The sequence below is a fragment of the Bacteroidota bacterium genome (assembly GCA_018816945.1).
Taxonomy (GTDB): Bacteria; Bacteroidota; Bacteroidia; order Bacteroidales.
This window is the reverse complement of sequence record JAHIVC010000059.1, coordinates 1-54,371: the sequence shown is the minus strand read 5'-3', so window position 1 is coordinate 54,371 and position 54,371 is coordinate 1. Positions and strand designations below refer to the sequence as shown.

48 protein-coding genes and 1 tRNA gene are annotated in these 54,371 nt (G+C 35.8%); 23 read left to right on the top strand and 26 right to left on the bottom strand.

Features of this window, described 5'->3' with window-relative positions; genetic code table 11:
• Window positions 1-97: GIY-YIG nuclease family protein (locus KKG99_09090; protein MBU1013150.1), on the bottom strand; the 97-nt coding region annotated here is incomplete at its 3' end.
• Between the two features lie 31 nt (window positions 98-128).
• Window positions 129-206 (bottom strand) — tRNA-Val (locus KKG99_09085).
• A 346-nt stretch (window positions 207-552) separates the two neighbouring features.
• On the opposite strand from KKG99_09085, the gene KKG99_09080 reads away from it, so the two are divergent.
• Together KKG99_09080 and KKG99_09075 are read left to right on the top strand one after the other, a co-directional pair.
• A complete protein-coding gene (locus KKG99_09080; protein MBU1013149.1) occupies window positions 553-2,844 on the top strand; it encodes a BamA/TamA family outer membrane protein in 2,292 nt (763 codons plus the stop codon).
• A gap of 21 nt (window positions 2,845-2,865) precedes the next feature.
• The gene (locus KKG99_09075; GenBank protein ID MBU1013148.1) at window positions 2,866-4,293 is read left to right on the top strand and encodes an AAA family ATPase; all 1,428 of its coding nucleotides are present in this window, start codon (window positions 2,866-2,868) and stop codon (window positions 4,291-4,293) included.
• Window positions 4,294-4,362: 69 nt separating this feature from the next.
• Here the strand turns inward: KKG99_09075 and ispF are convergent, their stop codons facing one another.
• The 3 genes from ispF to porU all read right to left on the bottom strand — a co-directional run bounded on the left by ispF (window position 4,363) and on the right by porU (window position 9,954).
• Entirely contained in the window at window positions 4,363-4,854 is a 492-nt protein-coding gene (gene ispF, locus KKG99_09070) for a 2-C-methyl-D-erythritol 2,4-cyclodiphosphate synthase (GenBank protein ID MBU1013147.1), read from the bottom strand.
• Between the two features lie 6 nt (window positions 4,855-4,860).
• Window positions 4,861-6,051 (bottom strand): type IX secretion system outer membrane channel protein PorV, encoded by a 1,191-nt coding sequence (porV, locus tag KKG99_09065; GenBank protein ID MBU1013146.1) that lies wholly within the window; start codon window positions 6,049-6,051, stop codon window positions 4,861-4,863.
• 147 nt (window positions 6,052-6,198) lie between these two features.
• On the bottom strand, window positions 6,199-9,954 hold the full coding sequence (porU, locus tag KKG99_09060) for a type IX secretion system sortase PorU (GenBank protein ID MBU1013145.1): 3,756 nt from the start codon (window positions 9,952-9,954) through the stop codon (window positions 6,199-6,201).
• A gap of 317 nt (window positions 9,955-10,271) precedes the next feature.
• Here porU and KKG99_09055 point away from each other — a divergent pair, with 317 nt between their 5' ends.
• The 3 genes from KKG99_09055 to KKG99_09045 all read left to right on the top strand — a co-directional run bounded on the left by KKG99_09055 (window position 10,272) and on the right by KKG99_09045 (window position 14,190).
• Window positions 10,272-11,756 carry an SUMF1/EgtB/PvdO family nonheme iron enzyme gene (locus KKG99_09055; GenBank protein ID MBU1013144.1) on the top strand — a complete coding sequence of 495 codons (1,485 nt, stop codon included), beginning with the start codon at window positions 10,272-10,274 and terminating at the stop codon, window positions 11,754-11,756.
• A 68-nt stretch (window positions 11,757-11,824) separates the two neighbouring features.
• Window positions 11,825-13,123: a UDP-N-acetylmuramoyl-tripeptide--D-alanyl-D-alanine ligase gene (locus KKG99_09050; GenBank protein MBU1013143.1), complete on the top strand. Its 1,299-nt coding sequence runs from the start codon at window positions 11,825-11,827 to the stop codon at window positions 13,121-13,123.
• 2 nt (window positions 13,124-13,125) lie between these two features.
• Window positions 13,126-14,190, top strand: coding sequence for an anhydro-N-acetylmuramic acid kinase (locus tag KKG99_09045; GenBank protein ID MBU1013142.1), 1,065 nt, complete (start codon window positions 13,126-13,128; stop codon window positions 14,188-14,190).
• 35 nt (window positions 14,191-14,225) lie between these two features.
• Here the strand turns inward: KKG99_09045 and KKG99_09040 are convergent, their stop codons facing one another.
• The 11 genes from KKG99_09040 to KKG99_08990 form a co-directional block, all read right to left on the bottom strand.
• A complete protein-coding gene (locus KKG99_09040; protein MBU1013141.1) occupies window positions 14,226-14,786 on the bottom strand; it encodes a Spy/CpxP family protein refolding chaperone in 561 nt (186 codons plus the stop codon).
• Between the two features lie 21 nt (window positions 14,787-14,807).
• Window positions 14,808-15,344, bottom strand: a complete 537-nt coding sequence (locus KKG99_09035) for a periplasmic heavy metal sensor (GenBank protein MBU1013140.1) — start codon at window positions 15,342-15,344, stop codon at window positions 14,808-14,810.
• A 9-nt stretch (window positions 15,345-15,353) separates the two neighbouring features.
• Window positions 15,354-15,809 carry a hypothetical protein gene (locus KKG99_09030; GenBank protein ID MBU1013139.1) on the bottom strand — a complete coding sequence of 152 codons (456 nt, stop codon included), beginning with the start codon at window positions 15,807-15,809 and terminating at the stop codon, window positions 15,354-15,356.
• Between the two features lie 28 nt (window positions 15,810-15,837).
• Window positions 15,838-16,413, bottom strand: a complete 576-nt coding sequence (locus KKG99_09025) for a sigma-70 family RNA polymerase sigma factor (GenBank protein MBU1013138.1) — start codon at window positions 16,411-16,413, stop codon at window positions 15,838-15,840.
• Between the two features lie 628 nt (window positions 16,414-17,041).
• On the bottom strand, window positions 17,042-17,509 hold the full coding sequence (locus KKG99_09020; GenBank protein MBU1013137.1) for a V-type ATP synthase subunit K: 468 nt from the start codon (window positions 17,507-17,509) through the stop codon (window positions 17,042-17,044).
• 18 nt (window positions 17,510-17,527) lie between these two features.
• On the bottom strand, window positions 17,528-19,345 hold the full coding sequence (locus tag KKG99_09015; protein ID MBU1013136.1) for a hypothetical protein: 1,818 nt from the start codon (window positions 19,343-19,345) through the stop codon (window positions 17,528-17,530).
• An 8-nt stretch (window positions 19,346-19,353) separates the two neighbouring features.
• Window positions 19,354-19,962 carry a V-type ATP synthase subunit D gene (locus KKG99_09010; protein ID MBU1013135.1) on the bottom strand — a complete coding sequence of 203 codons (609 nt, stop codon included), beginning with the start codon at window positions 19,960-19,962 and terminating at the stop codon, window positions 19,354-19,356.
• A gap of 4 nt (window positions 19,963-19,966) precedes the next feature.
• The gene (locus KKG99_09005; protein MBU1013134.1) at window positions 19,967-20,461 is read right to left on the bottom strand and encodes a DUF2764 domain-containing protein; all 495 of its coding nucleotides are present in this window, start codon (window positions 20,459-20,461) and stop codon (window positions 19,967-19,969) included.
• A gap of 11 nt (window positions 20,462-20,472) precedes the next feature.
• A complete protein-coding gene (locus tag KKG99_09000) occupies window positions 20,473-21,075 on the bottom strand; it encodes a hypothetical protein (protein ID MBU1013133.1) in 603 nt (200 codons plus the stop codon).
• Window positions 21,076-21,177: 102 nt separating this feature from the next.
• Window positions 21,178-22,488, bottom strand: coding sequence for a V-type ATP synthase subunit B (locus KKG99_08995; protein ID MBU1013132.1), 1,311 nt, complete (start codon window positions 22,486-22,488; stop codon window positions 21,178-21,180).
• Window positions 22,489-22,491: 3 nt separating this feature from the next.
• The gene (locus KKG99_08990) at window positions 22,492-24,264 is read right to left on the bottom strand and encodes a V-type ATP synthase subunit A (protein ID MBU1013131.1); all 1,773 of its coding nucleotides are present in this window, start codon (window positions 24,262-24,264) and stop codon (window positions 22,492-22,494) included.
• Between the two features lie 558 nt (window positions 24,265-24,822).
• Between KKG99_08990 and KKG99_08985 the strand changes: the two genes are divergently transcribed.
• From KKG99_08985 to KKG99_08965, 5 genes are read left to right on the top strand one after another with little or no spacing between them, the layout of a single operon-like run.
• Window positions 24,823-25,512, top strand: a complete 690-nt coding sequence (locus tag KKG99_08985) for a MotA/TolQ/ExbB proton channel family protein (GenBank protein ID MBU1013130.1) — start codon at window positions 24,823-24,825, stop codon at window positions 25,510-25,512.
• A 6-nt stretch (window positions 25,513-25,518) separates the two neighbouring features.
• On the top strand, window positions 25,519-25,929 hold the full coding sequence (locus KKG99_08980; protein MBU1013129.1) for a biopolymer transporter ExbD: 411 nt from the start codon (window positions 25,519-25,521) through the stop codon (window positions 25,927-25,929).
• On the top strand, window positions 25,929-26,801 hold the full coding sequence (locus KKG99_08975; protein ID MBU1013128.1) for a hypothetical protein: 873 nt from the start codon (window positions 25,929-25,931) through the stop codon (window positions 26,799-26,801). The genes KKG99_08980 and KKG99_08975 overlap by 1 nt, the downstream gene beginning before the upstream one ends.
• Before the next feature lie 54 nt (window positions 26,802-26,855).
• A complete protein-coding gene (locus KKG99_08970) occupies window positions 26,856-27,935 on the top strand; it encodes a 4Fe-4S binding protein (GenBank protein MBU1013127.1) in 1,080 nt (359 codons plus the stop codon).
• Between the two features lie 9 nt (window positions 27,936-27,944).
• Window positions 27,945-29,231 carry a bifunctional folylpolyglutamate synthase/dihydrofolate synthase gene (locus KKG99_08965; protein ID MBU1013126.1) on the top strand — a complete coding sequence of 429 codons (1,287 nt, stop codon included), beginning with the start codon at window positions 27,945-27,947 and terminating at the stop codon, window positions 29,229-29,231.
• 449 nt (window positions 29,232-29,680) lie between these two features.
• Here the strand turns inward: KKG99_08965 and KKG99_08960 are convergent, their stop codons facing one another.
• The 8 genes from KKG99_08960 to thiF all read right to left on the bottom strand — a co-directional run bounded on the left by KKG99_08960 (window position 29,681) and on the right by thiF (window position 39,371).
• Window positions 29,681-32,650 (bottom strand): T9SS type A sorting domain-containing protein, encoded by a 2,970-nt coding sequence (locus tag KKG99_08960; GenBank protein MBU1013125.1) that lies wholly within the window; start codon window positions 32,648-32,650, stop codon window positions 29,681-29,683.
• A 125-nt stretch (window positions 32,651-32,775) separates the two neighbouring features.
• On the bottom strand, window positions 32,776-33,099 hold the full coding sequence (locus KKG99_08955; protein MBU1013124.1) for a hypothetical protein: 324 nt from the start codon (window positions 33,097-33,099) through the stop codon (window positions 32,776-32,778).
• 154 nt (window positions 33,100-33,253) lie between these two features.
• Window positions 33,254-34,747, bottom strand: coding sequence for a hypothetical protein (locus KKG99_08950; GenBank protein ID MBU1013123.1), 1,494 nt, complete (start codon window positions 34,745-34,747; stop codon window positions 33,254-33,256).
• Between the two features lie 64 nt (window positions 34,748-34,811).
• On the bottom strand, window positions 34,812-35,366 hold the full coding sequence (locus KKG99_08945; GenBank protein MBU1013122.1) for an outer membrane beta-barrel protein: 555 nt from the start codon (window positions 35,364-35,366) through the stop codon (window positions 34,812-34,814).
• Window positions 35,367-35,548: 182 nt separating this feature from the next.
• Entirely contained in the window at window positions 35,549-36,151 is a 603-nt protein-coding gene (locus tag KKG99_08940) for a DNA-binding response regulator (GenBank protein ID MBU1013121.1), read from the bottom strand.
• A 4-nt stretch (window positions 36,152-36,155) separates the two neighbouring features.
• Window positions 36,156-38,216: a histidine kinase gene (locus tag KKG99_08935; protein ID MBU1013120.1), complete on the bottom strand. Its 2,061-nt coding sequence runs from the start codon at window positions 38,214-38,216 to the stop codon at window positions 36,156-36,158.
• Between the two features lie 245 nt (window positions 38,217-38,461).
• Window positions 38,462-38,665: a sulfur carrier protein ThiS gene (gene thiS, locus KKG99_08930; GenBank protein MBU1013119.1), complete on the bottom strand. Its 204-nt coding sequence runs from the start codon at window positions 38,663-38,665 to the stop codon at window positions 38,462-38,464.
• Window positions 38,666-38,753: 88 nt separating this feature from the next.
• Entirely contained in the window at window positions 38,754-39,371 is a 618-nt protein-coding gene (thiF, locus tag KKG99_08925) for a sulfur carrier protein ThiS adenylyltransferase ThiF (protein MBU1013118.1), read from the bottom strand.
• 374 nt (window positions 39,372-39,745) lie between these two features.
• Here thiF and KKG99_08920 point away from each other — a divergent pair, with 374 nt between their 5' ends.
• The 7 genes from KKG99_08920 to KKG99_08890 all read left to right on the top strand — a co-directional run bounded on the left by KKG99_08920 (window position 39,746) and on the right by KKG99_08890 (window position 47,289).
• Window positions 39,746-41,905 (top strand): aldehyde:ferredoxin oxidoreductase, encoded by a 2,160-nt coding sequence (locus KKG99_08920; GenBank protein MBU1013117.1) that lies wholly within the window; start codon window positions 39,746-39,748, stop codon window positions 41,903-41,905.
• Between the two features lie 243 nt (window positions 41,906-42,148).
• Complete coding sequence (locus KKG99_08915) at window positions 42,149-44,629, top strand: ABC transporter permease (protein ID MBU1013116.1); 2,481 nt, start codon at window positions 42,149-42,151, stop codon at window positions 44,627-44,629.
• Window positions 44,630-44,705: 76 nt separating this feature from the next.
• Window positions 44,706-44,987 (top strand): pyrimidine/purine nucleoside phosphorylase, encoded by a 282-nt coding sequence (locus KKG99_08910; protein ID MBU1013115.1) that lies wholly within the window; start codon window positions 44,706-44,708, stop codon window positions 44,985-44,987.
• A 95-nt stretch (window positions 44,988-45,082) separates the two neighbouring features.
• A complete protein-coding gene (locus KKG99_08905; protein ID MBU1013114.1) occupies window positions 45,083-45,457 on the top strand; it encodes a LysR family transcriptional regulator in 375 nt (124 codons plus the stop codon).
• A 108-nt stretch (window positions 45,458-45,565) separates the two neighbouring features.
• Window positions 45,566-45,949, top strand: coding sequence for a RidA family protein (locus tag KKG99_08900; GenBank protein MBU1013113.1), 384 nt, complete (start codon window positions 45,566-45,568; stop codon window positions 45,947-45,949).
• Between the two features lie 53 nt (window positions 45,950-46,002).
• Window positions 46,003-46,425, top strand: a complete 423-nt coding sequence (locus KKG99_08895) for a DUF1761 domain-containing protein (GenBank protein MBU1013112.1) — start codon at window positions 46,003-46,005, stop codon at window positions 46,423-46,425.
• 132 nt (window positions 46,426-46,557) lie between these two features.
• The gene (locus tag KKG99_08890; protein MBU1013111.1) at window positions 46,558-47,289 is read left to right on the top strand and encodes a T9SS type A sorting domain-containing protein; all 732 of its coding nucleotides are present in this window, start codon (window positions 46,558-46,560) and stop codon (window positions 47,287-47,289) included.
• 35 nt (window positions 47,290-47,324) lie between these two features.
• On the opposite strand, the gene metK is transcribed toward KKG99_08890, so the two are convergent.
• Together metK and KKG99_08880 are read right to left on the bottom strand one after the other, a co-directional pair.
• Complete coding sequence (gene metK, locus KKG99_08885) at window positions 47,325-48,614, bottom strand: methionine adenosyltransferase (GenBank protein ID MBU1013110.1); 1,290 nt, start codon at window positions 48,612-48,614, stop codon at window positions 47,325-47,327.
• A gap of 150 nt (window positions 48,615-48,764) precedes the next feature.
• Window positions 48,765-49,679 (bottom strand): ATP-binding cassette domain-containing protein, encoded by a 915-nt coding sequence (locus tag KKG99_08880; protein ID MBU1013109.1) that lies wholly within the window; start codon window positions 49,677-49,679, stop codon window positions 48,765-48,767.
• 234 nt (window positions 49,680-49,913) lie between these two features.
• On the opposite strand from KKG99_08880, the gene rplM reads away from it, so the two are divergent.
• The 6 genes from rplM to KKG99_08850 all read left to right on the top strand — a co-directional run bounded on the left by rplM (window position 49,914) and on the right by KKG99_08850 (window position 54,361).
• Window positions 49,914-50,369: a 50S ribosomal protein L13 gene (rplM, locus tag KKG99_08875; protein MBU1013108.1), complete on the top strand. Its 456-nt coding sequence runs from the start codon at window positions 49,914-49,916 to the stop codon at window positions 50,367-50,369.
• 2 nt (window positions 50,370-50,371) lie between these two features.
• The gene (gene rpsI, locus KKG99_08870; protein MBU1013107.1) at window positions 50,372-50,758 is read left to right on the top strand and encodes a 30S ribosomal protein S9; all 387 of its coding nucleotides are present in this window, start codon (window positions 50,372-50,374) and stop codon (window positions 50,756-50,758) included.
• Between the two features lie 112 nt (window positions 50,759-50,870).
• A complete protein-coding gene (gene rpsB / locus KKG99_08865; GenBank protein MBU1013106.1) occupies window positions 50,871-51,791 on the top strand; it encodes a 30S ribosomal protein S2 in 921 nt (306 codons plus the stop codon).
• A gap of 30 nt (window positions 51,792-51,821) precedes the next feature.
• On the top strand, window positions 51,822-52,649 hold the full coding sequence (gene tsf / locus KKG99_08860; protein MBU1013105.1) for a translation elongation factor Ts: 828 nt from the start codon (window positions 51,822-51,824) through the stop codon (window positions 52,647-52,649).
• Between the two features lie 139 nt (window positions 52,650-52,788).
• Window positions 52,789-53,511 carry a hypothetical protein gene (locus KKG99_08855; protein ID MBU1013104.1) on the top strand — a complete coding sequence of 241 codons (723 nt, stop codon included), beginning with the start codon at window positions 52,789-52,791 and terminating at the stop codon, window positions 53,509-53,511.
• A gap of 133 nt (window positions 53,512-53,644) precedes the next feature.
• A complete protein-coding gene (locus KKG99_08850) occupies window positions 53,645-54,361 on the top strand; it encodes a hypothetical protein (GenBank protein MBU1013103.1) in 717 nt (238 codons plus the stop codon).
• Window positions 54,362-54,371 lie beyond the last annotated feature (10 nt).

The window sequence follows — 54,371 nt, the reverse complement described above, 5'->3', positions numbered from 1 at the left end:
TGTTATGCTCTTTTAGGCGTTCATCCAAATTATTTGTGCTGCCAACATAATATTTATTGGCCAACTGAGAAAACAAGATATAGGTACAACATCCCATAAACAAAAAAAGCTCCCCTATGAGGGAGCTTTGGTGGGCGATGAGGGATTCGAACCCCCGACCCCCTCGGTGTAAACGAGGTGCTCTGAACCAGCTGAGCTAATCGCCCTGTTGTTATATTAAAGATCGTTTTTTGCGACCCTCCCGACTAAAGTCGGGACTCTCTGAACCCTGCCTGCGGCAGGCAAGCAGCTGAACTAATAGCCTTGATCTTAATGAACGTCCCGTTTTTTAAACGGAGTGCAAATATAAAATATTTTTTTGAATTGAATAATATATATTGAAAATATTCTTTTTTTTAATAAAATGGTTTCGAAAGACATTTGGATAAAATTTATTCGATAGAAATTGTACTTTTGTGAAACACTTTAGTTGGGTTGACTTTGAATACTTTAAACACAAAACACCTTATTCTAATCCTGGGCATCAGTTTGTCGTTATGGAGCTGTGGGACGATGAAACATATTCACCAACCCTTGGTTAATAAAACTAAAGTCACTATTCACGGTGAGAAAAGCAATATCGATAAAGATGAAATTTCAAATTTAATTTTACAACAACCAAATAAAAAGTTTTTAGGGCTATGGAAGTTTAAATTATGGGCTTACCAAAAACCTGAAAATGGTAAGAATAGATCATTCAAATATTGGATGAGGGAAAAATTCGGTGAGGCACCTGTTTATCATGACGCCCAAAGCACACAAACTAGCCTTCAACAAATGAAAGTATATTTGGATAAAACCGGGCATTTTAACTCTAAAGTTTGGGATGAGCAAAAATTAAAAAACAACAAATTAAATATCACTTATCATTTAGAACCCGCAGATCCCTATCACATCCGAAAATATTCACATCGTTTATCCGATAGTTTAATGGCGGATAACATCAGACGCTTATACAGAACGAGCCTGATTAAAGAAGGTGATATTTATAACGCTTTTATAATTGATAACGAACGTGATCGGATTGCCGATTCATTAAAAAACGTTGGATACTTTAATTTTAATAAGGAATACATTTATTTTGAAATTGATAGCTCATTAAACAATCATGAATTAGACATCACTTTAGTAATCAAAGATCAGAAAGCACGTTCACTTATAAACCCTGATTCAATTGTTGAGACTCCTCATGAACAATTTCATTTGAATAAAATTTATGTGAATTCAAATTATGATTTACTAAACCCCACGAATCAAATATTTGATACCTTGGAAATAAACATTCAAACTGATACTAATTACACAGCTCAAAACACATACTATTTCCTGCATCAGAATGAACTAAAAATTAAACCAAAAATTATAACTCAATCATTATTGCTTAACTCAGGCGATTTATTTAATCTGGATGCAGTGAAAAAAACCTACCGTCGTTTAGCGGATCTACGTATCTATAAATATTCAAACATCCAATTCACGCTGGTACCGGATTCAATAAATTATCTCGGAAAAAACCTCTTGGATTGCAGGATAAATTTAGCCCGCAGTAAGGTTCAATCATATACTCTCGAGGCAGAAGGCACTAACTCAGGAGGAGATTTGGGATTGGGAGGCAATCTGGTTTATGCCAATAAAAACATTTTCAGAGGATCTGAACTATTTCAAATCCGACTAAAAGGTGCACTTGAGATTCAAAAGCAGAATTCAACAAGTACAATTACCAATGACAAATTTTTATTTTTCAATACGCTTGAAACGGGTGTCGAAATGAGCCTGAGTATTCCAAAGTTTTTAATTCCGATAAGCCTGGAAAGTTTTCCAAAAGATTTTAACCCCAAAACCACTGTAAGCACAGGTATTAATTATCAGCAACGTCCTAAATACCGAAGGTATATCACCAATATTTCATTTGGCTATAACTGGTCGCAAAATGAAAAAATCCATCATTTCTTTTCCCCGATTGAAGTTAACTCCGTTAAGGTATATCCAACTCCTGAATTTAAGGTATTGCTTGAAGAACAAACAAACGTGCGGTTAAAAAACCAATATACCGACCACCTTATTACAGCATTAAAATATAATTTCATTTTCAACGATCAGGATATAAATAAACTTAAAAACTTTATTTACTTCCGTGGAAATTTTGAGACATCCGGCTTTTTGCTTAAAGGATTTAGTATGTTAGCCGGAATTTCCGAGAACAATGAAGGATACAATACATTATTCAATATTCGTTATGCGCAGTATGTTAGGGCTGATTTTGACTTTAGATACTATACCGTTATTTCAAAGGAACAGAAAATAGTTTGGCGAAGCATGATCGGGATTGGAGTTCCTTATGGGAATTCGGATGACCTGCCCTTCGAGAAAGGGTTTTATGCCGGAGGTGCAAATGGTATGCGAGGATGGAAAATCAGATCTCTTGGGCCCGGTTCCTCTGCAACAGATGAAACTACCGATCAAATTGATCGTATTGGCGACATCCAAATGGAGGCAAATATTGAATATCGTTTCCCCATTTACAGTTTTGTTAAAGGTGCATTTTATTTAGATGCAGGCAATGTCTGGCTTTTAAAAGAAAATGATTTTTTCCCTGGGGGTAACTTTAAATTAAAAAACTTTGCCAGCGAGATTGCTTTAGATGCAGGTTTTGGGCTTAGATTCGATTTTAATTTTTTCATTTTTAGGTTAGATGCCGCAATGCGATTAAAAGATCCGGCCAATAACGTATCCAGCAGATGGGTATCTCTAAAAGATGGATTCAATAAGCTTGCCTTAAATTTTGGGATTGGCTACCCATTTTAATAGCTGAACCTTAATAAAACAATGGAACTTAACAAACTCATTACGCTCTTTCGAAAGCAATTCCCTTATATTCCAACTACCGGACAGGAAAGATTGATTAATGAGTTGTCCTCATTCATTCTGGATAAAAACCCGTTATCACTATTCGTTTTAAAAGGATACGCCGGAACAGGTAAAACCACCATTGTGAGTGCTCTTGTAAATATTCTTCCACCCCTAAAAAAATCCTTTAATTTATTGGCTCCAACGGGAAGGGCAGCGAAGGTTTTAAGTAATTATTCAGGTCGAAATGCACACACCATTCACCGTTTTATCTATTGGGCAACAACCAGCAGTGATGGAAGGTTCAAGCTTGTTTTGCGTCCGAATAAACAAAAGGACACGATTTTTATTGTTGATGAAGCTTCCATGATTCCGGATGGTTTAAGTTCAAACGATTTCTCACAGGCACAAAGAAGCCTGCTCGAAGACCTGATAAATTTTGTGTACTCGCCTCAATCAAATTGTAAAATTATTTTGATTGGTGACGAAGCTCAATTGCCCCCGGTTGGTTTAGACATAAGCCCTGCACTGAATGTTGATTATTTAAAAGCCTCCTTTGGCCTTGACATCAAAACCCACACATTAACGGAAGTGGTAAGGCAATCCTTGAATTCAGGGATACTGGCAAATGCCACTAAAATCAGAAATAAAATCGAGCACAACGAATTGGATTTTCCATTCTTCGATTTAACTGATTTTACGGACATTCATGCAATTGGAGGGGTTGATCTTGAAGACTTGCTTAATTCGAGCTATTCAAATTTCGGACATGAGCATACCGTGGTAATAACCCGTTCAAATAAAAGGGCCAACGTTTATAATCAGCAAATCCGTCATCGGATTTTATTTCAGGAAGAAGAAATTTCAGCAGGTGACTTTATGATGGTGGTGAAAAATAATTATTTCTGGTTACCCGAAGAATCATCTGCCGGATTCTTAGCAAATGGCGATATCATCGAAATATTAAGCATTCGTAAAATTGAAGAACTATATGGGTTTCGATTTGCGGATGTCAGCATCAAATTAATCGACTACCCCAATGAAGCAGCCCTTGATGTTAAAATATTATTGGATACCATTGCTGCCGAAAGTCCTGCCTTGCCAAAATCTGAAAACAATCGTTTGTTTGAAGAAGTATTAAAAGACTATGAAGACATTCCACAACGTAGGAAAAAACTGGATAAAATGAAAGTAGACCCTTATTTCAATGCCTTACAAATTAAATTTGCTTATGCACTAACCTGCCACAAAACCCAGGGTGGACAATGGGCCAATGTTTTTATTGATCAGGGTTATTTCAATGAAAAAATGCTGGATAAAGAATTCCTTCGTTGGCTTTACACTGCGGTTACGAGAGCCAGTAACCAATTATATCTGGTGAATTTCAAGGACGAGTTTATTACTTAATTAGGAATACTGGACACAAGACTCAAGATTCAAGACCCAAGATACAATATAAATTCTTAGATAATAATTTTAGGGAAGGCTGGTTCTTTTCTCAATTAGCGCAACAGCATATGCTGAAATTCCTTTCTCCTCTCCTACAAAACCTAATTTTTCGGTGGTAGTTGCTTTTATCGAGATTTCAGATTCGGGTATTTGAAGTACTTCTGCTAATCTGGATTTCATTTTTGGAATGTATGCTGCAATTTTAGGCTGTTGAAGGCAGATGGTAGAATCAATATTCCCGATACTGAACAATTGCTGATCCAGTAATCCGACAACTTTTTTTAATAAAATAGTTGAATCTATCTGAAAATACTGATGATCCGTATCCGGAAATTGCTGACCAATGTCTCCTAAATTTGCAGCTCCTAATAAAGCATCGCAAATGGCATGAATCAATACATCGGCATCAGAATGTCCAATCGCTCCTTTATCTGAAAGAACATGAACACCGCCCAAAACTAATTTTGCGCCAACTTCCAGGCGATGAACATCATAACCAAATCCAACTTTAATCTTCATTGGTTTTTATTTGGTGAAGGCTTCAAAATCGAAAAGAAGTGAAAATCTAAGCGTGTTTTCTAAAGGATGCTTTTGTTCCAGAGGAATTAGATAAGATACATCCAGCCCAAATACATTGTATTTAATTCCAGCACCTAAAGTGAAAAATTTACGATTTCCTTTTGTTTTAGACTCGTTAAAATATCCTGCCCTTAAGGCAAATTGCTTATCATACCAATATTCTATACCTGTTCCAATGCTGAATTCTCTAATTTCTTCTCCGAAGCCTCCCGGGGCATCCCCAAATGATTGAAAGATACCTCTGATTACAGAGACATCAGGGTTTTTCCCAGACTCAATCATTTGCAGGCCATCAGCACCATAAACTGGATTTCCAAGATCATCTACTTTATAAATAGGTGGTGTTGGCACGAGTAATTTATTTACATCAATCATAAATGCGATTGAATTATATTCATCCAAATCAAGGGTCAACGATGGTCCAATTCTTAGGTTTGTGGGAATGAAGTCTTTTCTTCCTTCGCCATAAGAAATTTTTGAACCTATATTTGAAATATTTGTACCAAATGCCAGTAACCCACTCGTATTCGTAAAGCTTACTTCTTTTCTCCAATAAAATGAAACATCGGCAGCATATGAAATTCCTGCATGAGTATTAACACCTCCAACATTTTGCCCTTGTGTTAGATCTGAAAAAATAAATCTTGCAGCAACAGAAGCTGAGAAATTTTCAGAAAGCTTACGGGAGTATGCAAAATCAAGGCTAAATTCATTTGGATGATATGTACCTATCCCATCACCAATGTCGTTTGTAAAATTGATATCGCCCAGTGAAAAATACAATAGAGATGCAGCGATGGTTTGATCGGGATCGAGGCGTTTAAAAAAGCTCACATAAGCCAGATTAATATCCGGTACCAAAGCTTTAAGCCATGGACTGTAAGAAATACCAAACCCCATTTCTTTCTCGGTAAAAGCATATTTAGCAGGGTTCCAATGCATCGAATAAACATCAGGACTGGATGATACACCGGCATCTCCCATTGCGCCAGATCGGGCATCAGGAGCAATCATTAAGAATGGAACTGCGGTTGTAATCGTATTTAATGTGGCTTTTTGTCCAAGTTTCGTATTTTGAGAAAATCCATTTACCATCAGAAGAGACAGCAATATCATTAGCGCAAGTTTAAACTTCATATGTAGTATTTTTAATTAAAATGAAGATCAGCTTATGTGAGGTTTATATAATTACTCGTTCGTATGTGTGCAAATTTAACGATATTTTATTTAATATATTGCCTAATTATTTTTGAATGATCGAAGCATATATTTCTATTAAAGTGCTTATTTCAAAATGATAAGCTTCCGGCTATTTGCGCCATCAACCACTTTCCCGTCGATCAATAATCTATAAACATAAATCCCGGCATACAGGCTTGCACCTGAATCAGAAGTACCATCCCATTCGATTAAATCAGAGTTAAATCCTGATGGATTAATTGTTCTAACAATTGATTTAACCATTTTACCATCCATCGAAAAAATTTGAATTTCGAAATTAATAATTGATTTTGCCTGGTTGTGCTTAAAGCTAAAGTTGGTATTATTTCTAAAAGGATTCGGGTAATTTTTCAAATCCTGAACAACGGTATTATCCTGATTTTTGACTTCAAATTCAATAACTGCAATTGAAGAATTATTTACAATATCCCATACTTTTAAACTTAAAGTATGCCTTCCTTCGCTTAACCCTGATAAGGGATAACTCAAGGTCCCGGAAGTATGACTGTCAAGATCTGATTCAAAAAAATCATTCAAAAAATAAGTCTGGTCGGTATTTCCATCCAGCACAGCTACAACGTCATGGCCAATTCCGTTACCTATGGTGTTGATCCCACTCTCATCACTTATTCGGGCATAAATTGATGGACTGTCATTGGTAATGTCACCACTTTTAAAAGACGAGTTGTTCATGTAAAGTGCTATGGAGGGTCCTTCGATGTCGGTCAGCATTTCATCATGATATCCTCCAATAATCAAGTTCTCAAAACAACCCCAGGCATCATTTGATTCACTTTTCGCATAATAGCTGATTTTACCAAATCCATAATTATAAGCAATATCCTTAGGCACCACAAATGAAAAAGAAAAATCCCCATTTATCACGCTTACTGTTCCTTTGTACAAAATATTTGACCTGACATAAAATTCCTGCTCAAAACTGTCATTATCCTGCCCAATTGTTTTTATTCGTGATTTTTTATCATACACAACAGGGTAAAGTACGCCATTAAAAGCAGTATTTTTTGTTCCATTTTTTTGATATACAGAACCCCGAATACTTACCTCTTTCATGGCATTTAAAGTATCAGGGAGTTCTCGTACAGCCATATTATTAATTTCGAGTGTTGCGATGCTGTCGCGCGGAATAGCTAACTTAAGTGCAGGATCTCCCACCAATACAAATTTTTGGGCATTTGATCCATTTCCAACCGCGTTTTTAGATGATTTAATGATATCTCCCAAACGCAAATATTCGCCATTTTCTTTTTCAAAAATATATTTAAAAACCTGTTTGTTTAATTGAAAATTTGCACCGGCACTTGTTGCCCTTGTTGTTGTTAACAGAGCTATTCCTCCTCCGTTTTCATTTAACATCACTAATTCGCCGGCTGATTCCAAAGCCGGATTATCAAATCGCGTAAATTCGCAGGTAGCTGTCACAAAAACAGGTAATCGATCATAATTTTGCCAGGCATTAATATCCTGAATTTCTAAGACACGCTCATGCGCCCACCCTGTTTCGCCACCATGCCCGATATAGTTTACGATTAATGCTCCTTTTTCAATTTTATTATTAATGGCCTGTTTAACTTCAGGATAACGCTGCCCGCCAGGTGCAGATACTTGAGGGTAAGCATCAAAATAGACCTTATCAATGTTTATATTTTTATTGTCATTATCAATAAAAGCCGCTATTTGTTCCGAATCTCTAACATAAGTATTATAATCCTGATCATCGGCAACCAAACATACCGTATTTCGCCAGGCACCCATAACAGCTTCTGAATTTTCTGAATAATGAAAAATTTTATCAACCATACTGCGTGCTTGTTCAGGACTTCTAATCGGGATCCTTCCAATTCCAATATCCAGGCCACCATTGACATTTGCTCCCTCATTTTCATCCAGCAATCCAAAAAAGTCATCCGTGTTATAAGATGAAATAATTGCAGTTGAAAAAGGAGATTGCCATGTCGGTACAAAATTGGTATTGCCTTCAATTCGATTTTTATAGTCAAACGATGCATCCCCAAACAACAATAAATATTTTGGTTGTGAGGTTGAACCGGCCCGATCATACAACATCCTGACAAAATTCCGGATTGCACTTATATCCTGAGCTCCTGATGAAAACTCATTATAAATTTTATCCGGCTCAACTATGCAATAGCTTAAACCATCATGACTCTGATGAAATTCGGCTAATCGCAATGCCTGATCATAAAACACTTTAGGACTTACTATAATAAAATCAACTGCTTGTATGCCGTGATAATTTTGGTTATTGACTACCTCAACAAATTGTGCAGTTAAAAACCCGACATCATCAAAAGCAATAAATTCAAGAAGCGAATCGGTTGCTAAAACAAAGTTTAGCTCGTTACCATTTTTATTGCCATTTATTTTGCTGACAGATTGAGGATTGGTGATATTCCAGACAAGCAGTTTTTCATTTACACCGGATAATTTAAAGTGAGAAATTCTTCCATCGGCAATACTTAGAGAATTTCTGAATGACATTTGACGGCCAGCAAATACAAGTTGCCTCCACGCGACAATTTCGATAAAGTCGAGCCATGCCTTGGATGCAGGATTGGGTTTTAAATAACTAAGCTTTAGATTTACATGATCATTATCTGATAAAAAATCGCCGGTCACGCTTCCTTGAAATGCTTCGGGAGGATATGGAGCTGAGAAATTAATACCTGAAACCGCTATTTGATTTAAAAATGAACCATTTGTACTCACTTCAATTTTGCTTGAAACTGATGATTTGATGGCAGCTTCAACTTTTATCTGAAGCTTTTTTGATTTTATCAGGTTTGGAAAATCAAATTCCAGCGTCCGGAGAGTCACTGCATCAAACACTTCTCCGTACCAATTTCTGCCCGAATTAATCAAGTTTAGATCATTTTGTTCATGAAAAATGTGATCTTCAAATTCAGAAACGATAAAATTGGGTTCTTCGGTAAGGGATTGTTGAGTCGTAATCCGTTTACCCTTTCCAAAATCTGTCGTGATAAAATAATAGGTATATTCGGAATATGCATTTGAAATATGTGAATATTTTTGAGTTGATCGATTGAATTCCCAAACATGGGGCGACTGCCCGTAAAATAAAATATAATCGTTCGCATCAAACTTTCCATCAGCCTCTCCAACCACTTCAATTGCATTTTCGTTTAAATCATCATCTTTTGTTTCACTATTGTTTTCGGGAAGCATGCCTCCTCCATTTCCATAAATTCTTATGTTTCGAGGGTCGATAGCCGAAACATTAATACCCATGGCAGATAAATCGCTTTGAGTAATTTTGTAAACCCCGTCTTTTGAAACCTTTATTTTATACCACTTCCCACTTGAAAGAACAGATTGATTCTTGAACTGAAAAGATCCGACACTTGCATTTGCAGGTTTAACTTCAAGTTCAATATCAAAAGAAATCAACTTTTCAATTTCCCCATTTTCAGGATTTATTCTTAAAGGAAAAACTTCGTAATACAGATAAATCTCTTTTGAAATGGTCCTCATTTCTGATCTTACCTCAATATCATTTTTTATATCTATCTGTTTTAAATTTTGCAACTCAGAAGCCTGCACTTCTTCAAAGTGCGTATTTATCAGCTTCACATTCACGTCTCCATGAATAAATTGAATCGGAATGTTCTCACTAAACAAAGGGATATTTTCAAGCGAAATAACTTGGGTTTGGAGTTGTCCATTTTCCCAATTCACGGTCCTTAATCTGTTTTGCGGAAATGTCACAGATTCGAACATGGTAATCAATATGAATATTATCAGGATTTTCCGCAGCATAGTTCTTTCTTCTTGGCTATTGAGACCTACCGTTTAAACAGTTATTTCGGACTGTTAGATCGGTGTGCAATTACTGTAATTATAATTATTACGGGTGTAAATATACTCAAATAGAACTTTTAGAACAATCCTTACGTACAAATCAAATGTTAACACTTTTTGGTTAACATATAAACTTAGAAAGTTTATAATTTTGAATAATAGTTTGTAATTTTGTAGTAATCGTAAAAAATTATAAAAAAATCTTTAGCTGATAAAGTACTTCTTATACAATAATATACTTCGTTTTTAGTTAAATAGAAAAAATACAATTGTTTATGTACTCAAAATTCATCAATATATTTGGGATCCTACTTGCCCTCACTGTAATTACTTCCTGTAATAAATTTAATATTTTCAAGAAGAAACCAACATCAAGCCCTAGTACAGGATGGAATTATAATTCAGAAGAAAATGGCGGATTTAATGTTTCTGAATTAAATGAACAAGAAACAGGACCTGGTTTGGTTTTTATTGAAGGAGGGACTTTTGTGATGGGTTCCACCCAGGATGATGTGATGTATGAGTGGAACAATATGCCAAGAAGGGTAACTGTTCCTTCATTTTATATTGACGAAACAGAAGTTACTAACCTGGATTATTTAGAATATTTATATTGGACAAGCAGGGTATTTGGGAAAGACCATCCGTATGTATACCAGAAAGCCTTGCCAGACACCTTGGTTTGGCGTGATCGTTTGGGCTATAACGAGCCATTGGTTAATATGTATCTTCGTCATCCGGCATATCAAAATTATCCGGTAGTTGGAGTTAGCTGGGTACAAGCTACGGAATACTGCAAATGGAGGACAGATCGGGTAAATGAACTTTTACTTATAAAATCAAAAGCACTTGAATGGAATAATAATCAGAAAAATGCCGACAATTTTAATACAGATGCTTATTTAGCCGGTCAATACGGAAATGTTCCTGCCAATGACTCTGCAAATAGAAACGCGGTTCAAAGGGTTTCTATTGAAGATGGCATTTTATTACCGGGATATCGGCTGCCTACTGAAGCAGAGTGGGAATACGCGGCATTAGGACTGCTTGGCAACACTGTTAATGAAAGAGTGGTTGAACGAAAGACATATCCATGGAATGGACACAATCTGCGAACCGGCGACAAAAAATACCAAGGTGGATTTATGGCCAATTTTAAAAGAGGACGTGGTGATTATATGGGTGTTGCAGGAAGTTTAAATGATGGGGCTGATATTACTGCACCTGTTGGTTCATACTGGCCAAACGATTATGGTTTATATAATATGGCCGGTAATGTGAGTGAATGGGTGATCGATGTTTACCGACCTCTTAGCTTTGAAGATGTATCTGATTATAGTCCTTTCAGAGGAAATGTTTTTATGAATAAACAAACTGATTCTGCAGGAATGCTTGTACAAAAAGATAGTTTAGGAAGGATTCCTGAGGTTATGGTTTCAGCAGAAGAAATAAAAAACAGGAAAAATTTCCGCCAAGCAGATAATATCAGTTACCGCGACGGTGACCGACAATCAATGATTGGAGGAAACTGGTTAACCCAACCGGGTGACGACACCAAAGCCTTGTCAATGTATGAATATGGGGTGAACTCACTTATAAGTAACGAATCAAGAGTATATAAGGGCGGTTCATGGAAAGATCCGGCATATTACCTAAGTCCGGGAGTTAGAAGGTTTTTAAATCAAAACGAATCTTCAAGCTCAATTGGATTCAGATGCGCCATGATTCGGGTTGGACGAACTGTGCCTGGAGGAAAATAAAAAAATCTATTTAAAGAACTCAACCCCCCTTCCTTAATTTCGGGAGGGGATTTTTTTATCTTTGAATTATGGTTTCATCATTAGACGAATTATATCAACATTACCTCAAATATCCGCAAATATCAACGGACAGTAGGGCAATCTCATCAGGATCCATTTTTTTCGCGCTTAAAGGCGAGAATTTCGACGGGAATACATTTGCCCTGCAAGCCCTAAATCAAGGATGCAGTTTAGCCGTAGTTGATAATATCAAGCTGAAAAATAAAGAACTCTGTTTTTTTGTTGAGGATGTGTTACTTACGTTACAAGCGCTCGCAAAACTCCATCGTAAAAAACTAAACATACCTATCATAGGAATTACAGGAACCAATGGCAAAACAACCACCAAAGAACTTATGAATACTGTTCTTTCAAAGAAGTTTAAAACCTATTCCACCAGAGGTAACCTCAATAATCACATTGGAGTACCCCTAAGCATCCTTTCCATAAATAATGATGTGGAAATAGCTGTTATTGAGATGGGTGCCAATCATATTGGAGAGATTGAAAACTTATGTAACATTTCAAATCCAAATTGTGGATTAATCACCAATATTGGGATTGCACACTTGGAAGGATTTGGTAGTTTTGAAGGAGTTGTAGAAGCAAAAACGGAGTTATACCGACACATGGAGGCTCAACCAAACACTGTCACTTTTGTTCATCATGATGACTCTCTCTTAATGAATAAGTCTGAAAATCTTCAAAAATACACCTATGGTTTTACGGATAAGGCAAATGTGAAATTCAATAAAATTAATTGCGATATTTTTGCCACAACAAATTGGCAAATTAATGGTAAAAGCCTGACCATCAATTCAAAATTAATTGGAGACTATAATGTGCCAAATATGATGGCTGCCATTTGTATTGGTCATTTTTTTGAAATTCCGAAACTTTTAATAAAAGAGGCCATTGAGGAATATGAACCAAAAAACCAACGATCGCAACTATTGCAAACACCAAACAACCGATTAATTGTTGATGCATATAACGCCAATCCAAGCAGCATGGTCAAAGCCATCGATAACTTTGCAATGGTAAAAGCGGATCAAAAAATATTAATCCTGGGAGATATGCTCGAATTGGGATCAGAAAGCCAGGGTCTGCATCAGGATATTGTAGATCACATTTTAAAAACAGGGATCAAAAAAGTAATATTAATCGGGTCGCTATTTTCACTTTGCGAATTAAATTCAAATTGGATTCATTATAAAACCACCGATCAGGCTTTAGATTATCTAAACTCGAATAAAATAAAAAATTACACCATCCTGCTTAAAGGATCGAGAGGAATGCGGCTCGAAAAACTTATTGAAACCCTCTGACAATGAAGCAATATAATGTTATTGGATTAATGTCCGGCACTTCTCTCGATGGATTGGATATTGCCTCTTGCAATTTTATTCAGGAAGAGGGGAATTGGGAATTTAAAATTCATCATGCCGAAACCATTCCTTACCCTAAGGAATGGATAAAAAAGCTGACCGAAGCTCCATTTTTGTCGGCAATTGCGCTCAAGCAACTTGACTTATCCTATGGAAAATATTTAGCAGAAAAAACATTAACTTTCATTGCAAAGCATCAGTTAAAACCTGATTTTATTGCTTCGCACGGGCATACCATATTTCACCAACCTGAAAAAAGCTATACTTTGCAAATCGGAAATGGAAATCAAATAGCCGAAACCTTGAAACTGCCAGTAATTTATGATTTCCGATCACTGGACATTTCATTAGGAGGGCAGGGAGCTCCCCTTGTTCCAATTGGAGATCAATTGCTTTTTAATGATTTTGAAATTTGTTTAAACCTAGGTGGATTTGCTAATATTTCATTTGATTTGAATGGAAGAAGAATGGCCCAGGATGTTTGTCCGGTAAATATGGCATTGAATTTTATTAGCCAAAAGGAGCATCAAAAATATGATCATAATGGACAAATGGCCCTGAAAGGCAAGATTAATTCTGAACTGCTGAAAACCTTGAACAATATTTCATTTTATCATATTGATCCACCAAAATCATTATCGCGTGAATGGTTTGAGTCAGAATTTCTTTCTATCCTGCTTAAATTTCCAATTTCCAATTTTGATCTTCTTCGCACGGTTACTGAGCACATCGCTTTTCAAGTATCAAATTCATTTATGGTGAAAGATAAAGGAAAGGTTTTGATCACGGGAGGAGGAGCACACAATACTTTTCTTATACAGCGTATTCAAACACTAACTAATCTTAATTTGGTGATTCCTGATCATGCCCTGATAGATTTTAAAGAAGCTGTTGTTTTTGCTTTTTTGGGGATTCTCCGGATACGGGATGAAGTTAATTGTTTGAGTTCAGCTACCGGAGCTAGACATGACAGTAGTGGAGGCAGAATTGCTACATCTAAAGAATAGCATAAAAAAAGCGGCCCGATCAGGCCGCTTTTCAATTATCTGGATTTCATTCCGAAACGAGAGTGCTTAGCTCCCATACCAGCTCTTGCATTTCCTCTGGCAAATTGCCTATTTCCTTGTCCGCCGGTCCTACTATCAAATAAAACACGTTGGTCCTCTGTAAGCGAAGCCCTTACCTGTTGTTGGTGCGCTATTTTAAGTTTCATTTGCTTTGAAGTCAAGTTTGCAATCTCATCAACTACTTTATCAATTTCTTTTTGATTTAAATTTTCAGCAGTTGTCAGGGTTCTTAAATGTGCTCTTTTCTCTTGCATTTCATTTCTAATCGGGAGCATCTCTTTGAGGTGATTTGTTCTAAATTCCTCCATTTTCCCAATTTGTTCTTCACTTAAATTCAATCCCATTATTCCCATTCCTCTTTGTCCAATATTCAGATTGCCCATTCCTTGTCCTGGATTTTGATGCAATCTCATTGCCATTGCTCTTTGATTTCCATCGAATCGTTGCATGCGCTGAGCATAAATATTGCCTGACATAAATATGGCTGCTAATATAACTATGCCATATATTCTTGTTTTTACATTCATTGTTTTCATTTTTTTAGTTTTAAAATGTTACTAATTACCTTTTCCTCTTTGGATGTTTCTACTTCTATAATTCTTCCCTCTTCCTTGTACTTCCGACCATCGGCTATAATTATCATCCATCAACGATCTTTGAAATAATGTTACAAACTTATCAAATTGAGCATCTGTGCAATTATTTTTAATGATCAAAAAATGATCGATGGTCTGTCGTTTAATCTGTGCATGCAACTTTCCTATATCATCTGCCATAGCAAACATTTTTGCTGTATCCGGATTTGCAGACGACATTTCGTTTATTAAAGCTAACCTGATTTGATGCATCTCATCCATTCTCATTCTGGTATCGATCATGAACTTTTTTCCTAATTTGCCAAATTCGTCAATTTGCTGTGCGTTCAGATTAAGTTCCTGCCTAAAATCCCTCATGGATGTTCGTTCCGTTTCAGGCATTTTATTTATGCGATTTCCATATGAATGATAAACAATGGTCGAAATAGATGCAATATTTATAATTAACAGAACTGCAATAACTAAAATGACAATATTTCTTTTTGAAAAATAGTTCATGGTCTGGCTTTATTTATCAATTAAAAAAATTTCGAAGGGCTCGTAATCCATTTCGTTGAATAAAAATTCATCAACTAAGGTCCGGTTATCAGCACTGGCGATTTCCTCCCCTTCTGATACATAGCTATTTCCAAGACCGATACCTATATAGATTCCAATTATCAGAATTGCAGCAACCATAATAGGTTGCAGGATACGCCTGATATTGAACAAGACGTTTGTACTTTGCCTGTTTTCAATTTCCTGCAATATTCTGGTATGCATAAAAGGATCAGGAATTACTCTCTTTTGCTTATCAAGAATTGATAATGTAGAAGACATTTCCCTAACTAATTTCTCACAAGAACGACATTCAGATAAATGTGAATGAAAGAGCCCGCTCTTTTCCACATCCATCGACCCATTTAAAAAAGGGTTAATTAGTTTATGTACTTTCTTGCATTTCATTTTGTTCTGTTTTTTCATTAGACTATTTATCTTTTAAAAACTTGCGTTAATTCAAATTCTTTTTATAATACTTGATCAGCTTCTTTTGTAAATTCAGCTTTGCGCGATGAATGAGAGACTCTACTGCCGGTAATGAAATATTCATGATTTCGCCTATTTCATTATATGAAATTCCATCAAGTTTATTTAGGCAAAAGGCAATTCTTTGATTTTCGTTCAAACTATCTATTGCCTTAAATAAAATTCTTGATCTTTGTTCCTGCTCCATCTCAATATCTTCTTGTTCACTTTCATGGTGAACCCTTAATTTCGAATCACTTGAACGTGATAAAACATCCAGTTCAGTAGTTTTGACCTTTTTATCAGCTCTGATAAAGTTCAATGATTTGTTTACCGAGATGCGGTAAATCCATGTAGAGAGTTTGGCATCTCCCCTAAACTTTTGAATTGAATCGTAAATTTTAATAAAAACTTCTTGCGTTAAATCTTTGGCATCGTCGACATCATGCACAAATCCATAGCAGGTGTTTAATACCATCTCCTGATATTGATCAACCAACTTTTTAAAAGCTGCGTGATCCTTTCTCTTAACACCTTCTACAAGATCTGATTCACTTATCATAAAATCTGAGTATTCACCTTATCTGCCAAATTAACACTAACTTGATTTAAAAACAATATTTTATAGACACAATCTTACTTGATTTCTTTTGGAAGGTTTAACATTTATTATGAATTTTTAAATGAACTATCTCGCAGCAAGATGACGAGGTATCAATTTGAAATTTTCTTTATTTACGATGTAAGTATCTGATTATAAACTCATTTATCCCGATACGCGGAGTTAATCCCGCTCAAGCGGGGCTATCGGGATTCCTGCCTGTAGTGCTGATTAGGCAGGCAGGCGTACATCTTACAGATTTAAATGCACTATCCCGCGTAAACTGCGGGACAGGCTGTTTTTGAAATCTGAGTTTCACGAAAAAAAAGGTGGGTCGATAAAACCCACCTTACAATATTTTTATCAGATACTTAGGAATGAAATAAAATTTGCTGAATATAATAGGAACCTGCACCAGCAATATAACCTGTAAGCGCCAAAAGGCTTATTCTTTTTGTATACAAATGAAATCTATTTTCCCCATACCCGTGGCTGCAACACCTGCATAGAACAGATAATCAAAAAATACTTCCACCAGTAACGGCACAATAAGCCAGAAATTCCCAGCAAGAAAAATGTAGCTATAAAATTATGCTGTAGGAATACCTCCCATTCCAAATACCATAGCCAAAAGTGCAACAGTTTCGATAATACCCATAGCTGCTATGTACATACCGGCTCCTTGTTTACTATCAACAGCTAGGTTAGAACATGCAGCGGCACCAACTTTTCCTTGAATAATTGCTGATGCTGCAATGGCACTACCAACGAATAAAGCTATAATCATTTGGTTTGGATAACTATCAGGATTTAAATTTGCTTCAGCCAAAGCATTTGAAAAAATCATACCGTAGATAACCTGACTAAGAGGCATACCTACCATAGCTAATGCTAATGAAGGTAATTTTTTATTGTCTTTTATTGATTGTTTCCAAAGCCCCATGGCTCCATAAGCGGCGATTCCTGTTCCAATTGCCGAACCTATTCCGGCTATACCTAAAGCAATGGCATGTCCGCCTAAACCTTGCACTATTGTTAATAAAATTGTTGATGTCATAATTTCATAATTTAGTTATTAATTATTATTTGATTTTTTTAATGTAAATGGATTAAATTCATTTCCTGAAAATTCAACGCCAGCATGTCCTGCATATTCGAGCATATTCAATCGCACGCCATGAACAATAACGGCCATTGCAGCCAATATCATGTTGAGTCCGTGGCCCAATATTAATATAATTACTGCAACAATTCCTGAAGATACCGTAGTTATACCATCACCAATAGCCATTTGGTTAAAACTAATAGCCATTAAAACAGTTGCAATACCAACAGCGTAAAGTCTTATGTATGAAATTATATCAGAAAATCCACTTATTAGGCTTAGTGGTAACCCACCTAGCGATGATATAACTCCTTTAAAAAAATTGGTTCCCGGATTTGAGAACAAAGCAATAAGTAGCCCACCTCCTATAAATAACCAAATCACAAGTTCGGGTGGTTCTAATCCTAATACCATCTGATTTACTATAAAGTATAAGCTCCATATAATTGCAATCCAACCAAGTTCAGCTATTGCTTTTACGCTGTTGATATATTTTAAGCTTTTTTGAATATGCCCGATAGACAAATGAATGGCACCAATAATGAACATGAGTTTTTGTATAAAAATTGGGTCACCGCCAAAACTTGATAGCTTGTCAATAATTAAACTACTGAAAAATGGTATCTCTGCTATTTGTTTGGCACCAAAATATGTGCCTGTGAGTACCCCCCAAAACAAAACAGATACAGAAAGTGTGTATATGAGAGAAAACTCAATTTTAGGCTTGAATTTTTGCTTGCTATGTACAAATAATGTAACCAATAGAAAAACAAAACCGTAACCGGCATCTCCTACAAGTATTCCCGTAAAAAAAGTAAAGAATATCAAAAAAATACGTGACACATCTATTTCGTTATAACCGGGCACAAGTCCCATAAAGCTCATAACCGGTCGTATGCGTTCGACCCATTTTGGTGAATGAATGAGTGTAGGAACTTCCTCCAGTTCTTCCTGAGTTGGATCCTGAATTAGGTATCCCCAGTTATGCTCTTCGGCAATATTTATGAATTTTCCAATTGATTGTTCGGGGATATATCCTTTCCAGTATCTGAATTGATTCTCTACCTCAATACCGCCGTATTGTACGTTTCTTACTAAATTTCTGCGAACCCGTTCGTTTAATGCATCTCTTAAAAATGAAATTTGTACATGAAGTGTTCGCAGTTTTTCATCTGCTACTTCTATTTCTCGATTGGTTTTCTTAATGCAGTCTTCAAGTATAGTTAAACTGTATGTAGGAAACTCAACTTCGTTAGATTCTAATTTTTCGTTCCTGTTTTCAGTGATTAACACGATCCGATTCATTTTATCCAATTTTCCGACAACAACTATATCATCTCGGTTAGACAATTTTTGAACTGCATCATCTTTTAAGAGGTATAGTTTTAAGTAAATACCCTTCTCTTTTAGATATTTGAATTCAGTTAATGATACATTACCCCAGTCATTATACCAGTGTTTGGTATTTTGAAGTTTTTGGGCAAGTTCAATGTTTTGGTTTCTTGTTTCTTCTGTTTGCAGCACCTGTTCCATTAAAGAAATTTCTCCCTTTGGCATGTGTGAAAACTTAGGTTCAGCATCACATTCGTGGCCGGTAAGCGGGTTGTTGTCATATCTTTCCAATATTGATATGGCTACTTTCATTTGCTTAATACGTGCATTTACTCTATCTATTGATTCGTCTTCTGCCGGTTGAAAAGGTTTTATATGCATTATGCCGAGTTGACCTAAAATGGTAAGATCTGCATCTATATCAATTTCTGACATAAACAGCGTAATTTTCTTCATTTTTGTGATCATATTTTCACCTCCTCTGCTTTTTTTGTTTTCACCACTTTAGCAGTCGCAATCATGAGCCTTTCATCGTCCTGAAGCTTCTGTCCGATTTTCCGAATAGCTGTTTTAGCGTTGGGTATCCTTCTGTTTTCAAATAGCTTTATTCGTGCGCGTACTTCGAGTAATTCTTCTTCAAGTAGTTCTATTTGAGCCTCAAGGCATTTTATTTCTGCCAATAACTGAAGTTGATCTTGCATCAGCTCAACAGCACTATCAACCCAAAGCGGCGTCTCGTCGGTTATGGGTGCAACATCGAAATCTACTTTATCGAATTGGTGTACCCGAACACCTGCAACATCCACCGGTTTTGTAATAACTTTGTTCACAGATATATACGAGCTGATGTCAACCCACGAATCACTTATTACTGCAATCCATGGCTCGGCTTCTTTTTTGTTTTGCTCAATGGCTTCCTTTATCCGTTCAATATTTTCAGCAATGGTGTTAATGGTTACCATTAACGATTTTTCCATTGCTTCAAACAGTGGAAGCATGCGTAAAGATACTTTAAGAATTTTCTTTTGTCTGGCTCTTTCTGTTTTTGTGTATTTTATTTTTAATACTGCCATAATGCTACAATTCCTCCATTTTTTTAGGTGGATTTACTACCGATTCGAGTATTTCCCAGCCTTTTTCTGCACTGAATGAATTTAGTCTGTGGAGAATTTGTAACTTGAGTTTATAAATAAATACTGCAGTAACAGAAAATATTTCTCCCGAATCTATGTTGGTTAGTTGCTCCCATTGCCATTTCATAATACTTTTTTCGCGATCGAGCGGATTTTGTTCAAGCACAGTTTTAGGTACTATTGCAACAGCCGGGTTACGTTCATTTTTTTTCGCATTTCGTATTTCGAGAACATCGGCCTTTAGTTGCTCACTTACTTCTGCAAATTTTCTAAGCTTTCCGGTTTCTGCATCAATTATGTTTTTTAAATCGAGCTCCTGAAGTCTTTTAAAATTTGTTGACGACAATTGTTCTTTCGCCTCAATGTGAAAACTATCAAGTGAAATGGGAGGCGATTGCCCGAAAGTCAAAGATGGTAAGCTACTAATAAGATAGACCACATTCGACATAATTAACCCTCCCTGCTATTTGTGATTCGTTCTACCAAATCCTTATTTAATAATGTAAATAGCCCTTCTTCTATATCTTTAGAGGTTATTACATACTGAATACCCTCATTATCATTGCATATAACAGAAATTTTGGCTTCACTTTTCTCAAGTGGTTTTACTTCTATTCCTTCTTTTAAAGCACTACTTACAATAAATGATTGCATATTTTGCACCTGTGCAGGTGAAACTTCTACTGTTTTGTTGCCAGGTATTGTTTCCAATACTACTTTTAATAACTCTTTAAGGTATTCTTCCTGGTTTATAAGGCTCTCGCATTGTTTTCCAAAAACTACTTTAAGGTGTTTGGTTATGGCAATTTTTGTTGCCTCAACCATATCGCGTGCTGCTTGCGAAATTGCTGCTTTTGAATTTTTTTCAATTTGAGCAGCATCATTCTTTGCTTTTTCTATTATTTCCTTGCTTTTGGCTTCTGCTTCGGCAAGCACTTTTTCCGCTTTTTCGTTTGCAGAGTCAAGCAAACGCTTTTTTTCTTTTTCTCCGGCTATGATTCCTTGCTCCTTTATCTTGGAAACAATTCCCTCCAGATTTTCCTGATTCTTCATTTTATGATTATTTAGTATGAAAAATATATATTTTTGCTCTATAATTTCGTTAAATTAACGAAACACAATAAGGTACTTTTGAGTTTGTCGATCACGGCATTTTCACTTTTTGTCCCAGTATTGTTCAATAAGTTTTTTACTTAAACCTGTTTCTTCCGGGTTAAAGTGTCTTCTAAGTACATCCCAACACATGTCAAGTGCATTGTTCAATTTTATTGGGTCTCCGAATGGCTCTTCGATATGGTCAATAAAGTCGGTACGATAGCGGAGCAGTTTCTGTGAAAATTCATCGTTGGCAGCTCCTACCTCTGCTGCTTCATGTGCTTTTTCCGCATCGGCAAGCAGCGATGCCATTGCTGTCATTATTGCGCGATGATCGTTGCGGGTGCCACTGTTAACCTGTTGTTTTAATCTTGATAACGAACGTGCAAGTTTGAGTTTACCACCCTCGAGGAAAAATTGTCCCTCGGTGATGTAACCTGTATTGTCAGGAACCGGATCTTCCAATGATTCAAGTGTGGTTGCACCAATAATTGTTATTGACCCTGCACCTTCAATATCTGCTGCCACTTCGTAACGGCGCGCCAATTCGGAGTAAAGAGAACCCGGGTAGCCCTGCAATGAAGGAATCATATCCTGATAGTTGGCAACGTTACGGAGTATGTTAGACCAGTTTGTCATATCGGTAAGCAGAACAAGCACATCTTTGCCATCATCAGCAAATTCTCTTGAAATGCTCAACGCCACATCAGGCAGCATAAGTCCTTTAATCTGTGGTTCTCCGGCGAGGTGGGTAAACATGATGGTTTTATCCATATTACCTGAAGTAGATAACTCATCTTTGAAATACTGGTACTCATCGTATTTAAGGCCTATTCCCGCAAATATAATTACATCAACCTGTGCACCTTTGGCAATTTGTGAGAGCAAACGATTGTAAGGTTCGGTAGGACCGGCAAAAATTGGAATTTTTTGTGATTTTACCAGTGTGTTAAAAACATCGATCATAGGAACACCGGTCCACATGGGTTGTTTGGGTACAAGACGAACAGTAGGGTTGAGTGTATCGAGTCGTGTTGAAAGTTGTTTATTGTAAATAATTTCGGGCCCATTATCAGCAACATTTCCAACTCCATCAAAGCTCCTGCCAAGCATGTTTTGTGAAAATCCTATTGTCATTGGTGCTTCATGCATTCTTATTCTTGTTCGTGTGCTTAAACCCTGAGTGCCATTGTAAACCTGAAAAGTCGTGGCATCTTCGCTTATATTGATTGCTTTGGCAAACGAAATGCTCTGGCTGTTTTCAGCATTTAGCAGCTCAACCACGTGATTAAGAGCTACTCCCGGATTTCCTTCAACAGAAATAAGGGCTTTGCCAATTTTGCTGATTTTATTTATTTCTTTTCTTATCATTATTTATAGTTCTTTTTGATGAATAAATTGATTGATTTTTTCCGGAAGTTTTGCAATTTCTTCATCTGATTTGGCACTTTCGTTCCAGTCTTTCCACCATTGACGTAGGTTGTCAAATTTTGATTTTATGAATAGTTTAAACTCATCGTCTTCTTTATTGTCCTGTGTAAATTCAATATTGCTATCTATTAAATCCTGAACTGATTTGTTGATTATATTAAGTCTTTCCGGACGGGTACAAGCGTCTAAATCGTGAAATCCGTTTTGTTGTAGTACGCAAAAATCAATGGTTAGTCCTTTTTGGAAATGAATATATTTGTCCACTGGTACTTTTTTAAGCCCTATTGTGCTGATGGTTTGGTCAATTCCGTTAGCTTCATATAGAGTAGAAAGTATTTTGTTTCGGTCGTCCCATGATATAAAGCTGTCGTAAACTGATGTTGTATAAGCCAGCGGGTCAATAGCCGGATATTTTTTTGCATCAGCCCTGTCTTGCGATAAACCCCAGAAACCTCCTGTTGAGTCCATTGTTGCCTGTGTTACAGGCTCCTGAAAGTTACCACCTGCAGGTGAAACTGTTCCGATAAATGTAAGCGAACCACCGGTTTTTGCATCTGCCCCTGCACGCTGATACATACCTTTAATCTGGTCGGGAATATCCATTGGGAAGGCTTCCGGTCCGGGAATATCCCCCTGTCGTCCGCTACGTTCACGCAATGCTTGTGCCCATCGCGATGTAGAATCGGCAAGCATAATTACATTAAATCCTTGATAACGATAATATTCACCAACGGTAAGCGCGATAAAAACACTCGCTTCACGAGCAGCAACCGGCATTGAACTTGTGTTTCCGAAAATACACATACGGTTCATCAGTGATTCGCCGGTTGACGGGTCTTCCAGCTCTGCAAAATCTTTAAATACTTCTACAGCTTCTCCGGCGCGCTCACCACAGGCTGCCATTACAATGATGTCGGCAAGTGCATACTTACAAAGCATATGTTGCATTACTGTTTTACCCGCACCAAATGGGCCGGGGTTTCCAACCGTTCCACCGTAAGCTACAGGTGCAAGCAGGTCGATTATGCGCACTCCGGTTGATATGGTTTTTTTTGGAATTGTACGTTCTTTGAACGGAATCGGACTTTTTACCGGTTGTCTGAACACGAGTTTTAATTCATGGGTATTGTTCAATTCATCTTTTACAACAGCAACGGTTTCTTTAATATTTATTGATATTTTTTCAATAATACTCTCAACTGTACATTTGCCCAAGATAAAGGGTACCAATATTTTATGCTCAAATCTTCCCTCCGGAACCGAGCCAATTGTGTCGCCTCCGTTAACAGTATCTCCTTTTTTTATCGAAGGTGTAAACTCCCAAAGTTTTTCTTCATCCAAAGCAGGTGCCTTCATTCCCGGGCGAAGATAGGCGTCTTCTTTGCCTAGGGTGTAGAGTGCATTTTGCAAACCATCCCAAACACTTGTGAGTAGTCCGGGACCTAACAGAACTGACAATGGGGTGCCTGTAAACTCGACCAAATCACCAATTTTTGCACCCGTGAGGTCTTCAAAAACCTGCATTTCCACAACACCTCCTGTATCCTTATTTGTTGGATCGGGTTTTATTTGAAGCACTTCTGCCTGAAGCAATTTCCCTTCTACTGCTATTTCGGCTGTTTCTCCCATAATTACTTCATCAAAAAAACGTGCCTGAACCAACGAGTCCTGAATTGCTATCAGTTTTCCTGTTCGTTTTTTTTGTTTTTCAATCATATATTATTGCGTTACAAGTGTCAATTTTTATAATACTCCAAACTCTTTCGGACAAAAAATTGCCCTAGCTCAGAGAGTATTTTTTGGCTTGACAAAAGTATATTTTATTTCTTTATTTTCTCTCTTTTTTTTGAATATTAACAACGTTGGCCGAACAACAAGAATAGTATTTTTCACTTGGTTTAATGCAGTCGTTGATCACAATAGAATGTTAAAACAGCTATTCAACCCTTTCCATTAATCGGTACCATTCTCATAAGCAAATAAATGTATAACTCTACGTTTCATTGAGATATAGGTAATATCTATTTCCCAAACTTGATTTGTTCTTTCGACTGATTCTCGAATACGAAGAACCCTACTTGCTAAAGAGGATAAAGAAATTTATTTAATATGAGTCAACAAAAACAACTGTTAAAATTATATGATGAAAATGTTTCTCAGATAATATTTCCTTAAAAACATAGTTATATTAACAAATCAATGTTTAAAATTAGCGTCTTTTAAATCAGGCATGATATCGATTAGTAGTACATTTATTTTAAAAAATTAATGATAATGTTAAACTTTCTTTTACTACAACTTGCCACCCAACCAAATCTGGCTGGCGAAGAACCAACTGAGATCACTTTATCAGTTCTTGAACTTGCAATTAAAGGTGGATGGATCATGGTTATCCTTGGGATTTTCTCCATCATTGCAATGTATATTTTCATCGAAAGATACTTTGCAATTATGAAAGCTTCCCGTGAAGAAAATAATTTCATGAACAATATCCGCGATTTCATTCATGATGGAAGAGTAGATTCAGCATTATCTCTTTGTAAGAACAATTCCAGCCCAATTTCTCGCATGATTGAGAAAGGGTTAAAACGAATAGGAAAACCACTTGGTGACATAAACGCCGCAATCGAAAATGTTGGAAAGCTTGAAGTATCGCAGCTTGAGAAAAACATTGCAGGTTTGGCAACTATTTCGGGTGCTGCACCTATGCTGGGATTTTTAGGTACGGTAATTGGAATGATTAGGGCATTTTATGATATGTCGATGGCCGGCAATAATATTGACATCTCCTTACTTTCAGGAGGGATTTATCAAGCCATGGTTACTACGGTTGCCGGGTTAATTGTGGGTATTATGGCATACATTGGGTATAATATGCTGGTTGCCAGAATAGAAAAACTGATCTACAAACTTGAAGCAAGGGCTACCGAATTTATGGATTTGTTACACGAACCTGCTAATTAAAATCAAATGGCCATTCAATCAAGAAATAAGCGAAAAACTGATTTTAGCACCGCATCGATGTCCGATCTGGTTTTTTTACTATTGATCTTCTTCATGCTCACTTCTACTTTGGTTAGTCCAAATGCAATAAAGCTGCTCCTTCCGTCCAGCAGTAGTAAAACCATGGCTAAGCAAACCACAACGGTATACATCAACGATCAGTTTCAGTATTTTGTAAATGAAAATATGGTGACTAAAAATCAATTGGAAGATCATATTTACAGAAATATCAGTGGAGAAACAGAAGCTTCAATTGTATTGAGATCGGATCAAAGCGTACCCGTTCAATATGTTGTTGACGTAATTGATGCTGTAAACACCATTAATAAAAAACATACAACAAAACATAAGGTAATTCTCGCCACAAAACCGCGATAATGAGCAACAAAAAAGAAAAAATAAAGGGAGTTATTGGAACAATCATTTACCATTTACTGGTTTTGTCAGTTCTGCTATTTTTCGGTTTAACAACCCCTTTGCCATTACCCGGTGAAGAAGGTGTAGAAGTAAACATAGGGAACAGTGATCAGGGAAGCGGTGTTATTCAGCAAGCTATTCCAGAAGAAGTATCGCAGGCATCTGAAAAAAAGGAAGAAGTTGCAGAAAAGAAACAGGAAGAAAAGGTGGTTGAACTCCCACCGGAAAAGCCTGTTGTTAAAGAAAAAATTGTTGAAGAAAAGATCATTCAACAGGAAACCGAGGAAACACCTGCCATCATCAAGCCTGAAAAAAAGAAAGAAGAAGTTAAGGAAGAAAAAACAGTGCCCGTTGTTAATCCAAATGCCTTGTACAAAAAGAGAGAACCTGTCGAAAAACCTGTCGAAAAAGTCCCTGAACCTGTAGTCAACCCCAATGCACTTTATAAGAAACCGAGTGGTACCAACCAAGGTGTTGCAGGTGGTACAGGAGATCAAGGTCAGGTTCATGGAACTCCCGAATCGGTAAACTATGAAGGACTCGGTGGAGAAGGATCAGGAATTTCATACAGTTTAGAAGGGCGTGGTGCTAAAGTTATCCCTAAACCAACCTATACTTCGCCTGAACAGGGCCGGGTTGTTGTAAATATTTGGGTCAATCGTGAAGGGTTGGTTGTAAAGGCAGATGATGGAGCAAAAGGAACCAATATCTCCGATATAAACCTTCGTCGCCTGGCCAGAGAAGCTGCATTACAGGCAAAATTTTCGGAAAATCCATCCGCTCCAGATTTACAAAGAGGAACAATTACCTATAATTTTATTCGCATCAATTAATTTTTGTCTGAAGGCAATTCTTGAATTTGTCTAAAAAAATACTAATTTGCCCTCATGAAAAACATCTACCAGGAACTTGCTGATTTACTCGATCAAATACCCAATGGTTATCCAAAAACCAAAAGCGGCGTTGAATTAAAAATATTGGCTAAACTTTTTACTGAAGAAGAAGCAAGGCTAGCAACATCATTAAGCCTGATTCCGCAAAGTATCAGCGAAATTGCTATAAGAGCATCCTCGGATGAAGCATTGGTTAAATCCAGCTTAATAACCATGGTTAAGAAGGGCTTGATAGAACTTCGCCGTGAAGAAGCTAAAGGATTGGTTTTTTCCCTGATGCCTTTTGTTGTCGGGTTTTACGAACGTCAAAATGCTAAAATCGACAAAGAATTTGCTGAACTTTTCGAGGAATATTACCATGAAGCATTTCATCATGTGATGATGGTCGATCCTTCTGTTCATCGGGTAATTCCTGTTGAGAAAACAATCCCCGTGAACATCGACGTGATGCCTTATGAAAAAGCTTCTACATACCTGAATGGAGCTAATTCGTGGGGAGTATTAAAGTGCATCTGCCGGGTTCAGAAAAACTTAATTGGTCAAGGCTGTGATCATCCCATTGAGAATTGCCTTGTTTTCTCATCAAAAGTCGGAGCCTTTGACCGAACAGATGATATTCGATCACTTACAAAAGAGGAAGCCCTAAAAATACTTGATGAAGCAGATAAAGCGGGTTTGGTCCATTCAACCAATAATGCACAACACGACGTAACCTATATCTGCAATTGTTGTAGTTGCTCTTGTGGGGTTCTCAGGGGAATTACCGAACACGGCAGCCTAAGTGCCATTGCCCGTTCCGATTTTTACGCGGTGGTTGATCCCGATTTATGCAATGGTTGTGAAGTTTGTATCGACCGCTGCCAGTTCAATGCCCTATCAATAGATGATGGGATAAGTGTTGTAAATACCACTTTTTGTTTTGGATGCGGGCTTTGTGTAAGCACCTGTTCCAGCGAAGCATTAAGCTTAGTACAAAAAGGTGCAAACAATATAAAAATCCCCCCGTTAACAGAAGAAGATTGGAGGAAGAAAAGAAATCTGGCACGACAAAGCAATTCAACGCAAAACGCTTAATTTTGCCCCATGAATTACACAGAAACACTTGACTATTTATTTAGTCAATTACCCATGTATCAGCGTGTGGGAAAAGTTGCTTATAAAGCGAATCTTGACAATACCATTGCCCTTTTAGGAATTTTGAACAATCCGCAAGCGCATTTTAATTCCATTCATATTGCCGGAACCAATGGCAAAGGTTCGGTTGCGCATATGCTGGCTTCAATTTTTCAAACCGCAGGCTATAAAACCGGACTTTATACGTCGCCGCATTTGAACGATTTCAGGGAAAGGATCAAGATTAATGGTCAAATGATACCTGAAGAAAAGGTCATTGATTTTGTAGAAAAATATAAAAGTTCATTTGAAACCATTAAGCCTTCATTTTTTGAAATGACTGTTGGCCTGGCTTTTCAGTATTTTGAGAATGAAAAAGTGGATATGGCCATCATTGAAACAGGCATGGGTGGACGACTGGATTCAACCAATCTGATAACTCCAGAATTAAGTATCATTACAAATATCGGGATGGATCATATGCAATTCCTGGGTGACACATTGGAGAAAATTGCAGGCGAAAAAGCCGAGATTATTAAAGTAGAGATCCCGATAATCATTGGAAAAAGACAATCGGAAACTCAGCAAATTTTTATAGAAAAAGCATTGCAGCAAAAAACGAATATCTTTTTTGCTGAAGATATTTTTGACGCAAAACAACTGACCAATTCAACGCTTGAATTCAGCGAATATGATGTTTGGAGAGCATCCGAACTCTATATCGAACATTTACAATGTCCTTTATTAGGAGCGTATCAATCAGAAAATATTGTGACGGTGATACAAGCATGCGATTTGTTAGCTGATAAGTACGGACTTATTGTACCTATAGTAAAAGAAGGCATCGAAGATGTTTTAATCAATACCGGATTAAAAGGCAGATGGCAAATCCTTTCAAAAAACCCACTCACCATTTGCGATACAGGGCATAATAAGGATGGGATCACAGCGGTGGTCAATCAATTAAAAGGAATACAGTGCAATCAATTGCATTTTGTCCTTGGTTTTGTGAACGACAAAAATATTTGTGACCTATTAAATTTACTACCTCGCAATGCAACTTACTATTTTTGCAAGGCCGAAATCCCGCGTGCACTGGATGAAAAAGTACTAGAAGAACAAGCCCATAAAGCAGGGCTAAGAGGGCAAAGTTATGGTTCGGTAAGAGAAGCATATAATTCGGCGGTAAATAATGCTACCAGTAACGACATGGTTTTTATTGGTGGAAGTACTTTTGTGGTGGCGGAAGTTGTTTAGAATGTTGGGATGGCTTCCGCTAAAGGGCGGAAGTTGTCCTGTCTCTGACTGCATCTTCATTCAGTTTAATAATTATTGTAATAAGGTAGTATTACCTACCTACTGAGCCCCTACAAAATAATAAATTCTTTTCGGTTTATCCATTGGGTTAAAGGATTTCTTAGATCACGGACATACATAATGCTGAATTTTGCATTTAAAAGTACAAAATTAAGCTTGTTTTTGTAAATTTAATTACAATATTTTGCCTATAGCCATGGGATGGCTTCCCGTTTCCACTAATCAATCACCCACAATTAGAAAAAATAATAAATACCCGATGGCCCCTAATATAATTAACCATAAAACCCAACTACATCCCAAATTCTTTTTTATCCGCCAGCCCGGGTAAATATTCATTTTATCCGGGGGATTTATGTTAAACTTGGCATTGTCACTGTTCATCAATCTTAATGAATAATAGTAAACTTATGGGTATGGTTTCCTTTCTTGGAGGTGATTTTTAAAAAATAAGCCCCGTTTGAAAATTGAGAACAGTCAATTATTTTTCTATAATTACCGATTACTAAATGCTCTTCAAACTTCTTTAAAATCTTACCATAACTATCATAGATCTCGAAAGTGTAAGGTTCATTAACACAATCCTTAATTTCAATGGTTAGCTTATCATTGGTTGGGTTTGGAAATACTTTCAAATTAGCATTTTGGATATCATCATTTATTCCTGTTGTGGTTGTTCCAAAAGCCTTTAGTTCATTAATGATTGCTTTAAATTTATGAGTAGATGGAGCACTAGATTGCGTAATTTCCACTTTAATATATTTTGCAATCGTTGGATTTATTATGATACTCTGATATGATTTATCACTAGCATAATATATACTCCCCAGATAATATGCATTTGTATTTGATTCTTTTTGCGAAATAATCTTTGTCCAGTTTGAATTATCTACAGATAGTAAAATGTTAAATGTTTGATTATGACCACTCCATAAGATACCTAAAGAATCTAATACATAAGTTTGTTTCAATCCAATTTTTAACCAAGATGGTAAATTTCCATCATTTGCCCAAAATGAATTCAGGTCATTATCGTTAGAGAAGTAAGCATAACGTACACCTTCATATGAACCCTCTGAACTGGCCGATGCAACAGCTCCATTTGTAGAAAGGGCAAGATTACTGATATTATTATTTGATTTCAAGATTGTGATATTGCGTGTGTTAGATTTTCCACTATAAGTCGCTGTAATTGTACATGACTGGTCGGAATTGACTGAACCGGTTGTTAAAACTCCGCTTGAATTAATGGTTGCATAGCTTGAATTCTCGCTCCATGTTGTAGAATTTGTTACATTTTGGGTAGAGCCATCAGAATAATTTGCAGTACAGGTATAACTTGCATAACTGTTTTCATTCACAGAAGTCGGACCATTAATGGTTATTGAAGAAAGTGAAGCAGCAACATCTTTAATTGTGATATTGTGAGTGACAGATTTCCCACTATAAGTAGCGATAATAGTACAAGACTGGTCAGAGCTGACTGAACCGGTTATCAAAACTCCACTGGAATTGATTGTTGCATAGCTTGAATTCTCGGTCCATGTGGCAGAATTTGTCACATTTTGGGTAGAGCCGTCAGAATAATTTGCAGTACAGGTATAACTAGCAGAACTATTTTCATTCACCGTTGTTGAACCACTTATGGTTATTAATGACAGTATTGGTGTTGAGGTAACATTTTTAATTGTAATATTGTGTGTGTCTGATTTGCCGCCATAAATAGCAGTAATTGTACAAGACTGATCTGAATTGACTGAACTTGTTGTTAAGATTCCATTAGTATTTATAGTTGCATAGTCTGAATTATCACTCCAAGTGACAAAGGTTACGATTTGGGAACTCCCGTCAGAATAATTAGCTGTACACGTATAACTAGCAGTACTATTTTCATTTACTGTAATTGGGCCACTAATTGTTATTGTCGACATTGTAACAGGAATATTCTTAATTGTAATCCAGTAACCAATAGTCATTCCCCCATAACTTGCTCTAAGATAAGCGGCTTTATCATCATTAACAGACAAAGTTGTTAACGTGCCACTTGAGTTTATATTTGCATAGTCTGAATCTTCACTCCAAGTTGCAGAATTTGTTACATTCTGGGTAGTTCCATCAGAATAATTTGCAGTACAGGTATAATTTGCCGAACTATTTTCATTCACCGAAGTCGGACCACTAATTGTTATTGAAGATAGAGTTCCGGGAATATTTTTAATTGTGATATTGTGAGTATCAGATTTTCCTCCATAACTTGCCGAAATTGTACAAGATTGGTCTGAAGTAACAGAACTGGTTGTTAAGTCTCCACTTGAATTAATAGTTGCATAACTTGAATTCTCACTCCATGTGGTTGAATTTGTTACATTCTGGGTAGAGCCGTCAGAATAATTTGCAGTACAAGTATAACTAGCAGAACTATTTTCATTCACCGAAGTTGAACCAATAATGGTTATCGAAGAAAGTGTTGGAGCAAGATTTTTAATTGTGATATTGTGAGTATCAGATTTTCCACTATAGCTTGCTGTAATTGTGCAAGACTGGTCAGAATTGACTGAACTGGTTGTCAAAACCCCGCTCGAATTGATTGTTGCATAATTTGAGTTCTCGCTCCATGTTGCAGAATTTGTTACGTTTTTAGAAGACCCATCCGTATATTTAGCCGTACAAGTATAACTTGCCGAACTGTTTTCGTTTACTGAAGTTGACCCACTTATAGTTATCGAAGACAGTGGGGGAGGTAATGTATAATAAACTTGCAAATAGGGCCGGTAAGTGTTATTAGAATAACCAAAAATAGATGATCTATTAGCGTCATCACCACCTTCCATCAAACCGATTCCAAAATACCTTTCAGCCGCAGAGCTTAAAGATTGTAATTCGTGTACAGCCCGAGCATTCAATTCAATCTTAACCCACTTATCTTCAATGGATTTTAAAGCATCTCCATAATATAATGAATTTGATGAAGATATTGAATTCCAAAGATCTACCCCTCTATCTCTAATATGAGCTTCTGTCAAATGAGTTATAATTAAGTAGTGATCCCATCCTCCTGAATTATATGGCCATAAATAAAGCTCTATTTTTTGAATAGTTGCTAATGTTGGGATCCAAGATTCTATATTAAAAATAATAAAACCTCTGTGTGGCCATCCTAAAGTAGGTTTTCCAACATGAATTTCATTGTCAATATCATCAACATTGCCATTATAATCCTTCTTAACACTTCCAGTCCAACCATTTGATTGTTTTGGAAATACTTTTACAGAATATGAAGATTGACCTAATACACTAACACAAAATCCACTAATAATTATAGTTAAAATAATTTGTTTTAAGAAATTACTAAGATTCATATCTCTACGTTTATTGAAATAAGGCAATTTTTAATATTTTCGATATTAATATTCTTTATTTTTTTGTGCTAAACGTTGTTCGTGATGATAATCGGTTTCAATAGAATGTCGTCCCGGTTTATATTTTACCCAATATATTTTTTGAATGATTTCCGCACATGGTTACCAATCCCAACCAAGCCTCCAATAATAAGGAACAACAAAGAAGAATCATTCATTTCTTTATAGGAATAATAAGCACATAATGCACAAAAGGCCCCGGTGAAAATATAGCTCATGTCCCATTTAAAAAAGCCTTTCCCAATTAGCACAAACCCAACAACGATATCAAAAAATACCAAATACAGGATTAAATTTTCCGTGGATAAATCCTGATGTTTTACAAGCAGGAAAATAATACCGATTACAATTAAAAGGTATATAAAATCAAATTTGGGTTTTTTATCCATTTTTTTTTATGTGTTTCATATTTCCCATTATTAGATGGATTTACTTACAAAAGTTATTTCATTCTTAACTGAAATTCATGTATACAAAAGTCTAATTTCATAGACGGAAATTATTTTTTCCCGTAAGTTTAAATCTCTCTTTAGAAAAGCACCCTTAAATCAATTTCCTAATCGCTTCTACCACTATTCCTGATGTTGAAACCTTTTTTTCTAACTTTTTAAAACTCCCTGCACTTTTCAAGTTCTCTAAATTAAATTCATACAAGGGAAAAACTATGCCATTTATTTCAGATTGAACTCTCCCAATATTTTTAGCATGCCAATGATAAAAAGTTCCCCCGTCATTAACAGTCTGACTTCCATTTGTTAATTGCAAATTTGTTTGTTCTCTAATCTTAAAACAACCTCCATAGGGTTTATTAAAAGGAGCAGCCACTTCACGATTTTCATAATAAAAAGATTCCTGTACATTCCCAACTAAATTTGGATAATTCTCACAAATAATTTTTGAATTTGAAGAATAAGTTTTGCCTTTTTGTATTTGTGAATCTCCAAAAGAAATAGGTGGATCAAAAAATACATCTCCAATTCCCGAAAGATTAAACCCATAATGATTTAGAGTATTTCCAGAAAATCCAAGATATTCTTCAATTCCATCAACTCCTTTAGAAACAAATAAATCTTTTCCTTTAATATTTCTCAAACCATTGATTTTCATTTCATACAAATTATTTCCAACCAAATATTTCCATGAATTGCCAATTTCCGAGGGAAAAAATTCTTTTATATCTTCTGCTTTATATTTTAACAATTCTCCAGCCGGTTCAAACAAAGAAACAAACGGCACAAAAGGAATTGGTTGATACCAAGCATATCGTTTAGTTTTATCAATTGTTCCCGGAGAAAGATAATTTATAATTGAAATCAAATCATCAATACCATTTAAAACATCTCCAGCCGTTGAAAGCACTGTATATGCTGCAGCAGTAACTGTATTAGGAATCGTTGAAGTAATAATCAAACTACCATTCTTTAAAGTGGTATTAAAATTTCTTATTTCATCAAAAGTCCAATCTCCTAAATAAATTGATCCAGGTTTATCATCAATCTTTTCCCAATTCCAAGATGGTAAAGAATCATCAAGCTTTTTGGCCCATGTACCCATAATTCCTTTTCCATCAATTTTCTTATCCAGAGTAATTATACCTCCACTTTTGGTTCCAGCAGCATAGGGAAAAGATAAATTAGGATAATATTTTCTTCCTTCATCTTCAACATAAACTGCTCGCTTTGTTCTATCTGTTCTATGAAAAAAACAATTTCCTTTAATTCCAGAAAGCGTTTCTGTTCCCCACCTATTTGAAACAAAAAAAGAATCACTTCCAAAACTACTAGAAAACTTCAAAATTCCCTGAGAATCAGAAACCCCTCGCACAGTTTCAAACAAAGCCTTTCTGTTTGGAGGAGAATCTACAGAAATATTATATTTTTGAAAAGGAGTTAAAATTGGATCTGGAATTGGATCTGGCTTTGGTCTTGGAGAAGGTTCAACTTTATCCCCTCCTTCACATCCTAAAAAACCTGGAATAATTATTCCTGCACTAATAATTCCTAAATCTCTAATAAAAACTCTTCTATTTTTATACATTTCAGAATACTTTTAATCTTAAATTAATTTAAATACAGGTAATAAAAATCTATCTTATCAAATACTATTTAATTTTAATTCCTATCGTAAATATCACTCCACCAATATCATAATCATCAGAATCTTTTATCAATTCATACTCCAATTCTAAAAAGAGATTTACATTTTCGGATAAAAATATATTTGATCCAATTCTTGGACTGAATCCAAATCCTTCCCCTGTCCATTCATCTCCATCTTCATATTTTATTTTCATGTATCGCATTTTAGCAGACAGACCAATAGAAAACCAGTCTTTACCATCCACTCCTGTTGGGACCCATTCAATATTTGCTAAAATATCTCCTAAACTCAACTTGTCTTTATACCCATAATTGTCCTTGCCTTTTCCATACCAAGAAACACCTATACCAGCACGGACTTCTTTGCTTATATATTTACCTCCTTCAATTTTATAACCTATAGCCATAGGATAATAATCTCTGAAATCGTCATCAATTGGCTCAAATAAGGAGAATCCGATTTTTGTATAAAAAGAGTTTTTCTGTTGGGCACTCACTTTGTTAGGAAGGATAAAAGGAACTAATAAACAACAAACAATAAAATAAATCTTTTTCATCGTATAAATTTTTGGTTAATAAATAGTTAAATCTTACATTTAATTGTAAAATTTACGAAAATCACAAAAAGCTCATACTCTTATAATCAATAGAAATTTCCTATTATAGAATATAGTTTTCTAAGAAGTAATATGAGGAAATAGAACCCCTTTAAACTATTTTAAACTATCGCCCCTTTTTCTTAACCAACAAACTCAACCCGGTTAATTTTTCTACCCAATTCGGTAAAGTTGTGCGAGCCGGATTTTAATAAAATGTTTTTTCGGTGAAAATCAACCGTGGCTTTGGTGATAAATAGATTTTTGGCTATTTGAGCACTGTTTTCTCCTTTCAAAACCAACAACAACACTTCTTTTTCACGTTCGCTCAGGCTGGAGCAAACAGAACAGGTATTCAAATCAATGGTTTTATGGTTCACCGATTCGGAGCGGAACCGTTCAATGGTATTTTTTAGTTCGTTAAAATTAATGGGCTTCAGCAGATAATCGAAAGCGGCATTTTTTATCGCGTCTATGGCATATTGGTTATAGGCCGTTACAAAAATGAAAGTTGGGTAACAATGATTTAACCTGACCTCTTCCACCACCTCAAACCCTGTCTTACCGGACATCTCCACATCAACAAATACCAGGTCCGGTTTTTTCGATAAAATATCTTCAATAGCCAATGCAGGCTTTGTAAATTTTGATAAAATCTCCACACCATCAATTTTCAGCAATAAACTCTCAAGGCGGTCATTTGCCTCTTTTTCATCGTCAAGCAAAATACAGCGAATGTTTTTCATTATCTTAAAATTTTCCTAAAGGAATCCTGATTTTAATTAATGTCCCAGCCGGATTATCCTCATGGTACAGATCAGTTATTTTATATGTAATGCTAATCTTTTTCAATTTGTGGTAGTATTCAAGAACCTGGTCCAATATCTGCAATCCCATTTTTGCCCCGAATGACACCATGCCTTTAGCCCTCTCCCTGCCAATCCCATTGTCACGGATATTAATGACATACCATTTCTTGCCATCTTCAATTTCAATATTGATCCTGCCGGGATTATCCAGATGCCTGATCCCATGCTTGATTGAATTTTCAACAAAAGTGTAAATTAACATTTTGGGGATTTCCAACGACCGGTTGACATCCTTGCCAAAATCAATATTGTAAACCAAGCCATTTTGCAACCTCGATTTTTCAAGTTCCAGATAATTTTGTACAAACTCAATTTCCTCTCCAAGGCTTATAAACACTTTATTTGCGGTTAGGATCGATTGCTTTAAAAGCATATTGTATCTGTCGAACAGATAATCTGCCTTTTCTCCCTGATTCTTACTATATAGAGCACCGATGGTGTTAATAATATTCAATGCAAAGTGAGGGTCAATCTGGCTTTTTAGCGATTTAAGATGTAATTCGGCCATTTGTTTTTCCGCGTTTTGTTTCTGAATCAGACGATATTTTTGTCGCCAGTCTATCAGTTTAATCCCAAAAATAAAACATATGAAAATGCCCAAATATATCAGAAGCCTGATCTTGAATAAAAAATTTTCAAAATATTCAAAGAATTGCACATCTGATATGGTGCTGAAAACTAGCTGTGTTGGCTTCCCTTTTTGATAATTCAGGCTAAAAAAATCATCATGAGACGGCAAGCGTAAGTCTGCATAAACAGGATGTTTTAAACCTTTTCTTGTTATTGTCAATCCGTTATAATCTTTTGAGAAAATAAGGCATTCGGGTTCGCTATCAGTATCAATATCCTTAATGATTGGATATGCGCGTACTGGTTTAAGTTCCTTGATAAATTTTAAATTTAGCTCTTCATTAATCTCAAATGTATTTCCATTAGACGCACTAATGAATATACTCTTTTGATCAAACGAAAATAAAACAGCACTGGTAAAGTTTGCTCTATCAGTTAATTCACGCTTTTTAAACAATTTCCCTTTAAGGTCAAATAATTGTAAAGACGGATTTTCGTCATACCCGTTATAGCCATTATAGCAGAGTAGATAAGGGATTTCTCCCTGTTTAAAAGGCTTAACAGAAAGATTTGCCGGTGAAATCCCTAATTCTACGGGTTCAAACAAAAATTCCAGCTTATTGTTAAAGACCATCAGCCATGAATAATGGTCTGAATAGGCTGCCGTATCATCACAATTACTGTAGGCGCCTCCGTAACAATAAACCTCCGGAATTCCATCATCATCAATATCATCGACAAAAGTGTCAAGCAATGCAAAACAAAGGTTGGGCGTCTTAATGAGCTCATCGTTAAACCTGTCGTAGGCGTAAATTGCCCTTGGATAAACGGAATAACCAACTGTTATCGTAAAAACAATTTCTTTAAATCCATCTCTGTTCAAATCTCTTAAAATAATCGAACAAACATGCAAATCCTTGACTGGGTTGTTGTCCTCAAACAGAAACTTACTGTCGATATTTCCATCAGCCTTAAAAGGTTCAATATAAATTAAAAAAACCGAATCATTTTTCCTGATAACCTGATATATTTCATCTGAATTGTCATTATTGAAATCGCCAGTATTAATACTGTTACCATTTAACTTATCCCCCTCGAAATGCCATTGGTCCACAATAACGTCATTATTGCGAACAACATATGATTGATGTATTGAATCAAATCGGTGATGATAATAAACAAGCTCACAATTACCATCATGGTTAAAATCGTCATAAAATATTTTATCGTTTGTAGTAATAGGGGTACTTTTTATGAAATTCAATTTGTATTTACTTATAGGAGGTATTAAGAGTACTGATATTGATGTCAATAGCAATGACAAAACAATTGGTTGAGCAATAAATAAAAAAAACTTTTTTATCAAATCCATTTCTTTGAATTTTAAATAAATGGGGAGCAATAAAAATCGAATATACGGAAATTTTTATAAATGAAGAGGTGAAATGTTCTATTCTAAATTATGACACAAAAGTACGGGGAATTTGTTACAAGTTTGGTGTAAGATGCTGTCAAAAAAACAAGTAAGGGATGGCGTCCCGACCCGAATTTTTTCGGGATCGGGAAACCATCCCAATCCATTAGCACATCAACTAATTAACTCATCAGCAAATTAGATCATCCCCCACTAATCATGTGTAATACGACAACCTTATCCCCATTTTTGATAAAGGTAGTTTTACGCTCATCCTTTTTAACCAGTTGCTCATTTATTTTTGTAACCAATAATTTAAAGGTGTAATTTTTATATTGGATCAATTCTTCAACTGTAAGATTCTCTCGTTCAATAACTTCTTCGCGGTTATTTAATATAATTTTCATTTTTGTTTAGACTTTAGATTTTATACTTTAGATTTTAGACTATTTACTATCTAATGTCTAGCGTCTAACATCTTGTATAATTAAAATTTTATTCTCTTGCTTTTTTAAACCCTAGGTAGCTTTCAGAGGCAAGCAATATCTGAATTGCCTGATTTGCCTGCATCATTGCCACTATTCCAACCCGAGGTGCCAGTGGTGGCGTTTCTTCTGAAATTCCAGTTTTCATGTCGCCACAAATATATAAGTTATCATGCTGCTCCATCCTTATTGAATTACTATCACCATAACCGGCCATTCCCATACCGGAAATAATGGGTTTACCAGGGAATTTATCAAGTACTGTTTCAATAATCATTTGTTTCATCTCAGCCTCGTCAAAAGCCTCGATAATAACATCACACTCACTGAAAATTTTAATAATACTTTCAGGATCAAGTTTAATATGATGAGATTCGATTTTCACATCTGGATTAATGAAAAATAAATTATCCTCAAGTGCAAATACTTTTTTTTGCCCTAACTGATCTGTAAAAAAATGCTGTCGGTTTAGGTTTGATTTTCTGACTACATCAAAATCGGCCAGCACAAGTTTTCCAATTCCGGTGCGTGCCAGTGCTACCGCGCAATTCGACCCCAAACCACCGCATCCGGCTATCCCGACTCTTTTTTTCTTAAGTATTGCTTTTATTTCTTTAAATGTCATCACTTAATTGCCTAAAGTTTAAAGTGCCTAAATTGTCTGGAGTTTAACATCATAAGATTGAGTCAAATATTTCCTGAATTTCATCTTATTTTTCAAATACTATAGGCACTCCAAACTTTAGCTCACTTTAAGTCCTTATATCTTATAGAACCATAAAAATACCTAAGCTAAATTACAAAGATATGATTAATATGGGTATAGTGAATTTATAACAATTCTAAATATGTAGGATGAATCATTAAAAGTCAGCTAATTATTAATTATTTCTGCGATATGCAAAAATTTACATATCTCTTTTTTATTACATTTTAATTCCATCTGATTTTAATTAATTATTTTTGTTAAAAAATTAACAATAAATCATAACCTATATTGATATGAATATTGCAGAAATGAAAAACAGCCACAAAATGCTCAAAGAATGGAAATATGAGTGGACCCCTTTACACCGAGGATATACCGACAAAGTGTTGCATATAAATGTTGGCTCTGCTGATGTGACCGAAAAAAAAGTTCCTGCAGCGATGAAAGAAAAATTCATTGGCGGTAAGGGCTATGGATTGAGACTTTTATGGGATGCAACCAAACCTGAAACCAAATGGAACGATCCTGAAAACGAAATCGTAATTTCTTCAGGACCAATTGGTGGGATTACACAATATTCAGGTTCCGGAAAATCGATCGTTGTTACCATCTCTCCCCAAACAGAATCGATCATGGATAGTAACGTGGGCGGATTTTTTGGTCCATTTTTAAAATTCTCAGGTTTTGATGCAATTGAACTTCAGGGAAAAGCAAAAAATGATGTAATCATTTACATTGATGGGGTGAACCATAAAGTTGAAATTTTTGAAGCTCCTAACGAACCTATTGATAGTCATGTTTTAACTGAAACGCTTACAGAAATGTTTGCCGATGATGAAAAAGACAAAAAAAATATTGGCATCGTTTCAACAGGAGCAGCTGCGGACCATTCATTGATTGGAATGCTAAACTTTAGTTTTTACGATCCTAAAAGGAAACTTGTTAGATTAAAACAAGCCGGACGCGGCGGTATTGGAACAGTATTCCGCGACAAAAAAATAAGGGCCATCGTTGCTAAGATTCCCGGAGTTAAAGGAAATTTGAATGATGTAAAAGATTTACAGGCCATCATGGAAAGAGGCAAAACCTTCAACAAAGAAATACGTGACCTTGATGATTCGCAATGCGAAATGCGAACCAAAGGAACCGCTCACCTTGTTGAAATAATGGATAATTACGATCTCCTTCCTACTCATAATTATAAATTCGGAAGCCATCCTGATTCGAAGTTGATTGATTCAGAAGTTTGGAAAAGCAGATTTACCCAAGGCATTCCTGACGGATGTTGGATAGGTTGCAATATGGCTTGTGCCAAAGGAGTTGATAATTATCAATTAAGAACAGGCCCCTATGCCGGAGATAAAGTAATTGTTGACGGCCCTGAATATGAAAATGCAGGTGGTCTTGGATCAAACTGTGGAATATTTAACCCGGATTATGTAATTGAAGCAAACTTTTATTGCGATACTTATGGTATTTGTACCATTTCATGGGGAACCCTGCTTGCTTTCATAATGGAATGCTACGAAAATGGCATTTTGAATGAAGAAAGAACCGGAGGTTTAAAATTAAATTTCGGAAATGCAGATTCTGCAATGGAACTTCTTCATCGCTTAGCCCGAGGTGAAGGTTTTGGTGTGATTGCCGGAATGGGTGTTCGGAAGATGAAACAACTATTTATTAAAAATGGTTGGGGCGATCCAAATTTCATCCAGGATATTGCGATGGAAAATAAAGGCCTTGAATATTCAGAATATATTTCGAAAGAATCACTAGCTCAACAAGGTGGATTTGCCATGACCAATAAAGGCCCGCAACACGATGAAGCCTGGTTAATATTTATGGACATGGTTAATAACCAAATCCCGACTTTCGAAGCTAAAGCCGAAGCGCTGCATTATTTCCCAATGTTCAGAACCTGGTTTGGGTTGGTAGGTTTATGTAAACTTCCGTGGAATGATGTTGAACCAACAAACAATGCTGAAACCTCGGAACCTGCAAAAGTTCCGGAACACGTTGACAACTATGTAGCCATATATAAAGCCGTAACCGGCAAAGATTTCAGTAAAGAAGAACTGATAACCATGTCGGAACGTGTTTATAATTTTCAACGTATTTTTAATCTCCGCAAAGGATTTGGGGTGAGGAAATATGATGCACAACCATATCGTGCTGCTGGCCCTGTTACTGTTGAAGAATATGAATCAAGAGCAGAACGATACGACAAACAAATGAAAGAAATCATTGGCATTGATCCGGTTGGAAAAACAACCCAAGAAAAAATGGCCATCACCCGTAAGCATCGCGAAGCACAATATGAAAAATTGCTTGATGCAGTATACTCACGCAGAGGATGGACGAAAAATGGTGTTCCAAAAATTTCACATTTAAAAAAATTGGGTATGGATTTACCCGAGCTTCTTGAATTAGTAGGCCCTCATCAGGAGGATTAATTAAATTAAAAAACCAGTTTTAAGGCTGCCCTACCTAAGGCAGCCTTTTTTTGTTCGTAAACGATCATTCAGTGTCCAATAACGATCAGCTTGTTTTAGCCAAACCTAATAAATACCTTGATATATAAATCTTTAATCGATTTTAGTTATGGCATGATTTTAGCAAAACTAAATACTTAGTTGCTGATTTTTATTCGTGTATGAAATTAAAAATGCAGATTTTAATTAATCAAAATAATTAACATGATAATACATTATTTCAAAATTATTTTCAGAAACATCTTCCGAAATAAGCTTTACACCTTAATCAACCTAATCGGTTTTTCAATGGGTACCGCAGCAAGTTTACTTTTATTGCTTTATGTGCTGCATGATATTAATTTCGATCGATTCCACCAATATACAGATCAAATTTACCGGGTTACCAGTACTGGACAAAAAACAGGAAATATAGATGCCCGGGCACCTTTTAAACTTGCACCGGGATTAAAAGCTACCTTTCCTGAAATTGAAAAAACCTGTAGGATCCGTGAAATGGAATATACAGTGAGGATGGGAGAAAACTTTATTAAAGAAAAAACCTTTATTCAGGCAGATTCTACCTTTTTTGAAATGTTTTCATTCAAAATCCTCTATGGGAATTCTCAAAATCCACTTACCGAAAACAATTCGGTGATAATCACAAAATCAACTGCCGATAAATATTTTCCTAATGAAAATCCAATTGGAAAAATTCTTGAAATCACCCATCGTGAAAAGGTTTATCCACAACAAATAACTGCGGTGATTGAAGACTTTCCCGTAAACTCCCATATTCAGGCCGATTTCATCCTGCCCATTTACACCACTATCTGGGGTTATGAAAGTATTAACCGTCAAAAGACAAGTCCTTCCTTCGAAAGTTGGGGGTCAAATGAATTCCTGACCTATATACTTCTTTCCCAATCGCATGACCCAAAGCAGCTTATTGAAAAATTTCCTCAATTTATCAAAACAAATATCTCCTTTAACTATCCTCTTGGAAAAGCATTTATGTATGATTATAATTTGCAACCCTTACGAGAGGTACACCTGTTTTCTGAGCGTTTTATCTCAGATGTGGAAAACAAAGGAAGCTTGACACAAATTTATCTTTTCGGTGGTATTGCTATATTAATCTTACTCATTGCCATCATTAACTATATCATTTTATCAACCGCCAAATCGCTAAGCCGTTCCAAGGAAATCGGATTGCGAAAAGTAATTGGTGCAACCCGTGCGAAAATCATGAAACAGGTCTTGAGTGAATCTATCTTTCTTTCACTTTTATCCATCCCGTTTGCCATTCTAATTGCTGATCTTTTTTTACCACGACTGAATGAACTTTTTGGAAAATCAATCGAACTGGCCATATTCAGCAATCCAATTATTATGGTAATTTTACTACTTATCTCTCTCTTTTCGGGAGTTATGTCGGGCAGTTATCTCTCTTTTTATCTTTCTTCTTTTAAACCCGTTGATGTATTCAGGAGTCAGATTAACTTAGGGCTGAAAGGTTCCTTTTTTCAAAAAGCTCTAATTGTAGTGCAATTGATCATATTTATCGGATTGATTATTTGTGCCGGAGTTATTTACAATCAGGTATTATTCATGAAAGAAAATAAGGTGCTTGGCTTTAATAAGGAAAATTTGATTTCCGTCGCCGCCAAAAACAAAAGTATTTCGGATAAATACCTTTCTCTAAAAGCAGAGCTATTGACAAATCCGGATGTTTTGTATGTTTCGAGTGCATCTTCTGATCCCCCGGCTTTTAATACAACTTTTGTGGTTGCCGGAAGTGCCATCCTTCCAGGATCCGGACGAAAATACTGGTACAGCTCGAGTGGTGGCAGCTTACCTGAAAACACCAAGGATCTTCTTATTTATGAAAGCAATTCGGTGGATTATGATTACATCGAAACCCTTGAAATAGAAATAATTGAAGGCCGATCCTTTGACAGTAAAAGTAGAACCGATCGGAGAGCCGTGATAGTAAACGAACAGTTTATAAAGGAATTTAATGTTGCTAATCCGCTTACAGAGAAATTCAGGTTTATGGATGAGGATTTAATGATTGTAGGTATCGTTAAAAACTATCACTCCAAATCGCTGACCGAAAAAGTATTGCCTGTAATGTTGAACATGAGCGATCGTTCTGGTCCCCGTTATATGAGGCAGATCGTAATTAAACTGAGCGGGGAAAACACTGCTGAAACCCTTTCTTTTATTGAGCGTAAGTGGAAAGAAATTAATCCAAATACTCCTTTCGAATACAGCTTTACCGACACTTATATTGAGCAGATGTACAAAACGGAAATGAACCTGGCAAAACTCATAGGGTTTTTCGCTATTATAGCAATCCTCATTGCATCGCTTGGATTATTTGGCCTTTCCCTCTTTATTGCACAGAAAAAAACGCGGGAAATTGTGATCCGAAAAACAATGGGTGCCAGTGTTTTGAACATAATCATTCGTTTGTTGCGACAGTTCTTCGCTATCACCATAGTTGCGAATATCATTGCCATTCCTTTGACTTATTATTATATGGAAAAGTGGTTACAAAATTTCGAATACCAAAGCATGATGGATTACCGGATTTTTGTAGGTGCCGGATTATCATCTTTGATCCTATGTTTATTAACGGTCTCGTTTCACTCGGCAAAAGCAGCAATAATTAATCCGGTGGAAGCATTGAAATATGAATAAATAATACGGCAAATGATGCTTAAATTCCTACATTTGCATTGTGAAATTATTATCAATTAACTAAAGGAATTTTATCATGTTTAAAACAAACGAATATTTCGACGGCAACGTTAAATCAATTGCTTTTGAAACAGCAGAAGGACCTGCAACCATTGGAGTTATGTCGGCCGGTGAATATGTTTTCGGCACCGGGACCATCGAGCACATGACCGTAACCTCAGGTGAGATGACTATTCAGCAGCCAAATGAAACTGAATGGAAAACTTACAAAGCTTTTGAAACTTTTATCGTTGCAAAAGATGTGAAGTTTAAAGTAAAAGTTAAGGGTGATACCAGTTATCGCTGTTTGTACGTTTAATTTAAGTCGGCAACAAATGTATAAGGACACGTGTTTTCATGTCCTTTTTTTATAATTTTGCCTACGGTATAAACGAAGATTCCTAACAAAAGTATATGGCAATAAACGAAAAAAACGGGCATCATAAAGTCCTGCTGAATTATAAAGTGTGGCTATCATCTATCACCGGTAACGGGATAGTTGGCGATACCGAATATCGTTTACTTAAACATATCGCAAATGATAAATCGCTAAAAGCAGCTTCCGATGATTTGGGTATTAGCTACAGAAAAGCCTGGGGCGATTTGAAAAAAGCAGAGGAATTTTTGGGTTATCAATTATTGGATCGGCAGCGAGGCGGAAAAAATGGCGGAAATTCGATTGTAACTGATAAAGCTTTAAAATTAATTGAGGCTTATGAAGCTTTACAACAAACTTTTGATGATCAGGTTGAGGCTGCATTTAATGAGTTCAAAAATAAAATAAAATAAGCTTAAAGTTCTTAAGTGTTTATTTCTGAAATAATTACCATCATCCAAAAAATTTATTTACTGCATAATTTTCAAATTGACTTAAGTTTCAATTAAATGGAGTCTGGAATGGATAGAAAAAATATTTCTTCAGGTGGTAAATGGGAGAACATAGTAGGATATTCAAGAGCGGTTCGAGCAGGCAATATGATTTTTATTGCCGGAACTACCGCCCATTCGGATAATAGTATTGTTGGGATTAATGATCCTTATACTCAATCCATTTATATCCTTAAAAAAATCGAAGCTGCAATTATTGAAGCAGGTGGTCAGCTTAAAAATGTTGTTTGCACTCGCATGTTTGTCACTGATATTTCAAATTGGGAAGAAATTGGACGAGCACATGGTGAATTTTTTAAGGATATCAAACCTGTTGCTACTATGGTTCAAGTCAGTTCTCTGATTGACCCGGGTTTGTTGGTTGAGATTGAAGCTATTGCGGTGGTTCAATAATTTTTGTATTATTGTTTGATAATCATATCTATTTACAAACTAAATCAACTATTATGGACCAATGTATTATTAATTTTGGCGGCTTTAATTGGCTTTCGGTATTTGTAGCAGCCATAGCCGGCTTTGCACTTGGAGCTCTTTGGTATTCACCACTTTTATTTGCAAAACCATGGATGAAACTTCAGCATCTCAAAGAAGAAGATCTTCAAGAAGGGTGGATAAAAGCAATGATTGTCACTTTTATTACAACTTTACTAACAGCCTTTGTTCTTGAAGCTGTCATTGCAACCTGGCACCTGACATTCTGGGGTCATGCATTTCCTATCTCAATCATGTTTGGATTGTTTTTATATGCAGGAAATCAATTATCTGATTTTCTGTATTCACGACGACCATTGAAATTGTTTTGGATCGTTGCCATGTACAGGTTTGTTATGATACTAGTCATGTCAATCATATTAATTCTATGGCAATAAGCAATTATTTAGCTATTAAAAAAGCCTGCATTCTTGCAGGCTTTTTTAATTTTAAACGTTAATAAATATTAAAATAATATGGTTTGGCTGTTTTTTTCACTATCTTTATGACGTTTTAAAAATTACCTGCCTATGAGAAAACTCCTACTCTTCCTAATCTTCTCGGGTATATTTATTTTTGGTTCATACGGACAGGAAATTCAAGTTTTTAATTCGCAAAACATTCAAATCCCGAACAATTCTGTTATTCAGGTTTATGGCAACCCTACGGATATGCAGATCAGATCCTTATTTGGAATCAAAAACTCAAGTCTGAAGGAAATTTCTTTAAGTGTTACCAAAGAAGTAATACAAAGCGCAGATGGAAGTGATAATTCTTTTTATTGGGGTTCAAAGATTGAAAAAAATGAAACGCCAACCTATTCATTAAATTTGGAACCAAATCAGTTAATTGAAGATTTTTCTACTGTTTATAATCCAAATTTCAGTAAAGAGACGAGCTTAATAAAATATTCATTCTTTGATGTCAATAACCCTCACATAGCAACAACAATAACTATCGAGTATATTACCAATGGAATTAATGAATCAGCTAGGGTTAATTCAGAATTGGCTCTTTCTGACGCCTATCCAAATCCTGCCGAATCAATGGTATATTTCGACTATACCATACCGACGAATATTTTAGAAGCGAAAATAATTATTCGCACTTTATTAGGCTCGATCGTCGCGGAATCCTATCTTAAAGGGAGCCATGGAAAAGCAACCATTAATGTTGATGAACTCATTGATGGGATTTACTTCTACTCACTGGTGGTGGGCTCGGATATCAAGTTCACAAAAAAGCTAATAGTAAAACATTAAAAAAGCTCCCTCGGTTATGAAGGAGCTTTTTTTATTTAGATATTGAATGCTTTCTTAATTCGATCGACATAGTCCAGTTTCTCCCAAGCAAAAAATTCTACTTGCTTAAAGAATAGATCACCACGTTTTATAGTTTGCTCATCTTCGTAATAGACCTCGACTTCTTTAGCATAATGATCACGACCAAAATGACCATAGGAGGCAGTTGCTTCAAAAATAGGGTTCTTTAATCCGAATCGTTCCACAATGGCATAAGGTCTGAGATCAAAAACTTCACTTAGTATTTTCGCGATCTCTCCATCCTTAATTCTTTTACCATCTTTATTCTTTAATTTTGATGAATTGTAGGTATTCACAAACAAACCAACCGGTTGTGCAACTCCAATAGCGTATGCCACTTGAATAAGCGCTTCATCAGCAACTCCAGCAGCAACCATATTCTTAGCCATATGACGTGCGGCATAAGCAGCTGATCGATCAACTTTTGAAGCATCTTTACCCGAAAAAGCACCTCCTCCGTGAGCCCCTCTGCCACCGTAGGTATCAACTATGATTTTTCGGCCGGTTAAACCTGTATCACCATGAGGGCCACCAATTACAAACTTACCTGTTGGATTAACAAAAAGCTTAAAATCATTTTTAAACAATTTTTTAATCCTGTTAGGTAATGAATTTTTCACCCTTGGAATTAATATTTTTTCGACATCCTCTCTGATTTTAGCGAGCATGACAACTTCTTCGTTAAAGTCATCATGTTGAGTAGAGATCACTATGGTGTCAATTCGCAATGGTTTTCCCGACTCACTATATTCGATTGTAATCTGTGATTTTGAATCTGGTCTGAGATATTTCATCCTCTTACCTTCTCTGCGTATCTCAGCTAATTCTTGCAGGAATCTGTGCGCTAATTCGATGGGTAATGGCATATAATTATCTACCTCAGTTGTAGCATAGCCAAACATCATTCCCTGATCACCAGCTCCCTGATCCTCCTTTTTTGTTCGAACAACACCTTGGTTGATGTCAGGAGATTGCTCATGTATTGCAGAAATAATCCCACATGAATTATAATCAAACCGATAAGCTGCTTCTGTATATCCAATATCTTTAATTACCCTTCTTACAATGGTCTGAACATCCACATATCCGCGAGTTTTAACCTCACCACTACAGACTACTAGTCCGGTGGTTACAAGTGTTTCACATGCTACTTTTGATTCTGGGTCAAAACGAAGCATCTCATCTAATAAAGCATCAGAAATTTGATCAGCGACTTTATCCGGATGTCCTTCTGAAACAGATTCTGAAGTAAATAAATAATTCATCTTTTATAAATTTAATTAATATCAAATAGTGAAATTGCGAGTTGGGAGATAAACTAATTGGTTTAGCATTTTTTATCCGTGGTTGCAATCAATCAAATTTGTCCACAATCTCATTGCAAATATATAAATAATCGTTGATTCTGAAAAAAATTACTTCTTTCTTGTTAATTCATGAAATACTCTTTCCAGCTTATTAGATTCCTGATTAAGCGATAGTATAATAAGGTTATGCTTCATTGCGAATGCCATTAAATCTTTTCTTATATCAACATTTTCTTCACATTCAATGAGCCATTCGAAATTTTTAAGATGCTGGATTCGCTTGATCCTTCCAATTGCCAATAAATCTTCCTCATCAATATCGGCATTAAACTGAACGTTAACAATATTGTTCTTTCCATTACCCAACGCAAGGTTTGAAGTTAGACCATCTGCAATTATTTTACCTTCATCCAAAATAATCACCCTTTCACATATAGCCTCAACCTCCTGAATAATATGTGATGTGAATAGAATTGTTTTGTTTATTCCCAATGATAAAATAAGTTTGCGGATTTCTACTATTTGGTTTGGATCTAAACCGGAAGTCGGCTCATCAAGAATCAACACCTTTGGATCATGCAATAATGCCTGCGACAAACCAACCCTTTGCTTAAGTCCCTTTGAAAGTATCCCAATCCTTTTACTTAGATGATCCTTCAAACCCGTTATTTCAATCATCTCGTTTATTCGACTTTTTTTAAGTCTACCCAAATGATAAAATCCAGCCGAAAATTCTAAATATTCCCTAATAAACATATTGGGATATAGCGGATTGCTTTCTGGCAAATATCCAATATTTCTTTTTACATCCAGAGCTTGGGTTTCTACATCAAAACCACAAATATTTACCTTACCTGAATCGGGACTAATCAAACAACTTAAAATTTTGAGCAAAGTTGATTTCCCTGCTCCATTGGCTCCTAAAAGCCCAACAATTTCGCCGGTTCCAATGTTGAAATTCAGTTTATTTAAAGCCTGTAATTCTCCGTAATTTTTCCCTAAGTGCTCAACAAATATTGTCATAATTTCACGAAATTAAGAATTTCTACTTCCTTTCAAATAAAACGATCTTAATTTTATCATATTATATCCATTTGCCAATAAATTAATTACCTTTGCACCCACAAAATGAGGAGCAATTATTTAAGAATGTAATTTTTCAACAAATTAGTGTTAGCAAATTTGTTAAATATAAAATTTAATTCTATTTTTGCACCCCGTTTTAAACAAGGAACATTTTATTGAAAAGATATTTTGATGGATACATTAAGTTATAAAACAGTAAGTGCGAACAAAGCTACAGTTACTAAAGAATGGGTTTTGATTAACGCTGAAAACGAAGTGGTTGGCCGATTAGCTTCAAAAGCTGCCAAATTGTTAAGAGGTAAATACAAAGCAAACTTTACACCCCATGTCGACTGTGGAGATAATGTTATTATTATCAACGCTGAAAAAATTACCCTAAGCGGTAAAAAATGGACAGATAAAGAATATGTGAGACATACCGGCTATCCAGGTGGACAAAGAACAACCACTCCACTTGAATTGATGGCAAAAAAACCCACAGCTATTGTCGAGAAAGCTATCAAAGGTATGCTTCCAAAAAATAAGCTTGCAGATGCTATTTTTAGGAATTTATATGTATATGCAGGATCAGAACATCCGCATGAGGCTCAGAAACCAAAAGAAATAAAATTAAATTCAATTAAATAATGATGGAAGTTGTAAACGCATTAGGCAGAAGAAAAACCGCTGTTGCCAGAATTTATTTAACCGAAGGCAATGGAAATATCATTGTCAATAAAAAAGATTACAAAGTATACTTCCCAACTGCTACCTTGCAATATATTGTAACGCAACCCTTTCAAATTACTGAAACCGTTGGGAAATTTGACTTAAAAGTTAACCTGGAAGGTGGTGGAGTATCAGGACAGGCAGAGGCCTTAAGACTTGCAATTTCACGTGCATTATGCAAAGTAGATGAAGCTAACAGACCTCCTCTTAAAGCAAAAGGATTGATGAGAAGAGATCCAAGAATGGTTGAACGTAAAAAACCTGGTCAACCTAAAGCAAGAAAAAAATTCCAATTCAGTAAACGATAAAATTTCAAACACCACTGGATCGAGTTTAGTATCTAAATTGATAAGACTCCCGGAGAAAACGGGACTACTTATCAATTGTAAAAACAGAATGTAAACAAATAAAAACAAAAAAATGGCACGAACAAATTTTGACCAATTGTTGGATGCAGGTGTTCATTTTGGCCACTTGAAACGTAAGTGGAACCCAAACATGGCCCCCTACATTTTCATGGAACGTAATGGCATTCACATTATTGATCTTTACAAAACCGCAGCTAAAATTGAAGAAACTGCTGCAGCATTAAAACAAATCGCCAAATCAGGCAAAAAAATCCTTTTTGTAGCTACCAAAAAACAGGCAAAAGAAATAGTTGCTGAACATGTTAAAAATGTTAACATGCCTTACGTTACTGAACGTTGGCCTGGTGGAATGCTTACAAATTTTGCAACAATCAGAAAAGCTGTAAGGAAAATGGCTTCTATCGACAAGATGATGGGAACGCCTACTTATAATAACTTTTCGAAAAGAGAGCGTTTGCAAATCGCCCGCGAGCGTGCCAAACTTGAAAAAAACCTTGGAAGTATTGCCGATTTAAATCGCTTACCTTCAGCTTTATTCATTGTTGACATCAACAAAGAACACATCGCTGTAGCTGAAGCAAAAAAACTCAATATTCCAACTTTTGCCATTGTTGACACGAACTCTAATCCTAAATTAGTTGACTTTCCTATTCCGGCAAATGATGATGCTACCAAATCAATTAATTTGATTACCAGCATTATTACCAATGCTATTGCTGAAGGACTTGCAGAGCGCAAAATGGATAAAGACAAGCGAGCAGCAGAAGAAGAAACAGAAAGAGAAACCCAAGCTGCTTTAGACGCTGTTAAATCAAAAACTATTGCAGAAATTGAAGAACGAGAAGATGCAGAGATAGAAAAAGGAGTTAAGCGATCTTCGAATGAAAAGGGGTTAAAATCATTGAAAGATATTGATGATGAGAAAAAACCAATGAAGCGTCCAAGAAAACCTATCGCTAAAAAGGGGAAATAAAAATATTCTTTTAACCGAAATATTATAAAAATGACAAATATAACTGCAGCAGAAGTAAATCAATTAAGAAAACAAACAGGCGCAGGCATGATGGACTGTAAAAATGCTTTAGTTGAATGCGACGGCGATATGGAAAAAGCCATTGATTATCTTCGTAAAAAAGGACAAAAAGTAGCCTCTAAAAGAGCTGATAGAGAATCGACAGAAGGAGTTGTTATTGCTAAAACAAGTACTGACAAAACTTATGCTTCCGTTGTTATGGTTAATTGCGAAACTGACTTTGTTGCTAAAAACCAAGACTTTATTAATTATGTAAATTCAATTGCCGATCTTGCTATTGCCGGCAAGGTTAAAAGCATTGACGAGCTTAAGGAAATGGATTTGAATGGTCGTAAAGTTGCTGACACTATCATAGACCAAACAGGAATCATTGGTGAAAAGATTGAGTTAGGTAAATTCGAAATAATGGAAGCAGCCCAAGTTTATGCTTACAATCATCAAGGAAACCGATTAGCAACTATTATCGGCTTAAATATCACCAGTGATCAGATAGGACAAGAAATGGCTATGCAAGTTGCAGCTATGGCTCCAATTGCAGTTGATTCTTCAGATGTTGACCCAGGTATTGTTGAGCATGAAAAAGAGATTGGCAAAGAACAAGCACGACTAGAAGGAAAACCTGAAGAAATGCTAGAGAAAATTGCTATGGGTAAATTGAACAAGTTTTTCAAAGAAAGCACTTTATTAAATCAAGATTTTATCCGCGACACAAAAAAAACCGTTAAGCAATATTTAGCTGAAGCTAATAAAGATTTAAAGATTACGGGTTTTAAAAGAGTTATGCTTGAGAGTAAATAATTAAAAGCTACCATGTTAAAACATGAACGCCTCGTAAAATTTACGAGGCGTTTTTTTTGGCTCAATTTTTGGTTAATTTCAGAATGTTTTACTATTATCGATTATTCAATTAGACAAAATCATTTAGCCCTTCAATCTTATGAAAAAACAAATTAAACAATTCTACGCTAAGGTCTTAATAAGTCTAGCTATTGGACTTATAACTACAACCACATATGGACAAGCCTATAACACTTATGAACAAGCATCTTTAACGGATTTTTTAAATGCAACTCATTCGGGAGCATTGCGAAGATCAATTTTAAGTGAAAATGACATAAAGGGGTCGCCCTATTTAAATGCCGAATTTGTTTTAGGTGATATTTTAACTGACAATAAAATACACTATGTAAGTGTTCCCTTACGATACAATATTTATAATGACGATATAGAATTTGAGGTAGATAAAGAAAATTATCTCGCAATTTCTAACCCTGAATCAATTCAAAAAATTGTAATTGGGGATCAAGAATTCATTTATGCCATCAAAAGGAATAAAAAAGGAGATCAGTTTGGGTATTACCAATTACTTCAGGATGGTAAGGTTCGGCTTCTGTCTCGACACAATATCGTTTTTAAAGAAGCCACAAAAACAACAGGGTATAAAGCTGCGGAATCGGCCAAATTTGAAAAAAATTCGAATACATTCTATTTGCAAAAAGAAAATGATGAACCTCATGAGATATCAAATAAAAAAGATCTCATAGCCATACTTGGACCACAGGGCGAAAAAATAAATTTATTAATTAAAAAAGAAAAGATTAATTTTCGGAAAGAAGAAGATTTAATTAAACTTCTTAAATTTATAAATCAAAATCCTTAGATTAGCCTGTCGGATAATATCCATGGTTTTGTAAAATTCACGGAAGGTTTTGTTGACACTAATTTGCTTTTTAGTTAAATTTATGTCCTATTCTGTATTAAACCTTAAGCATTCACCTTTTAAAATTAAATCTATGAAAATCAAACTACGCTTTATTCACATCCTTTTTAGTGCGATTATTTTATTTTCCACATCTCTTTATGGACAAGCAACAACTGGCCTTACTCCCACTCAAACCTTTGATGATTTTTTGAGTCTTGTCAATAAAGGTACAATTAAGAGAGCTATTTTAAGTGAAGCTGATATAAAAGGATCACCAAACTTGAACGATAACTTTATTTTAGGGACAATATTAACAAATAACAAAATTAAATATGTGGATGTCCCACTGCGATATAACATTTACAATGATGATATGGAATTTGAAGTCGATAAGAACACATACCTAGCCATTTCAAATCCCAAATCAATGAATGAAATTTGTATTGGGGATGATGTATTTGTTTATACAATTAAAAGAAATAAAAAAGGAGAACAGTTTGGGTATTACCAATTACTTCAGAAGGGAAAGGTGCAACTTCTATCAAGATATAATATCGTATTTAAAGAGGCTACCACAACTACAGGGTACAAGGCCCCTGAACCTGCAAAACTAGAAAGAAATTCAAATACATATTACTTACAAATTGGAACAGATGAACCTCAGGAAATATCGGGAAAAAAAGATATTCAAACCATATTTGGATCAGAAAGCCCCAAAATTGAGGCCTTTATAAAAAAAGAAAAACTTAATGTTAGAAAAGAAGCGGATTTGATTGAACTTGTGAAATTTATTAATGAATCTAAATAACCCAGATTAT

Coding starts and splice junctions, on each gene's coding strand:
- KKG99_08975 (MBU1013128.1), top strand. CDS start 25,929: ATGAGCAACAAAAAAGAAAAAATAAAGGGAGTTATTGGAACAATCATT.
- KKG99_09025 (MBU1013138.1), bottom strand. CDS start 16,413: ATGATAAGTGAATCAGATCTTGTAGAAGGTGTTAAGAGAAAGGATCAC.
- KKG99_08855 (MBU1013104.1), top strand. CDS start 52,789: ATGAAAAAACAAATTAAACAATTCTACGCTAAGGTCTTAATAAGTCTA.
- porV (MBU1013146.1), bottom strand. CDS start 6,051: ATGAAGTTTAAACTTGCGCTAATGATATTGCTGTCTCTTCTGATGGTA.
- KKG99_09000 (MBU1013133.1), bottom strand. CDS start 21,075: ATGAAGAATCAGGAAAATCTGGAGGGAATTGTTTCCAAGATAAAGGAG.
- KKG99_08940 (MBU1013121.1), bottom strand. CDS start 36,151: ATGAAAAACATTCGCTGTATTTTGCTTGACGATGAAAAAGAGGCAAAT.
- KKG99_08980 (MBU1013129.1), top strand. CDS start 25,519: ATGGCCATTCAATCAAGAAATAAGCGAAAAACTGATTTTAGCACCGCA.
- KKG99_09080 (MBU1013149.1), top strand. CDS start 553: ATGAAACATATTCACCAACCCTTGGTTAATAAAACTAAAGTCACTATT.
- KKG99_08935 (MBU1013120.1), bottom strand. CDS start 38,216: ATGGATTTGATAAAAAAGTTTTTTTTATTTATTGCTCAACCAATTGTT.
- KKG99_08880 (MBU1013109.1), bottom strand. CDS start 49,679: ATGACAATATTTGTTGAGCACTTAGGGAAAAATTACGGAGAATTACAG.
- KKG99_08985 (MBU1013130.1), top strand. CDS start 24,823: ATGTTAAACTTTCTTTTACTACAACTTGCCACCCAACCAAATCTGGCT.
- metK (MBU1013110.1), bottom strand. CDS start 48,614: ATGAATTATTTATTTACTTCAGAATCTGTTTCAGAAGGACATCCGGAT.
- KKG99_09055 (MBU1013144.1), top strand. CDS start 10,272: ATGTACTCAAAATTCATCAATATATTTGGGATCCTACTTGCCCTCACT.
- rpsI (MBU1013107.1), top strand. CDS start 50,372: ATGGAAGTTGTAAACGCATTAGGCAGAAGAAAAACCGCTGTTGCCAGA.
- KKG99_08995 (MBU1013132.1), bottom strand. CDS start 22,488: ATGATAAGAAAAGAAATAAATAAAATCAGCAAAATTGGCAAAGCCCTT.
- tsf (MBU1013105.1), top strand. CDS start 51,822: ATGACAAATATAACTGCAGCAGAAGTAAATCAATTAAGAAAACAAACA.
- KKG99_08970 (MBU1013127.1), top strand. CDS start 26,856: ATGAAAAACATCTACCAGGAACTTGCTGATTTACTCGATCAAATACCC.
- KKG99_09010 (MBU1013135.1), bottom strand. CDS start 19,962: ATGGCAGTATTAAAAATAAAATACACAAAAACAGAAAGAGCCAGACAA.
- thiS (MBU1013119.1), bottom strand. CDS start 38,665: ATGAAAATTATATTAAATAACCGCGAAGAAGTTATTGAACGAGAGAAT.
- rpsB (MBU1013106.1), top strand. CDS start 50,871: ATGGCACGAACAAATTTTGACCAATTGTTGGATGCAGGTGTTCATTTT.
- KKG99_08895 (MBU1013112.1), top strand. CDS start 46,003: ATGGACCAATGTATTATTAATTTTGGCGGCTTTAATTGGCTTTCGGTA.
- KKG99_08945 (MBU1013122.1), bottom strand. CDS start 35,366: ATGAAAAAGATTTATTTTATTGTTTGTTGTTTATTAGTTCCTTTTATC.
- porU (MBU1013145.1), bottom strand. CDS start 9,954: ATGCTGCGGAAAATCCTGATAATATTCATATTGATTACCATGTTCGAA.
- rplM (MBU1013108.1), top strand. CDS start 49,914: ATGGATACATTAAGTTATAAAACAGTAAGTGCGAACAAAGCTACAGTT.
- KKG99_09050 (MBU1013143.1), top strand. CDS start 11,825: ATGGTTTCATCATTAGACGAATTATATCAACATTACCTCAAATATCCG.
- KKG99_08990 (MBU1013131.1), bottom strand. CDS start 24,264: ATGATTGAAAAACAAAAAAAACGAACAGGAAAACTGATAGCAATTCAG.
- KKG99_08850 (MBU1013103.1), top strand. CDS start 53,645: ATGAAAATCAAACTACGCTTTATTCACATCCTTTTTAGTGCGATTATT.
- ispF (MBU1013147.1), bottom strand. CDS start 4,854: ATGAAGATTAAAGTTGGATTTGGTTATGATGTTCATCGCCTGGAAGTT.
- KKG99_09030 (MBU1013139.1), bottom strand. CDS start 15,809: ATGAAAAAACAGAACAAAATGAAATGCAAGAAAGTACATAAACTAATT.
- KKG99_09040 (MBU1013141.1), bottom strand. CDS start 14,786: ATGAAAACAATGAATGTAAAAACAAGAATATATGGCATAGTTATATTA.
- KKG99_08890 (MBU1013111.1), top strand. CDS start 46,558: ATGAGAAAACTCCTACTCTTCCTAATCTTCTCGGGTATATTTATTTTT.
- KKG99_08965 (MBU1013126.1), top strand. CDS start 27,945: ATGAATTACACAGAAACACTTGACTATTTATTTAGTCAATTACCCATG.
- KKG99_08905 (MBU1013114.1), top strand. CDS start 45,083: ATGGCAATAAACGAAAAAAACGGGCATCATAAAGTCCTGCTGAATTAT.
- KKG99_09045 (MBU1013142.1), top strand. CDS start 13,126: ATGAAGCAATATAATGTTATTGGATTAATGTCCGGCACTTCTCTCGAT.
- KKG99_08955 (MBU1013124.1), bottom strand. CDS start 33,099: ATGGATAAAAAACCCAAATTTGATTTTATATACCTTTTAATTGTAATC.
- KKG99_08920 (MBU1013117.1), top strand. CDS start 39,746: ATGAATATTGCAGAAATGAAAAACAGCCACAAAATGCTCAAAGAATGG.
- KKG99_09015 (MBU1013136.1), bottom strand. CDS start 19,345: ATGAAGAAAATTACGCTGTTTATGTCAGAAATTGATATAGATGCAGAT.
- KKG99_08900 (MBU1013113.1), top strand. CDS start 45,566: ATGGATAGAAAAAATATTTCTTCAGGTGGTAAATGGGAGAACATAGTA.
- KKG99_09075 (MBU1013148.1), top strand. CDS start 2,866: ATGGAACTTAACAAACTCATTACGCTCTTTCGAAAGCAATTCCCTTAT.
- KKG99_09035 (MBU1013140.1), bottom strand. CDS start 15,344: ATGAACTATTTTTCAAAAAGAAATATTGTCATTTTAGTTATTGCAGTT.
- KKG99_08910 (MBU1013115.1), top strand. CDS start 44,706: ATGTTTAAAACAAACGAATATTTCGACGGCAACGTTAAATCAATTGCT.
- KKG99_08950 (MBU1013123.1), bottom strand. CDS start 34,747: ATGTATAAAAATAGAAGAGTTTTTATTAGAGATTTAGGAATTATTAGT.
- KKG99_09020 (MBU1013137.1), bottom strand. CDS start 17,509: ATGACATCAACAATTTTATTAACAATAGTGCAAGGTTTAGGCGGACAT.
- KKG99_08915 (MBU1013116.1), top strand. CDS start 42,149: ATGATAATACATTATTTCAAAATTATTTTCAGAAACATCTTCCGAAAT.
- KKG99_08960 (MBU1013125.1), bottom strand. CDS start 32,650: ATGAATCTTAGTAATTTCTTAAAACAAATTATTTTAACTATAATTATT.